A 57,671-nucleotide genomic window follows, 5' to 3' on the forward strand; every position below is an offset into this window, starting at 1 on the left:
ATATCTCTGGCTATCTGGATATCTCTGGCTATCTGGATATCTCTGGCTATCTGGATATCTCTGGCTATCTGGATATCTCTGGCTATCTGGATATCTCTGGCTATCTGGATATCTCTGGCTATCTGGATATCTCTGGCTATCTGGATATCTCTGGCTATCTGGATATCTCTGGCTATCTGGATATCTCTGGCTATCTGGATATCTCTGGCTATCTGGATATCTCTGGCTATCTGGATATCTCTGGCTATCTGGATATCTCTGGCTATCTGGATATCTCTGGCTATCTGGATATCTCTGGCTATCTGGATATCTCTGGCTATCTGGATATCTCTGGCTATCTGGATATCTCTGAATATTTCTCTATTTATATAAATATCTGTGGTTATATGTGGTAACTTTATACCTTTGGGTGAGATAATAAAAATGTTAGGTTTCTTTGCGTCAGCCAAACCGACAAATAACCAAAGTAAAATATTAATTTTTAATAAAGGACATTAATTAATATCTTAAAAAGGATAAAATCATCAATTAACAATCCTGTAAATCCTCAAATATTATAAATCTTGATATAGCTACGCTATCAGACAATTAATCATCAATAAAAATGACCAGATTTATACATGACCAATTTTCTAAAGACTATTTAGAAGAACTTCTGAAAAACTATGGAGAAGTACAAGCACCTAGTCGAGTTGCAGCAGAAATCAAAGAAATAGATGTTTATTTTTCACCATACCTCCAAGTAGATCCTAATTTGCAACTGTTAGGACTATTAGGTAAAATGGCATCAAAGCCAGCAATATTTGAACCCTATCGCAACCCAGTTACAGCAGATGAAATCCTAGATTGTATAGTAAAATTAGTAGAAGTTAAATCCCTATTAAAAAGAGAAGCAAAACGAAATAACACCAAAATCTCAGAAAACGAAATTCCAAAATTATGGATACTTACCCCTACCGCATCTGCTAACCTTTTATCAGGTTTTTATGCTACATTAAAAAATGACTCTTTAGCGGGAATATACTACTTAGGTGACTCTTTTCGTACAGCCATAGTAGTAATTCATCAATTACCACGTATAGAAGAAACCCTATGGATTAGAATGTTAGGAAGAGGAACAGTTCAAAAAGAAGCTATTGACGAACTTATAGCATTACCCGCAAATCATCCTTTCAGGAGAATCACGCTAGAATTATTTTACAATCTGCAAACGCATTTGACAAAAAATAATCAAGATCCGGAAGATAGAGAGGTAATTATGAGACTAGCACCATTGTATCAACAAGAAAGAGATTTAGCAATTTGGCAAAAAGAATCAGCATTAATTATCCGCTTGCTAAATAAACGATTTGGAGAAATTCAACCTGGGTTAATTGAACGGATTCAAAAATTACCAATTGAGAAAATAGAATCTTTGGGAGAAGCATTATTAGATTTTAGCAAGGTTGATGATTTAGAAAATTGGTTAAAAGAAAATTAGCCAACTAAACTAAAAAATTCAACCTGATTGATATTAGGAGTAGCCCTGTCAAGGTGACTAACGAAGATACGTCGTTTTAAGTACCTCGACAGAATTAATTACATATTGGTTATTTACCAATTCTTTGTCAGTCAAGGATTTCAACCCAGATTAATGCATCTCAATTCATTAGTTTGAGACTTATTTTTGGTCAATACAATTGTTTTATAGCTAATTTCAAAAATTATCAACATCTTCTGAACCCACACCTCCCAAACCTTCCCCAAAAAGCCAGTCGCTATCACTGTCAGAATTTCCTTCGCCATCCACTTGAAGATTTAAGGAATTGACGAAACTGAAATACCTTTGAAAATCTAAGTAATTTTGAATTGTCAGCGGTGTTATAGCATACTTATACAGCAGCTTGATATTATCTAATTTTGGCTGTTGTCGAATTATTACATCAGTACAAGCTCCCATTTTCATTTAGTCTGCAAACCGACAAGTGGTGAGCCAGCAAAGAAACTTTCATTATAAAATTCTCGATATCACAACTGATATCGCCATGAATAATAAGACCTCACCCAGCCAAATGATCCGCGTGCCTAATGTACTAATTCCTATAGTACGACAGATCTCAAAAATTCACCGTGATGGTCACACAACAGCGTTACTGCAAGGGTTACATGAATTGATTTCACAGTTTGATAGCAGTGCTAAACTGGAAGCAACCACCGAGTTACAGGAGGTGGAGGAGAAATTGGGGCAACTGGAAACACACCTTTGTCAGCAAGACGAACAGCTGTCCACTAAACTAGAAACTATTGCCAAGCACTTAGAAAAGATTGAACGGGCTATAGCTTCTGGTAGATACAGTAACTCTAGACCTCGGAGTTCAGCGTATCCATACCAGTATCAACAAGCTGTAGAAATCAACTCCTTCCCCAATGAAAATTTAGCGCAGAGATTGGGGATGACACCGCAGAGTTTAATTAATGAACGGGAAACCAAAACTGAACAGGAATTCATCAGCTGGTCTAGGAATCGAGATCCTAGTGGGTTGGGCTGGAAATTTCAGGCAGAAGATGGGTTGTATTATCCAGTTCGGCAGTAGGAGGTTAGTAACTAGCTAGTATTTTACTAACAAATGCTAACAATAATTGTTCACAGTCTATTAATCCTCTGTTATATCTATTTTTACTAATTCCAATAAACCCTGTCTAATCACCTGTTCAACTAACTCACTTCTAGTGATGCCTAATTTCTCGGATACCCTATCAAGTTCTGTGGAAGCAGTCTCAGTTAGCATGATCTGATACCTCTGCTTTGGTTCACCATATTTGTCTTTCTCAGCTTTTCTTGGTCTTACCACTGGCTATACACACATCAATACCTCCACACTTTACAAATTTATGGGCAACGCCATATACACACTTACACATCTACATATAAAATAAAAATAAGGCGACACCTACGCTGCACTTTGTGAATCTTGACAGGTAGGTAAATCGCCTTAACCCTTACAGGTAAATCAATCATGACACAAATTCAAAATTTTCTCGCCAGTGCTAATGACACCACAGTAGTCAAAGAACAACCCAGTAACAGAGAACCATTAAAGCATTTATTAATTGGTTCAAGGAGAACTGTTACCAGCACAATTCATTATTTACAGGTAATTGGTTATGCAGATGTTGGAGATTGGAGCGAACCCATACCCACTGGTAATGTTGGGGAGTTCATGAGTATTTTGATCAGACAAATCCTGATTAAATAACAAGAAATAACCAGTGTTGCCAACTAATTAAGAATTATTTTGACAGGAGGGTTTAACCTCCTGTCAAAATAATTTTATGGATTTCTTCCTAGTTTAACTATTTTTGATGCAGATAAATACAGATAAATAATTGTGTATCTTGTTTTTCCATTTCTCTTCAAGAAAATATCTACATCTCCAATGAATAAAATCTAAAATTTTGACAGATCAAATAGAGATAATTGACCAACAGAAACATTACCCTTACCACCACGATGATAATTAAGGTGGCATCCAGAACAGACCGGGATCAGGTTCTCAACCCTGTTATCGGCAGGATTCATATTGTGGTGATGCACTTGCAGGTTATAGGCACGGGGTTTAATAATGTCATTAGGTTTTTCACCAGGACGTAAGCAAACACGACCGCATTTTTGGCAAGACCAATCAGCTTTTTCTTTAATGTTTTTAGCTAATTCTTTCCAGTGCTTTGGGTACACCATGATTAAATTAAACTTTAGGATTGTGATATTATGATATTATTATAAAATAAACAACAACATTTTTTTGTGATTTAATTTTTAACTTCTGCATTCAGCAATCAAGGTTCAGCTAGAAGTTAAAAAACTGAAGATTAGATGTAAATTCTTCATCAAAGAAAGAGAATTCAAGATTCAGTAGTCAGAATATCTCATCTTTGTATTGAATTTTGAGCTTAAAATGAAAATCACACCCTGGATGCAAGGAAAACTCACCATGACAGTTACTACTGCTAAATGGAGTTTAGACGACTATCATCGTATGATTGAAATTGGCCTTTTAGCTGGTCGTCAAGTTGAACTACTAAATGGAGAAATTATCAACATGGCACCGGAAGGACCAGAACACGCGCAAATTAATACTGACTCGGCTGAATATTTGCGGGAATTACTCGGTTCAAAAGCATTGGTAAGAGATGCAAAACCTATTACTATTCCTGAAAGTAATTCAGAACCAGAACCAGATTTAGCAATAGTTGAACCACAGCGTGCTATTTATCGCAGTCACCATCCTTATCCTGAAAATATATTTTGGTTAATCGAATATTCTAAAACTACCCTGAATAAAGATTTAGATGTAAAACGCAAAACCTATGCAGCAGCATCAATTCCTGAATATTGGGTAGTAGATTTAAAGAATCAACAAGTAAAAGTGTTTAGAGAGCCAATAAATGCTGATTACTCCCAAGAATTAACCTTGACTTTAGGTGAAATATCTCCGTTAGCATTTCCAGAAATTAAAATTTCTATTCAACGTTTACTACAAGGGTTTTAAGTAGGTAGGCGTTAAAAATTGTCGTTATGGCAAGGCAAGGGGAATGGAAAGAGAGCCTATTAAAAGTCATGAAGACTTGGAAGTATATAAAATGGCTTTAGATGTTGCCATGAAAATTTTTGAATTATCTAAAAAGTTTCCTGTTGAAGAGAAGTATTCATTGACAGATCAAATTCGTAGATCATCACGGTCTGTCTGTGCAAATCTGGCAGAAGCATGGAGAAAACGTCGTTATGAGGCTGCTTTTATTGCTAAGTTGAATGATGTAGAAGCAGAAGCAGCAGAAACTCAGACTTGGCTTACTTTTGCTGTGAAATGTGGTTATTTAGAAGTTGATACAGGTAGAGAACTTTATAGAACCTACAACCAAGTATTAGGCATTCTAGTAACTATAATCAACAATCCATCTCCCTGCTCCCCGCCCCTTTTCCTCTTTGTGCGCCATGGCGCACATTTCTTCTCAAAACCTCGGCAACACAGTCCCCGTCCCCGCATCCTTTTTAGAACGAACATAAGTCTTAGTAGTATCGCTCTTACTATGCCCCAACTGGTCTTGCACCTCAAACAGTGATTTACTATCCACCGCCCGCGACGCGTGAGAATGGCGCAACCAGTGGCAAGAAAACTTCACCTTGGCCACCTCAGATATATCCTGAATTAACCTTTTAATCGCTCGGTCACTCAACGGCAAACCCCGCTTTTTTGGGTCTGGTGACAGATTCGGAAACACTGGCATCTTCTCACCTGCCATCCCCCGGTAGTTTTTAAATATCAGCGAAGTCTCATGATCCAAACCAATCTCCCGGTACTTCCCCCCCTTCCCCCGAAACTTAATTGTGTAATATCCCCTGGACCTATCTGACGGTATCGGGTCGGGTTGCCATTTAAAGTTGTGCCAATATAAACCCGGATAATCTTCCTTGGGTTGACCCGGTTTATCACCAGGAACCGTCACCCGACCAACCTCACCCACCCGCATCCCACTATAAAAAAGCAAACAAAAAACCAGCCAGTACTGCTCCCCCAATCGCTGGGCAACATCAGCCAACTGCGCCATCTCCCAATCTTCTAAATAACGCTCTGCCTTCGGTAAGTCACTGAAATTATCGTAATTTATGGTACTGGCGATATTCCGTAAAAAATAGCCAACATTCTCCCCATGCCCATAACTCCAGAGCGATCGCAACATCAACACCTGGTTAGATTTAGTATAAGGGGAAACGTCACCCCAACTAGCAATAAATTCCAGTAACTTTGGTGGCTGGACTAATCTCAAATCCCGTACACCTTGATTTTCCAACCAAGCGAGTAATTTTTGACCAAAGCGATAGTATTTTCGCTTAGTTTGTTCCCGGTTCTGTGACCCTGCCCAAGCCAAAATCAACTCCTCATCATTTGCTACAGCAGGTGTGCGGTAATAATATTGACGAATCACCTCCTCAACTAATTCAGCGGTCACAGATGCAGAAGTATCACGAGATACAACTTTACTGGAGGAGGAAGGGAGAATTTCTACCGGGCTAACTTCAACATTAGTGATATCCATCTGGGAAATAACCATCACATAACAATTAACATCTAGCTTCCTGGAAGGACTCTTTCAGGAAGCTTTTATTTTATTCTATCTTTCCGTGGATGTGCTTATCTGTTGCGGCTCTAGTATTTGTCTAGGACTTACGTTTTAGCTTTGGTTTTTTTGTGTTCAAAAAGAGAGGAATTTCCCCCCTTCCTAGAAAGCTCCAATTCCTCTTTTTCAAAGGAATTCTTGGGTGTGGGTCATGAGTAAACACCTTAAGTAGGTGGCTAACTTTTCCCGTTATCTTCTTGGTGGAGCCCTTCGCTCCGTAGGAATCACTACTGAAAAAAAGTGAAAACAGAAAAATAAAGACAAAGTTGTTGAGAATCAATGGTGTTTATTGAAAATGAAATCGCGTTGCTCCCTAATTTTGTCAGATTACTTATCCAGCTATGTTTGGGGAAAATTAGGCTGCTGGGTTTGGCAAGTTCCTGCATCAGCACTGTTTTTTATAAAAAACAGAAACATTGGAAACATAATAGAAACATTGCAAAATATTCTTGACGCCTAAATGAATCTGGTGTCAGAATTGGTCAAACCAACATGGTGAGGAGGGGTGACCAATGAAAATCACCAGACATCGGGACAAAATCCTAAACGCATTGCAGGAATGGTTTCGTATCCATAAAAAGGGACCCACCCTAGAAGAGTTGTGTGTTGAACTGGAAATGCAACCCCGTCAAAAAGCAACTTTGCAACGCTGGTTGCAGACAATGCGAGGTATAGATGTGGATTGGGAAGATAATATTGCCCGCAGTCTTCGTTTGCTCACCTCCGACCCAGAAGTAGAACCTGGACTGCAAATACCAGTAACGGAAACATTACGGTATTTAGCAACTGGCTTAGTAGAGTGGGAAAAACAAGAACCGATGAACAGGGCGTGTATTCCAACAGCTCTTCGTGTCGGTATGTCCAGAATGCACTTAACATCTTTGCTTTCTGGAGACGAACAAGCACCTTCGAACTTGCCAGAATTTTTTGACTGGGCGAAAAAACCAGTCGTTGAGTGGAAACCAGCAGCAGAGATTAAACACCTTTCATCGGCAGTCACCCTCATAGAAGACGGGTTAGTTTCTGACTTTGCCCTCCAGTGGCAGGTTACAGGTGCTGATGTAGAAATGCAGGTGCAAGAGAAAGTTCTGCAAGATGTCTTGGAATACTGTCGGGCAAACCAACTAGAAGAAGCTTATCGCACCTTACGAAAGCTGATTATCGAGCGTCCTGTCCTTCCCTACTCCGAATACCGTCGCCTTTTGTCTTCATCTCAATTAAGACCTCTGCGTGATTTTTTACGGCAAATTTATGTGGATTTAGTTGATTTAACCAGTGATCCGACTTATCACTTCTGCCCTCGCTGTAAATATGTAATGCGCCGCCGTCAAGATAAGACTTATAACTGCCGAAACATGACTTGTGAACAACTGAGTGCGAAACTTCGCCTCCCACCCCAACCGTCAATTCCCAAGCATGAAGCAGAAGATTGGAAAGTCCTTACCCCAGGGGTGCATCGGTACGGGACACTGCCAGGACTTTGGGAAATTCAGCTAGCAGAAGCCCTGACAAAACTGGGAGTACGTGTCGCTCTTTGGCCAGAAATTGATGAATTTGACTTACTCGTAGAGTTTAGTAAGAAAGTGCGCTGGGCAATTGATGTTAAGGATTGGTCTTACCTAGATGAAGAGCGTTTGCGGAAGGTAGAGTACCGCTTTGATACGACTGAAACCTTTGTTGTCTTCCCAGATGAGCGAAATGATCTCTTACGAATTGAGGTGGAACGCCAAAGACTCGAACCAGAATTGGGTGGCGTGCGCTTGAAGCTGGTTAGTGAAATTATCTCCCAAGCTAAACAGATTTTGGAGAAGAAAAATCATGCGTGATATTTCTCAATGGGGCAAATCATTGCGTGAAGCCCTTCGCAAATCACTGGACTTAAAAGCTTATTTGGAAGAAAGTTTACCAAATGCAGATGTGAATATACAGCAGCGAGAAGTAGCACGTCTTGCCCAACTTATTGCCGAAGTGGAATTGGGGTTAACTTTACTGATGGAGGTAGCCCCAGACGAAAGAGCAACTTCCGTATCAGCATTACTTTTAGGATATCGTTTTCCAGTCAAAGCACTTGAAAGTCAAGAAAACTGGTTGCTTGTACAAAAAGCCCGTTTTTATCTTGTGCGTCGCAAAGGAAGACAGTGGGAGCGGACTCTGGCTGAATACATTAAATTACCTGAAATTATCAGGATATTCAGCTTAACGGATATAAATGATGTTCCTCAACTGATTCCATCTAGCACTTACCCCCAACGCTTACAACTATACCGTCAGACCTTATCAAAAACTCCACCGCACAAAAAACGAAAAATCAAACTAGCAACCTCTGGTTATTGGTATGCCAAAGTTTCCCACAAGGGTCACACAACCATTGATGTTCCCATCAATATTCCTGAAGCTGTGGCTAATGTGGCTCTTTCTCCGCAGATATCTTTTCATAGCACACGCACGGCTGTGAATCCCTCTCGTCTTGTCACTTTAGAAAAATTGCTCCAAGATGCTCAGGAAATGGATGAAAAATTGGCTCAAGCTGGGTATGAGCCTGAAAATTATCATCAACGTCTCACAGGAATTGCTTTAAAGTTATATGATTCATCAATAGATGATTTTCAACCTTCCCAACTAAATACTCAAATCAAATTAGACAAACTTGTCCATATTGTCGGTTTATTGAATGTCGGTAAATCGACACTGTTTGATATTCTGATTTACCATTTTGCCAAACAAGGTTATCGCTGTGCATTGCTGGTAAACGATGTTGTGGCAGCAGTGCGTCTGGCTTCCCTCTTTCGAGAAGGATTAGGAATTCTGGCATCTCCTGTATTAGGAAGCGATCGCTTGCAACACTTAGAAAAAGTTTATGAGCCAATTTTAGCAACCAAGGGGGAAGAAATCGAAACAGGAGCAACTCACCCAGCTTGGCGTTGGTTTAGTCCTGTCTGTCCCTTATTAGGTTTAGTGCAATCAGTAGAAAAATGGGAGTTTGGTGAAGAACCATGTCACAATCTTTACCAAAAACAAGCTACTACCAAAAAAGGCAATTCCCAGGCGGAAGATGATGAGGATTTCGAGAATTGGGAACAGGGTGAGAGTGAAGATAAATATACCTGTCCCTTGTATTATAAGTGTCCGCGTCACCAATTAGAACGCGACATAGCTACAGCATTGGTTTGGGTGTTAACACCAGCCAGCTTCATTCATACCCGCGTTCCCCCGCAAGTTTTTGCCGAAAAACTGACCTTTGCTGAAGCCGTTTACCGTGAATGTGACTTTCTGTTTGTTGATGAAGCCGACAGGGTACAGGTGCAGTTTGACGAAGCTTGCGCCCCTGATGAAGTCTTAGTCAATTCTTCTGGAAACTCCCTATTAAATAAGCTAGGACTCAAATTCGCCACTACTATTTACAATTCAGACCGCAGCAGCATGGCGGCTGAATTCGTGTCCGCAGCAAAAAGAGCCAATGACTATGCTCAAATTGCCACAGACCTCATTCTTCCCCGACTCCATAACCAGCCAAAACTTGTGGAATGGTTAGGACAAAACCCCTTTACAGGTCGTTCACTTTTTGCCCATATTATCCGCGATATTCTAGAAACACCAGAAACAGAAGCGGAAAAACCATCTCCCCAGCTAAAACGTGCGGAACGCAGCAAGGAACGACAAAAACGGATTGAGGCAGGTTTACCTCCCGAAGAGGAACGCCAGCGCCGTAAAAAAATCATGCAAACTTTGGAGGGATTTTTGCAAGCTCCCCTTAATCATGACAAAGGAGGAGAACTTTCAGACCTTGCCCTTACTTTATTGAGTGCGGAAAATGACGCAAAAGCATTAACTAAGGTTGCTGAATGGTTACGCAAATGGCTGGAATCATTGGGGATTGATCTCACAGAAAAAACTAAGTTTGAGGAAGTTACACTCCATTTGCACTTAGCAATTCTCGTAACGGTACTCAACGATAGGCTGGGTTTTCTAGTGGATAACCTGAATGCACTCATGCGATCGCGAGTCTTTGACTTGCACGACACGAGTCTTGCCCTTGTGTACCGCCCCCCCCGTGATTATCTGCCAGTTGTGCCATCTTCACCTGTGGGAAACATTTTAGGCTTCAGGTATACGCGAGATAGGAGTAACAAATCTGGTGGTAAGTTGGAATATTTTCGCTACGTTGGGGTTGGACGCTATTTACTCCTCAATTTTCCCCATCTCTTTGCTGTTGATGGTTGGGATGGACCCCATACAGTTTTGATATCAGGCACTAGCTATGCACCAGGGACACCAGCTTATCACATCCGCCAAAAACCAACTATCTTGCTGGAACCAGCTACCAATAATCACACAGCAGGAGATGCCGGGATTGGCGAAAGCGACTTTTTCTTCAGTTCCCAGCGTAATGCAGTTGGTAAGTACATTGCTCTATCGGGACTGCCACCAGCTGTGAGAAAAATAGCTGTCAACGAAATGGTCAAGGCCATCTGTCACAGTCCTGGGCAAGCTACCAGTTTTCTGACTGAGTTATTTGAGACTTTAAAGGAACAAGAGCAGAAAGACCCCCAAGGCTGGGGCGATCGCCAACGCTTATTGCTGATTACTAACAGCTATGAGGAAGCAGAATTGGTGGAGTCAATTTTAAAACCCCTCTACCGTAATGTTGAAAATCTTAACGGCATTGCTACCCTGCGCCGTGACAATGCTCCGGGTCACTTGAGTGGTATTCGTCGCGGTCAAATTCGTGACCTCGCCCAAATGTCTACCTCAATTGTCGTTGCACCTTTGATGGCATTGGAGCGGGGTCACAACATCCTCAACGAGAACCGAATAGCCGCATTTGGGGCAGCGGTATTCTTGAGCCGACCAATGCCAGTTCCCGACGATTGGCAAACTACCGTCCAGCAACTCAATAATTGGGCGTTGGAAAAGTCTTCAGATTTTGAGCTTTATGAGGCACTACAAAAACGAGGCGATGCTCTCACGCTGACGAATGTAGAAAATGAGTTTTACCAGTATGCGGTGGCGAAGATGCTTGAGTTGAACTGTCGAGCGATGTCGTTTAAGCAGTTAACCAGCGATGAACGTTCTATACTCTGCTGGACTCAATTGGTAAGTATTTGGCAAATTATCGGCCGTTTAGTACGTGGAGGAGTTCCCTGTATTGTCCATTTTCTAGATGCCAAGTTTGCACCTAAATCAGTTGACAGTGAACTCGACAACGAAGTCACCTCACTGTTAGTTGCCATGATTAAGGAACTTCAACTTGCTATTGAGCCAGAAGACAAACAACCTTGGGAAAAAACATTAGCCAAATCCCTCTATGGTGCTTTCTTTAATGCACTCAAACAAACAAAGGATTTACGCTACGACCTTTAAAATCATTTCGCTATCGATTTTATTGGTAAACAATATTTTCAAAAAAAAATAGCGAACCCCCCTCTATAGTGCTTTCTTCAATGTACAGAATCAACTCAAAGATAAGGAGTTAAATTATGCCCTTTAAAATTCAAACTCTTCTTCCTGGAGCTTGGGAACTGATTAAGGATCAACAATACGAACTTTTTTCTCTCCATGTCCCTACTGCATGGCAGCAAGTTGCTAAATCTCTGGCGCAAAAACGTGTCAATTTGCTAGGTAGAGGTTATCCCTCCGTGCCCGTCTCCTCCCTTGACCCAATTATAGCTGCTAGCTTTCCTAGAATCATTCAGACAGTACGTAATGGCTGGCAACGTCCCGGTGTACCTTGGATATTATTAGCAACAGAACGCGCTGAACTTTCCAACTTACCTGACCTGATCAAAGATTGGTTGCGTGAGGAATTTAGCTACTGTTTAGGTGATGACGAAGTTGAATCTATTCTCGACAAACTGGATGATAGTGCTTGGGAATGGGACGATAAATCAACAGTTTATCCTTTGCAACTTCCACCAAATAACCCACATAACATAGATATTCGCTGGCAGGCAATACCTGATTATATGGCTGGGGAATTTATCAAAAATCCACAGGTTAGTTTTGGTTGGGATAATGATAGAAAACTAACTTTTTACCAAGTAGTAACTTTTAAGCAAGGAGCCGAACTAATATCATGGCCTCCTAATGAAGTGCCACTAATTAAAAATAAAAAACAAGTTGGCACAGTAAAAATTTCTTTTGTCATCCGTTTCCAGTTACAAACAGTGCCTTGGCGCAGTCAGCCAATGATTTATCATCAACTTTCGATTCGCAGATGGCTGACTGAATCTATGGAAGGCTTACCTTATCGGGGTGCTACCGCTTTTATTGGTGATAATCGAAGATGGTTAGATGGGAAAAAACAACCATTCCGCTTGATTAATATGCCTATTAAGCAAATTACAACGCAAGAAGGAAGGAAAGCAAGATGGCCAAGAGCTATTAGTGAATTACTGAAAATTAATGATTCTCCACTTCCTGATCCTGATAGTTTAGCTAGTGAGCCAGTTTATAATTGGTCTGTCTTTGGTGCTGCCCAGACTGGAATACAAGCTGCTATTGCTTATGACTCTCGACATTTGGGTGAATTTCCTTGTTTTCCTGGTGTAAGTCCACTGGATTTAGCTAGTTTAGATAGTGCTATTCAAAATAAGATCGAGCAAGAAAATTTCCCATTTCGCCGTATAGGTGAAGGGATAAGAAAATCAGGTAAGTATATACCTTTTTGGGAACCAGTAAACTCACAAAGAAAAGGTAGTCTAGAACCTAAAAATCCTGATGATTTATCTACGCCAATGTTGCGTCCAAAAATTGCTGCCCCAGCTACATTTAGACACCCTGAAAGCTCTCCTCATACCATCCTAATTTTGTGGGAAACCCAAAAATGTCGAGATGCGCTCATTGCAGAAATTTGTAAATTACTTTCAATCTCACCTCAAGGAGAAACAATCACTTACGAAACTTTAACTGGGTTAACAAGAGAAGAAACTATTTATCAAAATCAGGATGTATGTTTGCGGATTATAACTCAGCACGTCTCAGACATAACAGCAAGACTAGATGTTGATAATCCTGAAGTTGAGGGCAATAACCGACAACAAAAACGCACTAATTTGATAGACAAGCGTATTCATCAGATTACCTCATATTTACCCTCACCAGAAGGATTAAGTGGTGCTTTAGTAGAAATTAAACCAAAGAAATATTTCTTTCCACCGGAGTCAGATCCAAAACTTGCTGTGCGAATTGGGGTAATGCAGGCTGGTTATGTCAATCAGCACATCCATGCTTTAAAAACATCTGAAACAAATGGTAAAGAATACATTCCGAAAAAATCTCAAAATCGAGTGCAAAGAGCAGTATCAGACTTATTACGACAATTTGGAATTTTACCTACTCCTCTCATCGACTTTGAAAAAGATGGCATAGATCCAAATATGTGGCTGACTTGTTTTTATGTTTTACGCCGCACTCGAAAAACAACAGCTAATAATCAAGCTTCTACTGTCGCGTTGATGGTACGAGTCAACCCAATCAAGGGAACAGTACAGGTCACTACCCCTACTTTCTTCGCTACACAAGGCTGGGTATCGTATTCAGCAGGGCTGGGATATTTACTCAGTGAAAAATGGGAACCTAATACCTATGCTGATGAAACGACTGGTGATACTAGCGATGCACAACAGTCTAGTGATACCCAAAACGAACAGAAGTTTCTCAATAAATTTGTTACCGATTGCTTGCGTGATTGTTTAAGTACATCAATTGAAGAGGAAAAACCTCCCCATGTGCTGTTTATGGCTGAAGCCATAAATGTTCGTACAATGCTGACATGGTTACAAAATCCCCAACTACCAGCTAACAATTTACCCGATCAACTAAAACGGCACATGACAGAATCGGAAATAAATCGGCTTTCGGTTGTGCGGTTAAGAGTTCCAGGTAATGGTGAAGTTCCCGTTGCTATTGCTAAGGGTTCTCCTGGTAGCAGACCTAATGGTTTATTCTGTTGGCAGGGTGTTTGTAATTATGAGACAACAGCACTTTACTTCAGTATGAGGAAGCCGTTAAATACCGAGCAAGGTACAAATATATTACAAAAAAAACAGTCCCGGCTTGATAATGGCAGTTTACAAGCAGGTAATCCAAAACCGTTAGAAATAGCTGTTATTCATCACCCAGGTTTTGAACGAGATAAGTTAGCTTGCTTTATCCATAATCTTAGATACCGATGGCCATATTTTGCTAATGAGGTTTCTTTACCATTACCTTTTCCGTTGGCAATTTCAGCTAAACAATATGCTGTGAGTGCTAAAGATAGGGTGGAATCTGTTGACTTAGAAGAGGAGGAAGATTCAGAAGAATCTGTTGATTAATAGGCTATATTAATTAGAGGAATTCGTTCTAAAAAATGGCAGTAATAATGATGGTTTTGGTACCTAAAATATTACACATCGCTAAACAAGTTGGCTTCATGCAAGTGACGGGGAGTGAAAAAGTGTAGCACTTGGTTGCTAGAACCTCGCCAACCTTCTTCCAACTATTTTTATGGTGTAGCTGACAAGTAGGCTTGGCGATACTTCTTCTTCTTCAACGAAGTTGCTTCTCTCTTTGACCATTGCTTAACAGGAGTCAGTTGTGGAACATCTGTAAACTGGTAACTCAATGATTCATTTCCACTTAACTTTGCTACTACATTAGCAATAAAGCGACAACAGCGTTGTGGCTGACTAACTACTTGTTCTTCTGCAAACCTAATTATCACCCATCCAGCATCCACAAAACACTTATTCCTATAATCATCATCGCCAATAAAATGTGTTGGTTCTCCTGTAGAAAAACAATGGCTTTCATCCACTTCAATATCGAGATATAGCTCAGTAGTTGGCTCTACAATTACAAAATCTGCGGTATAAGGGCGGTCATGACCGTTTGGTAGCATTTCTTGTTGCGATCGCACCCAATCACCAAAATAATATTTTAGCACTTGTCCAAATCGTTTTTCAGAAACACCCACACTCACACTACCACTCCCATTTGGTTTAATACAAGGAGAACGATTTTTAGTATCAGCGAAGGTGGGAATTAAAATAATAGGATAAACCAGAAATAATTTAGTCGCCATTGTTGCGTATAAGTAACAACACTTCCAATACCTTTTGATTAAGGGGGAAAAGTTATAATTCCTTTCCGCCGCAGACAAAGTAAATTGTGGGCTAATCAGAAAAGTATTGATTATACTTCTATTTTAAAGACACTCTTCTTATTCTAAATCTGTAACTTAATCTATTTTTATTTACATTCTGCATCTATCATTTGATAGAAAGAAATTACATAGTTTAATCCTAGCTAAAACCTCAAATTATCATTAGAATTTGGCTATACAAATCAGATTTAAATTTTGTTACAGCAGGAGGTGGAACACCGTTGCTGCTTGAGTTTTGGTTCTCAGTTTGTACCTCCTAACGGGAGCAAACCGCTGTAGGTATGCTTAAACTCTCATCAATGTCAGCCAAATTTTTGGCTAATCTGGATTTTCAAAGATTCAATAATCATACAGAATTAGTATAAATCCAGGGTCTACCGATCCCTTTATGCAAAATCCAGTTTAAAATCCTTGAAAGTCTTATCCTGCAAAGGTTTTGTTCGTAATAATGGCACAAAATCCTATAAACCTTGCCCTGTAAAGGTTTCACCATAATTAATGGTTAATTACCATAAGGGGATCGGTAGAACCTAAATCCAGTACAGCACGGCATAAGTGAACCCACCATTATAATTGGTAAAAACTTTGTTTGTAGTTTAGAACCCTTGTAAAAGGTAGGCGTAAATAAGATGACCATTAAAAGCTACGAAAATTTGATTGATTACAAGACTTGAAAATGATTCATTCACTTACGCCTTACTGTACTGGTAGTTTATCAAGAAGTAATTGACGGATATAAATTTGCCAAAAACTATAAAATTTGAAGCTTCTTGATTTTCATAACCTGTCAAATTTATTTTTACAGACTACTAGCAACTATTGCAGATAACTGAAAAGCTCAATGCCGTATTCATTTTGACTTTCGCACTGCGGTACTAATCCTATAAAAAGCTTGTGAATATAATAATATGGCATCCTTATTCTTAGGAAAACTGACTAACTTCATCACCACAGGAGAGCCTGTGATTATTTGTGAATCTCCTGTACAAGAAAGATATCGAATGCTCCGCTCTCTTTGCCAGTATTGCTCAAAAATATGCATTAAGTGCTATCTATGGAATTTGGGACAAGAAATAATTAAGGAAGTTGAATGCTTTGATAATGTGCATCTAACTTTTGAAGATTTTGATGAATATACTCCGACACCAATAAAGGAAGTAAAAGACCAATTTAGTATTTTGAAATTTTGGGAATGTTTCCAGGGCGAAGGAGTATTAATCATCGAGAATCTATACCCTTGGATTAGTGCTAATGTAGCCCAAGAAACACAGTTTTTCTTGCTATCTGAGTGGATGAAATCAAAGTTGCTCAATCTTTCTTTCTCTCAATCTGCTGTTGGTAAAATCAAATGCGCTATTCTTTTAGGTTCTCAAGCTAACTTACACCCAGAACTTGCTGCTCAAATCCCTGTAGTTACTCAAGAATTGCCTAATATCTCAGAAATTACTGCAAGTCTTAATGAGGAAGCAGAGGAAATTTTACCATCAACTTTGAGCGAAATGGACAAAATTACAATTGTCCGTAGTGGGATTGGACTATACATTTCCGATTTAATTAAAGGGCTAAAATCAATTCATTCTCATGATAAAAGTGCAGAAGCAATAGCCCAAGAACTACTCCAATATAAAATCAATTTGCTTAACAGACTTTATGGAATTGAGTTTATTCCTACTCCCCAAGTTCCCTTGGGAGGATTGGATTTGATGCAGGAGGCTTTTAAGAAATTCAAAAGATTATTTAGTCCCCTTGCTAAAGCCTATAAACTCAGAGTTCCTAAAGGTATAATGCTGGTAGGTCCTCCAGGTACGGGTAAATCACATTCTGCTAAAGTATGCTCTCAAATTTTAGGTGTTCCCTTGATTTTAGTAGATTGGGGTAATTTGAGATGCTATGGTAATGAAGCAGAACTAAAACTGAAACAATTACTAAATTTAGTAGATTGTTTGAATGAAGTTGTTATTTATTTTGATGACTTTGATAAGGGATTCGCTGGAGATGATGATATAGCTAGAAGGTTAGCAGGACAGTTACTCACTTGGATGCAAGAACGTACCAGTGATGTTATTGTAATCGCCAGTGTTAATCGTTTAGAATGGCTACCACCAGAATTAACTAGGGCAGGAAGATTTGACTACATTTATAAAGTAGACTTGCCTAATTATGGAGAAAGACACAATATTTTTAAACTCCACTGTGCTAGATTTGATGATAGGTTTAGTGGTGATGTTTCTGGTAAAATTGACCCTTATACTCAAGAGGAATGGCGACGACTGCTCAAAGAAACTAATCGTTGTGTAGGTGCAGAAATCCAAACTATTGTTGAGAGGGCTGCGGCTACTACTTTCTGTCAAATGTTTCCAGAAGATATGCCTGTGCCTACCAATAGTAAACTACCACCATTGGAGATTTCTGTGGCAACACTGTTAGCAGAACGTCAGCAAATTAATCCATTAGCTATTAGAGAAGCAGATAAAGTGGAAAGTATGAGGAACAAAGCTGAACTTCAGGGGTTGCCATCTTCGACCGTAGATGTATCTGAGTATGCAATTGGTAATATAGATATATTTGGTGGGTGAACTACTCATAATAACCTACTGAACCAACCATGAGCTTCTGTAATCACGGGGAAGCGCCTTAAATTAGACTTTTTTCTAGATAGCATTAAGCGCAGGAACAACCAATTACATGGTGAACTCTTTCTTGAGTTGCGGTTCACCATGTAATTGGTTAGGAACATATCCTAAATTTTCGATCCAATTTATAAATTCTTTTACGTATGGCTGATTTGCTGTCGATTTATGCCCTTGATTTGTATGAATAATTGGGTTTAGTGAATCAGGTAAAAAAATAGGATTGTCGCCAAAGTAGTAGAAGTATTCAGATAACAACACATTTACGCCTTTTAAATCACCTTCTTTATTACCCGTTTCATGAACACTTTTTCGCAATCTTGGTGGTTCTCTCTCGCTGTAGTCATAAATGCAATCCCCAATTAGATACTCGAATTTATGGCTCTTCCATTTGGGAATTTTGTGAGGACAGTGAATTCGGCAAAATTCATCGTATTCTTGCAATGTCATCTTGTTAGTGATCTGCATCGCATACACAACGCAATTGGTGATACTGCCAATTGGTGAATGCCTAGAACCAAGTCCTACAACCCAATCTCCGATGTTTGCTACTCGTCGAATAGCAGGCTTACAAATTGGCAGAGTACAGATTCCCCAAAATGGGTTAGGAGCTGCTCCATCATCATAACGTAGGCAGTACGAGAATAGTTTCATTGTCATTATTATAATTTATTCTGCGTTGTTTAATTCTCGGATTTTGTTCCTCTAGTAATGAGGATAAAAGTTGTCAACGATTTGACCATGAATAACCCAATCTCAGTCTAACCCAACCCGGAACAGGTGAAAGCTGCCCAGTAAAAAGGGTGAAAGAAAGGTTTGGACTCTAAACAAAAAGATTCCAAATTTTTTTTGGCTTTGTAAATTCGGTTTCCAATTTTGGCATATTTTTTGTACTCTTGATCGCGTTGCTGATACATTTGAGAATCTTGTGGATGAATATCCCGTTCTTTTTTAGTTGTTTTCCGCAGCATTTCGCTTTCCGTGAGTTTCTGTGTCAAAAAAGAACTTAGCCTGGGTTTGTAATCCGTGGTAAGAGTTTCACCTGTAAGACTACGCAGTTCAAATTGAGCTTTCTTAATTGACTCTAATCGCTTGTTTCCTTGATGTCTATGCTGATAATAAAATAATGAAAATAGTGCAGTTGCTAAATCATCTACTGACCAGATTGTACTGATAACAGTTCTCGCACCAGCACAAAGAAACCCTGTAGAAAGAGTTAAAATATCGTCGGTTATTTCAGTTGTACCTAAACCAGTTTCACAGCAAGAGAGAAATACGTCTTCTAATTGAGGAGTGCGCCAACCTGGAGTTAATAATTGACCTAAAGTAATACGTCCATCCGCTAGAATTAATGCCGATTCTAAAGGATTATCAAGACGTGATTGGGCATGATGACTAGAATGAATTACTTGGACTTTTTGCAGCAGTTGCCGATAGTTACTAATACTAGCTTCTTGACTACCTTTTAAATGTTGATGATTGGGAATATCGTATAAAGTTGCTAGTTGTTCTCCTTCCCAACTAGCGTAGGGTAAATCTTCAGTAGCGTCTTCAACAATACCGTATTTTAAATCACTATTTATTGAGGGACGATTGTGACAAAATTCTAGAATTTGACAACTAGGAAGATAACGAATCAAAAATTTATCCCCCAAATATTGACTTTCTGCAATTGGTAAAGCAGCAAAAGGGATTTGATGTAATGCTAGATGAGGAATAATGATTAATTCATCAATATTTTTCAGATGTTGTGCAATCAAATTATTTAATTTTAAGACTTGAGCTAGTTCTGATGTTAACAAAGGAATTTGTTCTTTCCAAATATGTTGGTTGTTAAGATATTGCTCTAACCAGGGAGTTAAAATTAATTCTTGTAAAGTTTCAAAGCCCAATCCTGTACAAGTGTGCAAATTAATTTGGCTTTGCCGGATGATAAAGATATGAGTATCATTTAATGTGGTATAAAAGCTCAGAATAGCTGTTGTAGGGAATTTAATTAGCTGCTGTATAGATGACAAATTCATGGGACTGACTTGAATTTGACCAGCTAATACAGGATCTAAACGGCGCATCTGTTCCCAAATTTGCTGTTTGTCAGCTTCCAAATTGGCAATTGTTTCGTTATCAGCTTTTATAGCAGCGCGATTCTGTCGGCTTTTATTAAGTTGATTACTATCAAAATTATCGCTATGATAATGGTGTCCTCGTTCATTATCAATTAGCTGTTGTATGGCTTCAAAATCCTGTAAATACTGTTGAATTTCTGGGGGAATTTCACCATCTGCATAAAGGTCATTACTTGCCATTAAATCTACAAGTCGTTTTGAGCGAGAACGTTCGACATATTCCACAGCTTTATGCAGTTGTTTATTATTAATACAAGCTTGCACTATATTTTCATAAACATGGAGAGAATCAGCTAAGATTTCTTGACGGCGTGATTCTGAACTTGCCCAAGTGCGACTGGTTTCTACAGCTTCAATTGCCATACTATAGCCCCTAATCGCTTCAGCCCAATCACCAATGTTAAAAGCAGTGTTTCCTAGCATTTGTGCTGCTTTTAGGCAATCTGCGGGAAAAGCAGTAGGAATAAAGATTTTTAAACTTGAACGATAACAGGTAATTGCTGCTTCTACTTGATTTTGTTCTAAGAAAACATTTCCTAAATTTAGATTAGTTAACGCCCACTTCCAAGGAGATTCTTCTTTGGTTAAAACTTGTAAAGCAGATTGATGAGCAGCGATCGCCTTTTGTAAGTTTTCGTTTCTATCCCCATGAATGCGGTGAAGATAGGCATTAGCCAGATTTATGTGTACTTCCGCCCAACTTATGGGGAAGTCTGCTTTGGTGTAAACTTGTAAAGCAGCTTGGTTTGCTGCGATCGCCATTTCCACATTTTCTGCTGCATCACCCCTAATTCTCTGACGATAGGCAGATCCCATATTAAATTGAGTCTGCGCCCAAAGTTCTGGAAAGTCTTCACGAGTACGAATAGAAAGAGCATTTTGATAACAAGCGATCGCTTGTTCTAAATTCTCAGCTTTGTCACCTGTAATGCTATCTTTGTAAACAATGCCTAGATTCTGTTGTACTTGCGCCCATTGTTCAGGATCTTGATCACGAGTGAAAACCTGCATCGCAGCTTCAGCAGCCTTGATTGCTAGTTCAGCGTTTTCTACCTGATCACCACGAATCCTAAAACCATAAGCAATCACTAAACTATTTTGAATTGTTGCCCAGAGTTCGGGAAACTGTTCACGGTTACAGACTTGTAAAGCATTGTGTAAGTAAGAAAGGGATTGTTCTAGGTTTTCTGCTTGCTCACCTTTTATTCGACGGTGGTAAGCACTGCCTAAACCGAATTGACACATACCCCATGCTTCTGGGAAACCTTCGCAAGTCAAAACTTTAGAAGCAATTTCATATCCTGTAATAGCAATCTCTAAATTATTCGCCTCACTACCCTGCCGAAATTCTTTAATCAGAAGGCTTAAACCTACAAGATTTGCAGCAATACCTTTTGCATACTCTGGTGGCACTTCAGACAGCATAGCTTCTGTCTTTAATCGCAATACAGTTGCAAAGCGTTCATCGAGTTTGTCTTTGTTTACTTCCAGTAATGGGTATACAGCGCTTTTAGGGTTTGGGAAGTTCTCAAATACTGCTTTAAATAGCTGAAGCTGAAAGATTTCGCGGATCGCATCTTGAATGTTTTCCCATTGTTCAGGAAAGGCTTCTTTAGTAAAAACACTAGCCGCTACCTCATAACCTGTAGAAGCAATTTTTAAGTTAATTGCTTTATCACCTTGTGGAAACTCCCGAATCAGATTACTCAAACTTAAAATAATTGCAGCAATTTGAATAGCTTGCCCTGATGGTATCTCTCTGAAAACATCCTCAAGCCTTTGCAAGTGCTGAATAAATTGTTCATCTAATTTGTTGAGATTATTTTCGAGAATTTGATATACTGCTTGTGATTCTCCATTACTTTCAGAAGTTGCCTGTAATAACTGCTCAAGAAATTGTGAATCTGAAAAAATTTGTTGAATTTTGTCACTATCTAACAGATTTAAAATATCTTGAAAACCAGAACGCTCTGCATATTCTCTGGCTCTATCTCGTTCACCATTGGTGATACAAAATACCACCATGTTTGTGTAAGCTTCGATTTCTCCAGGACTTTCCTGTTTCTGAGAAATACCACCCCAACGGCGAGTTTGTTCAACAGCTTCAATGGCAATATTATAACCTGCAAAAGCTTCTGCTTTCATTCCAGCAGCCAAGGCTGTTTTACCTAAAATCAATCCAGTTTGTATGCAATCTCTTGGGAAATCTGTAGGAGTAAAAACTTGCAAAGCAGCACAGAGACAGTCAAGAGCCTCAGTAATTTGACTGGCTTCATAATAGGCATTTCCCAAATTACTTTTTGCTCTTGCCCATCGTTCAGGATAATCAGAAATGGTGTAAACTTCTAAGGCATTAATATATGCCGAAATCGCCTTGTCTAGATTCTGTTTTTTATTGCCGAGAATCCTTCGAGTATAGGCAGTACCAAGGGTAAATTGACTACTAGCCCAATAATAGGGCGATGCCGAACGGGTACGTACTTGGAGCGCGACTTGATAGCAAGCGATCGCCTTTTCTAAATTCTGTGCTTTATCACCGTGAATTCTACAAAGGTAGGCATTACCCAAATTATTTTGAAGAGTACCCCAAAGTTCGGGAAGTTGAGTGCGGTTAACGACTTTTAAAGCAGTTTCATAGCAAGAAATTGACTTTTCAATATTTTCAGTTGTGTTTCCGGTAATTCTGTCAGTATAGACAAGACCGAGATTATTTTGAACTCTTGCCCACTCTTCAGTAAAAGCTTCGCGGGTGTAGATAATCTGAGCATTATTACAAGCAATAATGGCCTTTTCTTGGTTATCGGCGCGATTTCCTTGGATGCGATTGCGATAAGCTGGTGCTAAATTAGTTTGAATATTAGCCCAAATTTCTGGGACAATCTCACGGGTAAAAATCTTGGTAGCAGCTTCTAAGCCAGTAATGCTAATTTCTAAGTTAATCGCCCTATTCCCGAAGGGAAATGCCCAAAGAATAATACAGAAATCAACAATACCCAATCCGACTAATATGACTTGTTCTGTGATTGAATCGTTGTTTATTAGGTTAAAGTTGATCCAGTAATTAAATTGTTCATAAAAATTCTCATTGAGTTGATCTAAGTTAGCTTGAAGTAGAGAGTAAACGGCTTGTTGGTTGCCTTTATTTTGAGCAATCACCGACAATATTTTACCCAAAAAAGCCGGAGGTCTGATAAAATTATCCGTTGCTGAAGGCTCATCTCTGTATAATCCCAGTTCTTCAACTAGCCAATTTGCTAAATAGTTCAAAAAGTCAGCAGAACGAATATCTCCTTGATTGCCCCGGATTTGAGCTACCATGTCTATAGTTTCTACCAACCCAGCATCAAGCAGATGTGGATGTTTCCTGAGTATCTTCATTTCCTTGCCAGGACAGTTGAGTAGCTGCTTAATCAGTTTGAAATAAGCTTTTTGGCGTTGAGTAAAATCTGGTGATTTTTGAGAACCGAATCCTTTAGCCATGTCAATTATATGTTTTGAGTGATTATATACATCAGCCCCTGGCGCTAAAATTACGCAGCATCTCCCCAAATTTCTGCTAACTTCTCCATTAGCATTTCGGCTAAATCTTGTAATTCGCTATCATCTTGCTCAATAATTTCACGAGTAGCACCAACAGCCATAGCATCAACCGCTAATATTTCACCCCCAGCATATCGCCACTCAAATTCATCACCAGTTCGGTACAGAAACTCGAATTGTGCGGCAATTTCTGTTAGAGGTTTATTTTCTAAGATAGAACGGACTTGTACTGCTACCGAGTCATCAGTTTGTAGAAAAGCGATCGCTTCTTCTAAACGAGAAATTTGCTGTAATAGAGACTCAATCGGTTGAAGTTCTGAGACTGCTAACTGTACAGGTACATTCACTCCATCAAAGGCTGGTACAAATCCTAATAGCTGTACCGAATCTAAACTTTCCTGAAACTGTATACCTACATAGCCAATCCGATTTTCTATATTACTCGTTAATAAAATGACAGTTTCTGTAGGTAAAACCGGACAGCATTCTAATGTTCCCACATTGGGAATTACCAAATCAGCTACATTTGATAAAGCTGCTGTTACTGGATTCCAGCAATCTGATTCTGTTAAGTCTGTTGGTATTTGCAACCATTTTAAATAACAGTGGACTGCGTAAACTGCTAACGCATTTAAATAAACTCTTTTCCCTTTTTCAACAGTGCTTTGTTGAGCAGCTAAATGTCTGGCTCTAGAATGAATTGCTAAATCTAGTGGAATCATTAACAATGGGGAAGTTGTGCTATTCATAAAGATTGCTCCTGTTTATATCCTAAATCTTCAGCAATTTTTTTTAGTATTGGTTCGCATTTCCTCTTCCAATGCGAATAGACAGTTGTGTAAGGAATACTCAACTCTTTTTCTATATCTGCAAATTTGTCAGGCGGTTCTTTGAGTACACGCCTCTGGCTAAGAAATTGACAATTACACTGAGCCGAAGTACTAGGATAGCTATTTTTGAGTTTCCCTTCAGGATCTTGCTCGATGTAAAGCTCTAATTCTAGACCAATCCGTTGAGTAGTTTCTCTCTGAGAGTTTTCAATTAAACCATCCAAACCACTCAAAGTAAAATTGGGTAGCTTGTCCAGTAGTGTTACTTCTCCAAAATCAGATTTAATTGGTGCATCTAAGCTAAGTGGAGCATTTTTCTTAGGTAATGATAAATCTTGAATTCGCCTATAGAGATAGCTGTTAATCCACTTCTCCAAACTTTCTACAACTGAACCAGAATAAGGCTCAAATCGAGAAATATTACTGCTCACCCACTCAAAGGTACGGTTGAGGGCTGCTAGATAGTCTGGATGAGAGGGTTTAGCTAATCCTGGGAGTCGCTGAATTTCCAGTAGTAATCTATTCATGGCTAACCGCCATTTTATGCTTTTAGGTGGATGTTGACCTACTTGTGTAATCAAAGTAGTCAAACGTTCTTCTAAATCATCCATGCCACTTTTTTCAAAGGTGTTATTTTTGTGATCACCATTATCTCATGTAGTCAGATGCTTATATCTATAGCAATATCCAGAATTTTTCGAGAGCATATTTTGAAAAAATTCAACTAAATGCTATTGGTAAGTTATATTTGCAAGCTCAAAACCCGCATTTCTGATCCCTGGTGGTAACAGACTATTGCCACGGGAATTATTGCAAGTGAAACAAGCCAACCGCAAATTTGAGATACTATTAGATCCACCTCGGCTTTTAGGAATTAAGTGTTCAATAGTTCTTTCCGATTTAGTCATTTGCTTACCACACCAGCAACAGCGATTTCCATACATTTGTAATAACTGTTGTCTCTTGCTACGCTTCGAGGCTGGAGACATATTAGCCATAATTTAACTGCCTGAGTTTCAAGTTTTGAAGGTGTTCACTTGCTTAACAGGGCAGTACGAAAAAATTACGCAGAGTTTTTTTTGGTGGCGTTGCCAAAATAGGAGCAAACTATTGAAAGCTGGGCGTTGCTGAATTTTTGAATCTATTTAAATTTCCAAATTTAGGACTCCACTATCCTTTTGCCGTCTTAAAATAAGCCACATCCCTATCCCTATGCTTCCTATCCTTCCCAGACTAGACGCCTAAGCAGAATACAGAAGAATAGTTTTACTAGTTTGTGCATAGCACCTGTTTTCTAAATGCTCTATATTGAGTGATTTGTAACAGCAGCCAATTCTATAGTAGATTTTAGTAAATATGTATTATGACTTTGCTTTTATTTATTGCTTTCGACTTACAACTTTCTGATGACTGCAATTGGCATCAATTTAGCGAATAATGTCCACTATACCAAACCCGACTTCCCAACAAATTAATGCTTCTGTTCCCCAAGAAACCATTACGGGAGTAGTGGAACGTCTCACTTTTTACTCGGAAGAATCTGGCTACACAGTGGCACGCTTAACTCGCTCTAGTATCAAAGATTTAACAACCATTGTTGGCAGTTTTGCTAATATTCAGCCAGGACAAACACTACAACTAACAGGCTTTTGGCGGGAACATCCCCAATATGGACCACAATTTCAAGTAATCAACTATAAAGAAACTAAACCAGCTACACTTACGGGTATTGAAAAGTATTTGGGCAGTGGATTAATTAAAGGTGTGGGACCCGTCACAGCAAAACGGATTGTTGCCCATTTTGGAGTAGAAACCCTAGAAATCATTGAAAATCAAATTGACCGCTTAATCGAAGTTAACGGCATAGCCAAAAAACGGATTAAGTTGATAAAAAATGCCTGGGAAACCCAAAAAGCCATTAAAGAAGTGATGGTGTTTCTGCAAGGACATGGCGTTTCTACTATCTATGCAGTCAAGATTTATAAACAGTATGGGGATAAAGCGATCGCTGTAGTCACCAACAACCCCTACCAATTAGCCACTGACATCTATGGTATTGGTTTTCTTACTGCTGATAAAATTGCTAGAAATCTGGGCGTTGCACCTGATTCTCAGTTTAGATATTGTGCTGGACTTGTTCATGCTTTGAGTGAAGCCGCCGAAGATGGTCATTGCTACTTACCACAGCCAGAACTAATTGAGTCAGTAATTAAACTGCTGACTACTGAATCTCATGAACCAACCGAAGAGGCAATAACTCAAACTATCTCAGACATGGCTTTGAAAGATGAGTTAATTAGAGAAAAGGATGGGGATACATTACTTTGCTACAAGCCTACCTATTTTCACACTGAACAAAATCTAGCAGAATTGATAAATCAGCGTTTGAGTCAGCCTATCACCACTGATATTCCTCGTGTCCAAGCTTGGCTAGAAAGATTTACACAAACTCAAAAAATAGAACTTTCCCAACAGCAACAGGAAGCTGTGGAGATGGCTGCTTATTCCCCCATGATGATTCTTACAGGGGGTCCAGGAGTGGGTAAAACATTCACTACCCATACCATAGTCAGTTTATGGAAGGCCATGGGTAAATCCATTGCTTTAGCTGCACCAACTGGAAGGGCAGCACAACGTTTAAGTGAAATGACTGGTTTAGAAGCAAAGACTATACATCGTTTATTGGAATTTGACCCTAGAACCAGGGGGTTTAAATCTGACAACGATAATCCGTTACCTCAGACAGCAATTATTGTTGATGAAGCCAGTATGTTAGATTTATTTTTAGCATACGCCTTAGTCAAAGCAGTTTCCGTCGGCGCACAACTTTTATTGGTAGGAGATATTGACCAGTTACCATCAGTTGGACCAGGTAGTATCCTTGCTGACCTGATAAATTCTGGCAGAGTGCCAGTGGTGCGACTAACTCAGGTATTTCGTCAAGCTCAACAGAGTGCGATTATTACAGCAGCCCACGAAATCAACCGAGGGCAGTATCCCACCATCGAACCAATCAGTAATTCCCCAGTTTCTGACTGTTTGTGGCATGGAGGAGGATTTCAGCCAGAACATGGGGTACAGACGATTTGTGAATTAATTACAGACTTGATTCCAAAATTAGGATTTAACCCCGCTACGGATGTACAAGTGCTTTGTCCGATGTCAAGGGGTTTAGTGGGTACTCGTAATCTCAATACTGTATTGCAGGAATTAATTAATCCTAAAAGTCCCGATAAGGTAGAGATTAATAGGGGTGGGATGATATTACGGGTAGGTGATAGGGTGATTCAGCAGACTAACGATTATCAAAGAGAAGTGTTTAACGGTGATTTGGGAATTATCGCAGACATAGACACTGTTGAACAAGAGGTAAATGTGCAGTACGGGGAACGTTCTGTAGTTTATGATTATGCTGACCTGAATGAAATTACTTTAGCTTGGAGTGTTTCTATACATAAATCCCAAGGTTCTGAATATCCGGTGGTGATTTTGCCTTTTTATATGCAGCATTATATGATGCTAAGTCGTAATCTGCTTTATACAGGTTTAACTCGTGCTAAAAAGTTAGCAATTGTGATTGGGGCAAAAAAAGCTATATCTTTGGCTGTGCGTTCTACAGATGATATGCGACGATATACACGGTTACAAGAAAGGTTGGCACTGTTAGGTAAACCTTAATGAACTACTGAAACTAAATATCTATTTTCGTGGATAACCAAGAATATTTAGTTAAAGATTTGAGGTTTTCAATTTAAATGTGTTTCTTTCATTTGTTGCGGGAGCGTATACCGCCCCATTGAAAGCTCACATCTTGCAGCAATAAAAAATTAATATATAGGACTCCTATTTGATTTCTGAACGGGTTTTATCTTAAAATCCTTATTACATAGAGATTTAAGTCTCAGTATATTTTCAAAATTCAAACCGGATTCCTATATTTTTACTCAGTATTAAATCAAATCTATATATACTTACTTTAGTAATTAGTACTTTTGCCTTGCTACTTACACGCAAAAAACTATAAATTTAAAGGTAGTAAATGAAACTTTTTACAATTGGTGACAGTATTTCTCAAGGCTTTATGTCTTTGGCAGCAGCCCGAACAGACCTTTGTTTTTCAACTTTGATTGCTAAGTCAATGGGGCTAACAGTTGGTGCTGGATATCTGTATCCTGAATGGTTAGTGGGCGGACTACCAGCCAATATTGAGAAGATTTTACGGCGTTTGGAGAAAAAATATGGCTCAGATATCAACGCCTTAGATTGGCTGACCATATTACCAACTCTTGAGGCGGTACTTGATGAAACTGAAGATTACTATGAACGGGAAGGAGGTAGTGCTGATCAGCCTTATCCAGGAGGAATTGAATTCTTCCACAATGTAGCAATTCAGGGCTTTGATATTGCTGATTCTTGGATGATCACGCCCAAGGTTTGTAAGTATCAAATTAAACTTAGTAACGATAAAGGAGAGGGTAAGGATAATTTCTTTGGTCTGCCCAATGCTGTCTTCTACCGGACTGCACTTAAAGTTCTCAACCCGTCTTTAAATCCTATTTTTGACAACCATAGCCAACTAGATTGGTTGAAGCATCATCATACAAGCACTCCACAGGGAGTTGAGAATTTAATTCTCTGGTTAGGAGCAAACAATGCGCTGGGAACTGTAATCAGTTTAGAAATTAATCAAACTCCCAATGACCCAGATCAGATTCTCAACAACCCAAGCCAAGATGCCAAATCATTCCGTGAGGTAAGAGAAGAATGGAACCTGTGGCATCCCAATGATTTCGAGGCTGAATATCAAGAATTGCTTGATCGGGTTGATGCCATCATGCAAAGTAACAGCAACTCCGATTGGAATGTCTTCATTGGGACAGTACCGCTTGTAACTATTGCGCCATTGGCAAAAGGTGTGGGCCCAACCACTGAAATTAAGGTGCCGGGAGAGGAAAAACCTTCAACTTACTACAAATATTACACCTATTTCCCCTTTGAAGAGCATACGGTTAGAGAAACCGGAACCCTATACCTGACGCTACAAGATGTGGTTTACATTGATGAATGTATTCGCACATACAATAAAGTAATCAAAGAAGTGGTCAAGCGTAAGAACAGTCAGTATCCAAAACCACGCTATCACATTGTTGATCTTGCTAATGCCTTACAACAAATTGCCTTCAAGCGAAATGCTGGACAAGTGCAGTACGATTTTCCAGAATACTTCGATTTTGCCTATCCCCAGGTCAACACCAAATACTACCACGCAGACACTACTGGGCGACTACGACAAGGTGGACTGTTTAGTTTAGATGGCATTCATCCATCTGCCATCGGTCAAGGGCTGATTGCTTATGAATTCCTTAAAGAGATGAAAAAAGTTGGAGTTGTTAATAGCAGGGAACTAGATTGGCAGTCGATATTTTCTAGCGATCAACTTTATTCTCAACCTATTACTTTGATGCATGAGTTTTACGATAATAAAGAATTTGCTGAAACCATTATCAAACTGTTCGGCAGAAATCCACTTGCCAGAAATACAAGTATGACTAGAAGACTTGGTTAAGCTAAGAAACTTAATCCTAGATTGCCTCTAGTCATAGCTTTGTACTTATTTCATTGAAGTCAGAAAATTTAACGCCGTAAGACACCGTTACCAACTCGATGACTGCATATCTTAAGGCTTTGTTGCTTTCGGTCAATTGTTATTAATTTTGAGGGCCCCCTCCTGGCATATGTTTTTCACCAGTAACCTCCCGAACTGTGCTTCTTCTATCCCTGTCTAACTGTGCCTCGCTACCTTTTCCTGTACGCAACCGAAATTCTCTAGAATCTTCACCTGCCCTTGGTTGAGTTCCTTCGGGATTTACCGTACTTGGTATAGTAGTTTTTATGAATACGCTTCCACGGCTAGGTAGACGAAAGGTACTTTTGTCTTCATCAGCTTCTTTTTTTGCCAGCATAATTGTTTGAGTAACCGAGGTTGAATTGATAGAAGGTTTCAGATACAAAGGGCAGTCCCTCGGAATTCTACCTTGTAACCGACCACCGAAATCTGGACAATATCTTTCGGGAATAAAGCGTTTAGACTCCTTAGTAAAATTAGGAGAAAAGGGTCGAGGACAGTAGCAGTTTACTGACGGATTTGATGGTTCTAAAGGTTTGAAAAACTCATTTGTCGAAGTAGCCAACGCAGCTTGACCCAAAACAACTGACGGAATAGTACTAGCTAATAGTGTCAGTAAGTAACCACAACGGCGTAAATTTTTGAAGTTCATAACTAATGTTCCTGTAATTTTGTGTGGATTTATATTTACTGTATGTAAGTATTTTGAGTTTGTCTGTGAGAAAAAGTTATACAAACTTAGTAAGTTTGAGGTTATAATTTGCTGTAATTAAATTGCCAAAGTTATAAAAAGTTAGTTGGTATATTAAGTTAATTTCCAAAAATGAATTCAGAAGATGCATTCCTGTCGGGTAAAGAAGCACTAGCCATTATTGATACAGTTATCAGTCCGGAAAGATTGAGTAACATTCAACAAGATGTGTTTCCCGAAATGTGGGAAGGGTTGACTTATGAGCAAATTTCAGAAAAATTAGGTTATCAGCCTGATTACATCAAATATGTAGGGTTTCAACTGTGGCGGTTATTGACTAAAGCTTTTGGTGAAAAAGTGACGAAAAGTAACTTTCGGTCAGTGCTGCGACGGTATTCAGGGAAAAACTCTAGCCATACAGATGTGGCAGCTAGTAATGGAGAAAATCCCCCACAAGTCAAATGTCAGGAAAGTTCCGAATTACAGCAGCGTCAATGCTACCAAGACTGGGGGGATGCGGTTGATGTTTCTACCTTCTACGGACGTGCAAGCGATCGCGAAATACTCAAAGAATGGATAGTGCGCGATCGCTGTCGTCTGATCACCCTGCAAGGGATGGGTGGTATTGGTAAAACCACACTAGCAGTCAAGGTTGCAGAAGATAGCCGAGATGCCTTCGAGTATATTTTTTGGCGTTCTCTACGCAATGCGCCGCCTATACAGAATATATTGTCAGACTTAGTTAAATTTTTATCTAATCAGCAGGAAACAAATTTACCCGACACTGACGAAGCGCAACTGATGTTGTTAATGAAATATTTAAGCTCATCACGGTGTTTGATTATCTTAGATAACGTTGAAACAATTCTAATTAGTGGAGCAAGTGCGGGAAATTATCGGGAAGGATATGAAAGTTATGGACAGCTATTTCGGTATATTACTGAAGTATCCCATCAAAGCTGCTTATTACTGACTAGCCGCGAAAAACCGAGAGGTTTAGCCTTGAAAGAAGGTCAAAATTTCCCAGTTCATTCCCTACAACTTAGAGGTTTAAGTGAGTTAGAAATACACAAAATTTTTACAGATAAAGGTTTTTCCGCATCGCCTGAGCAAGAGCAATTACTAACTGTACGTTATGACGGTAATCCTTTGGCTTTAAAAATAGTTGCAAATACAACTCAAGAATTATTTGCTGGAGATATATCCCAATTCTTAGACTGCAACACATCTGTTTTTGGCGATATTTGGGAACTGTTAGACCAACAGTGTGAACGGTTATCTAATTTAGAAAAGCAAGTAATGTACTGGTTGGTAATCAATCGAGAAGCAGTTTCTATCCCTGAACTACGCGAGGATATTGTACCACCTGTATCGACACGAGAACTCCTTGAATCACTAGAATCGTTAAAAACGAGGTCATTAATTGAAGCCAGTAATCATGCTGCTAACCATACCATAAATTTTACTCAACAACCTGTTGTCATGGAATACATGACAGAAAAATTAATTACTGCTATTTTTAATGAAATTACTACAGGTACAATTTCTATTTTTAACTCTTATTCCTTAATAAAAGCTACTGCTAAAGACTATATTCGCGAGGCGCAAATATGTTTATTGGCTAAACCATTAGTTGATAAATTACTAACACATTTTAGAAATCAAAGTAGACTGGAAGATTATTTTTATCAAGCCGTTATTAACTTACGCAATTATCCCCAAATTCAATCTGGATATGCTGGAGGCAATATTCTGAATTTACTCTGCTACATCAGGACAAATTTAGAAAATGCAGATTTTTCAAACCTCACGGTTTGGCAGGCATATCTGAAAAATATTAATTTAAATCGCATCAACTTTCAAAATACAGATTTATCAAAGTCGGTCTTTACAGAAACCTTTGGCAGTATTTTAGCAGTGGCATTTAGTCCCGATGGCAAAATTTTAGCAACTGGTGGCGTTGCAGGTGAAGTGCAATTATGGCAAGTAACTGACGGAAAACCAGTTTTGAGATGGAATGCACATACCCGTTGGATTATTTCGCTGGCATTTAGTCCCAATGGTCAAATGTTAGCCACTGGTAGCGATGATAAAAGCCTAAAGTTATGGGATGCCAATACGGGCATTTGCCTAGAAACATTTCCAGGACATACGAGTTGGGTATTTGATGTTGCTTTTGCTCCACAAGGCTACGCGAACAGCCCAGATAGCCAAACGGTGGCCAGTATTAGTGATGACAATACAGTGAAATTATGGGATGCCTATAATGGTCAACTATTAAAAACTTTTATAGGACACTTTGCTCAACCGCACTCCATTAGCTTCAGTCCTGACGGTCAAATGTTAGCTAGTGGTGCAAATGATAGCACTACCAGATTATGGAATGTACATACAGGTGAATTAGTTAAAACTTTTCCAGGGCAAAACAATTTTGTACAAGCTGTTGCTTTTAGCCCTGATGGAATAACTCTTGCAAGTGTGGGCGATGACTGTATGATCAAGTTATGGAACCTGATAACGGGCAAACTAATTAATAGCTTCCAAAGTCATGTTTCTTTCGTGCAATCAATCGCGTTTAGCCCTGATGGTAAAACTCTCGCTAGTGGGAGTCATGACAAAACTGTAAAGTTATGGGATGTACCTGGGGGTATTTGCCAGAAAACTTTGCAAGGACATACTAGTCAAGTTTGGTCAATTGCTTTTAGTCCTGATGGAAAAAAGATTGTTAGTAGTAGTGACGACCATACGGTTAAGCTATGGGATACTATGACTGGTCAATGTACAAGAACCTTTAAAGGCTATACTAATGCGTTTCGATTAATTGCATTTAGTCCCGACGGCAAAACCTTGGTAAGCGGTAGCGGTGACTCCCAGGTGCGATGGTGGAATGTTGAAGCAGGTGTATGTCTCAAAACCTTGCTAGGTCATACCAGTTTAGTTGTATCGGTTGCTTTTAGTCCTGATGGTAAGACTATAGCAAGTGGTAGTACCGCAGTTAAGTTATGGGACTCTAGCACAGGTAAATGTCTGAAGACTTTGCATAGTCATAATAATTGGGTTTGGTCGGTAAATTTTAGTCCTGATGGTAAAACTTTATTAACTGGTAACGGCGATCGCACTGTAAAATTGTGGGATGTGCAAACAGGCGAATGTTTAAAAACATTACATGGCCATGCTAACTGGGTTTGGTGTACTGTTTTTAGTCCTGATGGTCAAATTCTAGCAAGTGCCAGCGGAGATTGTACTGCAAAAGTCTGGGATGCCAATACAGGTGTATGCTTGATAACTCTCAAAGGGCATAGCAGTGGTGTGTGGTCAATCGCTTTTAGTCCTGATGGTAAACTTGCAGCTACCGCCAGCGATGACCGCATGATAAAATTGTGGGATTTAATTAGAGATAATAGCGATCGCTTACCATCTGGTAAATGTATCAAAACCCTAGAAGGGCATACCAGTGGAGTTTATTTTGTGACATTTAGCCCCGATGGTTCGCTACTGGCTACAGCCAGTGATGACCAAACAGTGAGGATATGGGACGTAAATACTGAAGAATGTCTCAAAATTTTAACAGGACATACGAATCGGGTCTGGTCGGTGAAGTTTAGCCCCAACGGTGAAATGCTTGCGAGTGGAAGCCACGACGAAACGATTAAACTGTGGAATGTCAGAACTGGCGAATGCTGCAAAACGCTTCAAGCCCTACGACCTTACGAAGGAATGAATATTGCCGGAGTTAGAGGGTTAACCGATGCACAGAAAGCTTCATTAAGGGTGCTAGGTGCGGTTGAAGTTGAGTAAGTGTTGTTTCATTATATTGAAAACAAGTCAAAATTAATACTAAAATTTATTATATCAATTGATAGATGTTGTCATAAATTTTATACCAATGTTTTAGAAATAAGTGTTGAAAAAAAGAAGACAGAATCTTATATCTGCAATTACGAAATTTGATAGCTGACTGGGGGAAGCAGGATAGTAGAAAATGATGCTTATTCGTAAGTAATTATAAAGATTGAGACATGAGAATACACAATAGTCCTGATTGCAGTAATTACCAAATTCCCAAGCAACAGGCAATTGAAGTTTATCCAAAAGTATCCCAACGTCGCCCAGTTGATAAAAAAAGTTCAATTTTCTTATTGGTAGCAGCAGCAACAGCATTAGTGCTGGCAAATACATCCATTAATCACCTGCTGATGTCTGTTTTAATCTTGCTAACTGCCATCATCGCAGCATTTCCCAAATTAGCAAATAAATTGCTAACTAAATTTGAAAAATTGCAACGCAGTTGGGGAATCAACTTTTATGCCATTTTAGTTGGTATTATCTGTATAATTTTCACCTTTGATATTACCACCACATCAGCTAATGCCCAATTTTTCAATGGCGCACAAACATGGATGACAGGAGCTTTTGCAGGAATGCCTGCTGATGCTGTTGCACTATTTTTTAATGTCCTCAGAGCATTGTTTCTGCTGTATCTTGGTATTTCCTTAGTGAGAATTGTCAATGCTGCTAGAAATGATGAAGATTGGCAGAATTTAGCGAGAACTCCGCTGATCATCAGCGTTACTATTGTAGTTGGCGATATTCTCACAGGTTTGATTACTGGTAATGCAGTGTAAGTAATTTAAAAAAGAGGCGTTTAACTCTCTTCTGAAAAAGCAGAGTGGTTTCTGGAGATTCATAACGAGCGCTCGTTTCTCAAAGACTTCTATGACTTTTGGATAAATTCACTATTTTTCGACAATACAACGGACAAAATTTCAGCTTTTCTTTCAGTCTGAGAATAGCAGCTTAGGTTAAATTTACACCTTCAAAAACATCAGATGATGAAGCGCAAAGAATTTAGAACAGTCAACCGAGTTTTGGGGGAACAACCGAGAATTGGACCATTTCCAGCAGATCAAGTTTTTCCTTGGACAGCTATTGCATTGATTACATACTTAATCTGCAAGCTAACTTTTCAAGCTTCTTGGTTAGTGACTGGGTTAGTTATTGCTTGGGGGTGGGGAACTTGGTGGACTCTTACCAGTAATAAAACCTGGTTATCAAAGTTTCTCACAGTACCCAGAGTTACCAGAGGATATAAACGCTTTTATTCCCTGATTCAACGAAGAGGCAGGGAGAAATGACCCCTTCCTCCTGCCGTGAAGCAGAGCGAAACTCATGTCTGAGTCCCCCACTTTGTAGAAGTGGTTCTCGTCCAGGTGGGGTGGTCACTGAGCTTTGCCGAAGTGTCGAATCCCCGTTGCGCCAGCTTCCCGCAGGGTACTGTCCCCCCTGCTCCCTGCTCCCTTGCCTCTTTTTCAAACCTTATTTAAAAAATTTATTCAGTGCAGCCTGATAAATAAATGGTATAACGCCAAGCTGCGCTAACAGCAACACCATTGAAAATTCACAATTCTCATATTCTCATAAATAAATTTCGAGGCTTGCATCCTTTTTTATTGGTCAAAGTCAGAAAAAATTACATTATTTGAGTAACGAAATTATGACAAAGAATTCTTCAACTAAAGGGAAAATATCTAAAGATAAGGTAGGAAATAAAAATATCTCTGCTCAAGAGATTTCAGTAGCCAAACGCCTCACTCCTTTTGAGGACTTAACTCACATTGCAGCGATTGCTAATATCTCCATAGCTGGCAGAAAAGATGTTGGTGCGATTATCCTCAAGCGAAAAGACGATATCCAAATTAAATTCTGCTTTGACTGTCAAGGTATCCATTCTTCACTTCCAGATAGTCAAATTTTACCAATTTTTACAGGCATAGAAGCCGGACTTAAAGAAATACCCTATGGTGAAACTTTAACCTTCCACCTGGGTTCGTTTACCGATGACCATAACCGTCAACAGGAACTAAAAGCATTAGAAGAAAATTGTCGCAGTAATGAACTGATGCTGTTAATTCGGTCAGAACGTTTGCGAATTAGAGATTTAACAAACCAAGGCAGTCGGAAAAATAAATTTTTGAGAATTTACTGTACCTATACTGTTGCTGAAAATAGTGAAACAGCGGACTTTGTAGAGAAATTCATTCTCCAAGCTAAAGAAAGTTGGCACAAGTTTACTGGACAAATTCACGAAGTGCGACATCAACGCATTGAATCAATTCTCAAAAATAGCTTTACATCTGGCTTTCAGCTATGGGAACAAACCCTCAATAATAAAATGGGGTTGAATATCAAACCCTTGGGTTCTCAGGAACTGTGGGGAGTAATTTGGGGACAATTTAATACCAGCAACCCTCCAAATATTCCGCACTTGTTGACTTTAGATGATGATGGATTGCGGGAACAACAAAACAGCGATTTCCACATCCGTCACTTAATTTTAGAACGAGAAGCATCAGTTCCTTTCTTAGATAGAGCTTGGGTAAATTTACAAGACCATTACATTGGAGCATTAACATTCACAGAAAAACCTATTGGTTGGGTGGATGAATATGCACAATTACGGTATTTGTGGGAACTAATTGCTAGAGATAAGGTTTCTGATACAGAAATCATTTGTCAACTGACGAGAGCTAACGAGGGGTTAGCCAAAACCGCATTGCAACGCCTAACTAAACAATCTATCGTTTCCTCTGCCATGTCTGCTGATAAAAACAGCGTGGATGTAAAAGCCAACTTAAACATGGAAGAAGCGATCGCTGCACAAGAAACTATTTATAAAGGTGCAGTGCCAATTAATACCGCAGTAGTCTTTTTGGTACACCGTCCCTCACGTCAAAAACTAGATGAAGCTTGTCGTTATGTTTCTAGCTGCTTTCTCCGTCCGGCTGTTGTGGTGCGAGAAATGGAATATGCCTGGAAAGTATGGTTACAATGTTTACCAATTGTTTGGCAAAACTTGCTGACTAAACCATTTAATCGCCGGTTGCCTTATTTTAGCAGTGAAGTCCCCGGACTAATGCCAGTAATTAAAACTGCAACTGGGGATAAAACCGGGTTTGAATTAATTGCTGATGAGGGTGGTACTCCTATTCATTTAGATTTATACAACCACCACAAAAACTTAGCAGTATTTGGGACAACTCGTGCAGGTAAATCGGTATTGGTGGCTGGTTTACTCACCCCGGCTTTAGCTCAAGATATTCCCGTTGTTGCCCTTGATTATCCCAAGCCAGATGGTAGTAGCACTTTTACTGATTATACTAATTTTATGGGGGAAGATGGGGCATATTTTGATATTAGTCGTGAAACAAATAACCTGTTTGAATTACCAGATTTAAGAGGATTAGAAGCAGAGTTAAGAAAAGAGAGATTAACAGATTTTAAGGATTTCCTTAAATCCACAATCATTACAATGGTGATAGGCACTAATTCTGTTGGTGTTGATGCTACGATGGTGAGTAATATTGAAAGTATTATCACCTTAGCAATTGAAACTTTCTTTGCCGATGATGACATCAAGTTACGCTATAAACTGGCATTAGAAAAAGGTTTGGGGACGGAAGAATGGAATGATACACCTACACTCAATGACTTCTATAACTATTGCTCTCCTGGTTATATTAAACTAGATTCAATTGCCAGTAATAGTGAGGAGCAATTAAAAGCACTAGACCAAATTAGGTTGCGATTAAAATTTTGGCTCAACAGTAGAGTTGGTCAATCTATTAGCAAACCCTCCAGTTTTCGTACTGATGCTAAGTTGCTAGTATTTGCATTGCGTTCTCTCTCTTCTGAGGCAGATGCAGCTATTTTATCATTAAGTGCTTATGCTGCGGCTTTGCGTCGCGCTCTGAGTTCTAAGGCTTCAATTTTCTTTTTAGATGAAGCACCAATTTTGTTTCAATTTGAAGCAATTGCCGAATTAATTGGCAGATTATGTGCTAATGGTGCTAAAGCTGGAATTCGTGTAATTTTATCAGCACAAGAGCCAGATACTATCTATCAAAGTAAATCATCTGCCAAAATCTTTGCTAACCTGACAACTCGGCTGATTGGTCGGATTCAAAGTAGTGCGATAGAGTCATTTATCAAATATTTTCAATATCCAACAGAGATTATTTCTCGCAATAGTACAGAGTCATTCTTTCCCAAGAAGGAAGGTATTTATTCACAATGGCTATTAGATGATAATGGGAAATTTACATTCTGCCGTTATTATCCTGCTTATTGTCTTTTAGCTGCTGTTGCTAATAATCCCCAAGAACAGGAACTCAGAACATTATATCTTAGGAAATATAAAGATGATCCTATTACTGGAATAGTCAGGTTTTCTGAAGTATACATCAAAATGATTAGAGGTGAAGAACTTACTGAGGAGGCTAATGAAATTTTAGAACAGGTGAAATTGAAATCAAAACAAATTCATGTTTCAGAAACTAAGTCTGATAAACAATTGAAAATAGTAGCATAAAGGAAATCTATGCCTCATAAAGAAATGGTATTAGGACTTACGCACAAGTCAATTAGTAATGTATCCCTTACGGGAGTCGATAGCTTGCGTGGCGACGCAGGAGCCATAGACATACCACGGAGGCACAGAGGACACGGAGGAATTAGGGTTTAATACCAAATTAATACACAATTTTTTAATTATTAAAACACAAGGTCTAATATTCTGGGCATATCATTCATTTATTGAATTACTCAACAGGTGAAATATCATGAAAAGTAACAAGAAAAAGTTAATTTCAACTGCTATTGTATCAGGTTTTATATTAGCAGCAATAACTGTACCAAGTAATGCCTTTGCCATTAACTTGGGAGGACAACTTGACAACTTCTTCAATCAAACATTTGGATATATAAACGGCTATTTCAACGAAGTAGCGAATCAACTAAAGGAAGAAGTAGATAAAAGTTGGGGAAATCTCCAAAAAGATGCTCAAGCAGCAATTGAAGAATCTAAGGGAAATATGGGGATACCAGATCCTACAGCAGCTAGTCAAAAGTTAGCTGATAAATTGCAAGAAAAAGGAGGGATAGCAGCAGAAAGTAGCACTGTTATTGGTGCGGTGGAAGCTGGGAAACAACTAGAAAGAGATAGTACCCGCGCTACAGTAGCTAGTGTTTTAGGGAAAGAAGGACAGCAGCGAACTCAATCTGAAATTGATGCTACCAACAAAACTGTTGGAGAAGCACAGCAGTTAGCTGAAGATGCTCAAAATATGGATGCTTCACAAGATGTCCTCAAAGCGATCGCTGCTCAAAATGCTCAAATTGTCTCCATGTTAGGACAGGTACGTACTGATGGTTTACAAGCACGACATGATGCCCAACAAACTAACCTCATGCTCAATCAAATTGCTGAAAGTCAATCAGAACAAAATCGAGCTAGAAGAGTTTTAACTAGTGGTATGACCAGTCAATATTTAGAGTTAACTGGTTGGAGTAGATTAGACCCTGCTTATGTCAATAAGTAGGTTGAAAATGAAAAAGTTTTCTAGCTAATAGAGAACAGTTCTAGAGTGACAGGACTGACGCAAAAATCCTCCAAAACTCTTATTCCTCTGTGTACTCTGCGTCCTCTGCGGTTTGATATTCCGTGATTCGTGCGTAAGTCCTAAGTGATTAACTCTCAATACGGTGTGGTTAACCAAAAATCCCAATTTTTGAAATCCTGAAAGATTGATTATTACATTCCTTTGTTGAGAACAATGTCAATCATTAGCCTTATCCAAACCGTATTGAATTAACTCTTTTTTCCCTTCTATTCTACCAGGAATAACATTATGCTTGGTCAAACAATACTAGCAGCAAATAACTTCGGTGCAGGAGATTTAATCGAAAATGCGTCTGCTGGTGCCAGTTTGGTAGCAGAAGGTTTTAATGATCTATGGCAACAAACTCTTACAGGTGGATTATATGCTTCGCTGTGTAAAGTTGGAGTATTATTTGCAGTTGCTACCCTCGCATTATTCATGGTGCAATGGGGTAAGCAAATGATTAATGACGAAGAACAAAGAGCATTTAGTGAATTAATCTGGCCTTTAATTGTCACTGTTCTTCTTGCTAATAATGGTTCTCTACTAGCAAATAGCACTTTGGCACTGAGGGAATATATTAACAGTGTCAATAACTATATATTAGAGTACACCGCAGCCGATGCTGATTTGAGAGCCGCTTACCAACAAGCACTAGGACAAGCAGCATTAGAAACAGCCGTAGGTAATGCTATTCAAGAATGTCGTTCTTCTCAACTATCAAATGAAGAAGAAATACAGTGTCTCAAACAAGCAAAAGCCGATTTAGAAGCTAAATTTCCTGACACTTTTAAAGATGCAGAAGGTGGTAGCTATTTGGGAGCAGCAGGTAGTTGGGTAACTCAAGGTTTGGACAAAATCAACCAAGCAGCTTCGGAAGCTGAAGGTGATGGTTTAGTGGGAACTATTACTAGCAAATTGTCTGCGGCTTCTAGTGCGGCAATTGGTGCAGTTGTTACCACTTTTATTACCAGTTTATTATTAGCACTAAATAATGCTTACCAATGGGGGTTGGAACTAGCATTACTTCTAACTGCATTGATAGCTCCTTTGGCAGTTGGAGGTTCTTTAATGCCAATTGGTAATAAAGCAATTTTTGCTTGGTTAACAGGGTTTTTTACTGTTGGTCTTGCTAAACTTTCTTTCAACATTATTTTAGGTTTAGCTGGACAGTTAGTTGCTACAGCCAAAGCTAGTCAACCGATGATTTTTTTGGCATTTATTGGTTTAGTTGCTCCATTTTTAGCCACAGGAATTGCTGCTGGAGGTGGTCTAGCAGTGCTAACTCAGCTTAATAATGGCGCTCAATGGTTAGCTAGTGGTGCTATCTCAGCAGGTAATATTGCTCTTTCTGCCAGTGTGTCCCGAATAACAACCATGATTCGCAAATAAAAAGTTGATCAATAAGAACTTTATCAATTTTGAGAAATTATGCTAAATCACACTAAATCCAAAGTTCCTAAAAGGGAAGCATTACAGTTTCTAAGTTCTGGACAATCGGTATCTAATCCCATTGCTATTGTTGCTATCGTCTCGCTAATTTTTAGTTCTTTATCATTCTTATTACAAATGCTCAATTATGGTGCAACTTCAACTTTAGCTCGTAAAGAACCACCATCTTTAGTCCAAATTGCTGATGGTAATACAATTAATGTAAAAGCACTCGAACCTGATGACCGTTCAGCAGAAGTGATTAAAAAATTTGTGGTTGATACGTTGGTAAAAATGTTCAATTGGGATGGATTAATCAAATCAACTAAAAATGGGGAAATTATTACTCAACAAGATAATGGCACTGCTATAAAAGTTACAAAAGGGACTGCAAGAGTTACGACAAAAGCTTGGGAAGCTGCTTTTGCATTAAGTGAAGAACAAGACTTTCGAGCCAGTTTTCTCAAAAGATTAGCAGAACTCACACCACCAAGTGTCTTTCAAGGTGGTTTACAAAGTTCTCTAGTACCAAGATATGTTAGCGAACCACGCAAGATAGGTAAAGGAAAATGGCAAGTAAATGTGATTGCTACTCTGGTGACTTTTAGTAAAGAGGATAATGCTGGTAACGGAATAGCTTTTAATAAAACTGTGACAGTTCAAGTAATACAAAGTCCTCAAAAACCTCCAGAAACTACAGAGATTGCTCAGAAGATTTATTCGGTTCGCAGGTCAGGTTTAGAAATTATTGAAATCACAGATTTGAATTTAGGAAAGAATTGAGATAAGGAAAGCTGGATAAAAAGCTTTATTTGAACTAAACCGCGTCTATTTTGAAACCCATAGTTTTTTTAATCGGGTTTTATTCTCAAATTCTATACTCTTCCCTGTTCCCTTTTAAGAAATTACAGTTTTCAAGTTGGACTAGGTTTATATTAAGGAGTGAAAAATTCAAAATTAATCTCACACAACAGATATTTACTTTATTGCTAGTGATTGATTGGAAATAAAAATCTTAATGACGAAATATCATTTCATAAGATTTTTATAGAAGTTATGTTTATTATCGAAAAAGTATCATCAAAAATTAGGCATTAATCAATCTGAATATTTGAGTGTTATTGAATTAATAAGATGCTTTTGACATGATACATAAAAATTGAGAATTTTGGTTATTTACTGTAAATACAATAAGGAGATTTATGCAAACGAATTTAGAAAACAGAACTGAATCTAATAAGATAGATGATTTACTCAATTTCGCAGAAGATAACTCTGAAAATAATCTTGCTGGTACTGAGAATCAAAATATTATTACTGAATCAGATGTAGAATTAGCAGATGAATTGGAATTAGTAGAAACACAACATTCACTTGTCAATTCTCCCTGGTCACGCACAATAGTAGTTGGGGGAGGATTTGGAGTAGGATTTATGCTAATTTTTATGCTCCTCAATCCCATGATGAATGGGAAGGTAACGAAGAAAGAACAAACACCAGAAGTTGCTGCTACCTCTCCTCCTGAAAAAGAAGTTACCAAAAACGATGGTGATATTTATGCCAAATTAGCATTACAGAAACAAGCTGAAGAACTGGAAGCATTCAAAGAACAAAATAGAATTAGACAGGAATCACTAGTTGAAAAACAGGATAAGCAGACAGTTGAAAACCTACCCAGAACTAAAACTATTCCTAATAAATCTGTTAACAGGGAAACATCGTCAACCGTCGCTAGGGAACAACAACCTAGAAGACCGATGAGAAGAGAAAAACCTGTCCAAGAAGCGCCAATAACACGCTCTTCACCCCCAGTACAAACTGTTGCAACTTCAACGATTCTACCCAAACAACAAACCACTTTTAAAACTTCTACAGAACCGGCTGATCCTTTAGCAGAATTAGCAAGATTACGTTCTCTTGGTTCTGGTGGTCAAATTGATTATGCAGCAGCAATTACAAATGACAACCAGGAGGTAGCAAGCACTCAAACTCAAAATGTTGTCACATCTGATTATGTTCCTAGACGTAGGTCGAGTTATAACCGCGATTCTCAACTAGAAACCGAACTAGAAACAGTTACTACGGATCACTCAGAATCAGATTATGACAGCAATTTTGATAATAACAAAAAGGTGATTGAACAACTAAAAGCAAAGTGGACTCCAGTAATTAGTGCGAAAAGTTTAGATAAAAGTGATAAGGTAACTAATTTCAGTGACAGCAAGAATTATTCTCCAGAAGAAGCAGCTATTATTGAGGGCAGAGAAGAGCAGTATTTAAGAGTAGGAGAATACACTACTGGGATATTAGAAACACCTGTCGTTTGGTCGGCAAATGTTAATTCTAATAATTCTCACCTTCAAACTAAGTTTGTTGTGAAACTCACTCAACCTTTACTGAGCAATATTGGGGAAGAAGCGATTCCTGCTAATACACTTTTGAGTGCAGAAATTCAAGAAGTTGATTCATCTGGCAGAGTTACTGCTGTTGTTACTGCCATTCTTAAAGATGGGACTGAATATACATTACGACCAGGAACAATTGTCATACAAGGTCAAGGGGGAGAACCTTTAATTGCTAATCAATATCGGGACAAAGGTAAAGAGATTTTAAGCTTGGATGCAGGACTAGGTTTGATGTCAGGACTGGCCAAGGTGGGGGAGGTGGTTAACCAACCTGACATTCAAAGTAGCATTTCTCAATCCAATGGTGGGTTTAGCAGCATCCAAACCAGTCGCAATGGAAATCGCTCATTACTGGGTGCATTTGCTCAAGGAGCGTTTGGTACAGTTTCCAAGCAGGTAGAGGAACGCAATCAAAAAGCGATCGCAGAAATTATCAAACGACCCAATATTTGGTTCATCCCCCCAAATACCAAAATCAATGTTCAAGTAAATCGCTCTTTGCGACTTTAAACTACCGATTACACATTGGGTGAAGGTGTCTCCTGGAGGATGAAAATGGACAAGTTTTTCTGGTTATTTCTAGCTGTTACAACGTCTTGCTTGGTCAATATTCCATCTCAGGCACTACCGACACCAAGAACACAATCAACTAATACCAAAAGTTCTGTACGTATTATTCCCAGAAGCAAGGCCACCGGCACTCAAGCCCAACTGCAAACTGTAGAGGTATGGCCGGGACATGGTGTATCCATCTCATTTTATGAGACTGGTGAGGTTATTCAACGAGTGTGGTTAGATGATCCTTCCCGCATCCTCATGGATGTAGATGGTTGCTTGCAAGGCTTGTCCGACAGGTCGAATTGTAAGGATTCAGGTGCCGGTTTAATTCACCTCAGACAAATTAACTCGGTTAGTATTCCTGGAATGCCTACAGCTAAAAACGGCGCACACTTGACGGTAATTACGCAATCTTTAGCAGGAACGCGCCAAGTTTACAACTTTCGGGTGCTAACAAGCAAAGGTACTCCACGCTACAGTACCATCTCTATCACTGCTGATGTCACTCGCAAAGAAGCACCACCCACAGATTCTATTATTGTCGCCACTATTACTAAGGGATTACAGGTAGCAGCAGAGAAACGGTGGATAACTCCTAGTAATCCTTTATGGCAGAAACTACAACAACTAATTCAAGAGTTACAGTCAGGTAAAAATCTGACCACTGCTGCTCAAAGTGTTAAAGTTTCTCCTCAGCTAATTGAACGTTTATTGCAATTAGGATCTGAATCAACTGCTCCTAATCAAGTTCCTAATCAAAAAATTAAACCTACAATTCAGAGAAATCAAGATTTTTCAGACGATTCTTCTAGTAATTAATTAGGATGTAAATATGCTGCTAAATCGTCATCATCAAAATAATCAACAACCTGTTGAAAGTACAAAAACTAATCAATTAAATTTCACTTACCATATCAAATATTGGATGTTTTTGGGTTTATGTACAAGTTTATTATTACATGGCTTAATATCCTTTCGCCATCATAATTTACTTGGTTATATTTTGGGAATTCAGCCAGTAACGGCATCTCCTACACCAACAGTGAACACTATCCCTAGTAAATATATAAATAATGCACCAGTTCCTGATTGGCAGAGTATTACATTTAAATCTTTTGTTTTCTCTAGTCCTGGTAGTGTTGAACTTCCCAATGTTGAATTTCCTGGATATAAATCAATCAGAAGTTGGCAAGCAGGACAAAGTTTAGATGAAGTGATGGAATTGGGAGATTTTGAAAATGTATTTAATTTAGAAAATTTCAGTTTACAAACAATTGGTCAACTAAGTGGTATTTCTCTGGTCAATACTAAGTTATCGGATTTTGATACTATTAAATGGCAAACCGTTCCTGAATTAACTAAAGCTATCCCTAATTTAGTTAATGAATATGTAGAAAATGTACCATCTATTCGAGATTTGATTAAAAAGATATTGGGTGTTGCAAATATTAATGGACAAACAATAGGAGAAATTATCAATGATTTTCCACAGATAAAAGATATAGAATTAGGAGAAATTGATTTATCAGATTATAATCTGATTTCCATTCCTGGAATAGAAAAAACTGCTTTAAAACAATTTAGTAATTGGCAGAATACTAGCATATCAAAAATACCTGGACTAAATCAGGTAACATTCGCTAATTTTCCCAATGCACCTGTACCCCAAGGAAGTATTGTTGGTAAATTAGATTTGCCATTAAAGGAAGTAGAATCAAACCGACAACGTTCGATTAGTGGTAGTGACCAAGTTGGATTTAATGTTCCATGTACAAACAAATGCGCTCACATAGAATTATCAGGTGCAGGTGGAATCACAGGTACTCAATGGATGAGTGGTAAGTTTCAACAAGTAAAGGGTGGTTTTGGGATATTAGGCAATCTTAATGGTGGAAAAGAACCGACAGGAAGGCATCCTTTTGGCAAGGGTTTTAAACAAGCTGTGTGGGATATTAATGAAGGTGATGGAACTGCATCAACAGCTATTTTCTTCCGCATTTGTCGGCGAGGAGGTTGGTTTGATTTAGGTTGTTCACCTTATTTCATTGGACCGTTTTCTTTTTTCATATATCAAGAAAAATCACCTATATTTCTTGGTACTCCTTTAACAATTCCCTAGATAATTTAATGTTTTTTGAAGTTGCGTTTTAGTGGAGATAGAATGTTATGTGTAATGAGAGTTTATCTATCGTGCTGATATCACAATTCTATCTAATTTGTGTTTTTAGAGGATGCGTGACACGGCATAAATAGATTTTTTATTTCACGCAGAGGCGCAGAGAACACAGAGAAAATATGGAAACAAAAGATAATTTTCCATAATCCTCTTACCTGCCTAAACAAGCTGTCAAAAATCAAATCTTATTCCTTACAATACCAGAGGAAACGCATCTTATCAATAAGGATAATTTAATCTCAATAATGACCAAAATATTCGCGTTAATGCCTACTTATTGACAATACTCTAGTCCATCACTATGACTCTAAAAAAATCAATCGAACGATAAATTGGTATTTCTTCGTTTGTACATTAAAACGGTATTTTGTCAATAAAATTTAGATGCGTTTCCCCTGCTTACAATACTTATCTACAACAACTTTCAAATTTTCAAACAACACTCTTGCGCTCTTCTCTGCGCCTCCGCGTGAAATAAAGAAAATGTAGTTATCTACTTGAAATGGCTGTAATACAAAATATCCCAATCTTAAGTCTATATCAATCATTTTGAAATCTATCTAATCACAATGAGTACAAATAACTTTATTTCCGAACTTCAAAATCCCCAAGCACCAATTGGTAAATACACTCATTACCTTTTTTCTGCTAATGGGTTAATGCTGACAGGATTATTGCTAGGATTTCTATTGCTACAAATGTTATCTGGTAATAAAAAAGGCAGGTTAGCTACCAGTTATTTTGGCGGCAGCAAGGAGACAGCTAAAGCGAAAAAGAAAGCTATCAAACAAATCGCTAATCCTCAATGTGATAGTGCCACTCTCTATGTTGGTAGACACAAATTTACAGGTCGAAAAACTCAAGATAAAGAACCGGGAAGTCCCATACCGTTATACATACCAGATGTACAAAGAGGAACGGCAGTAATTGGCGCTCCTGGTAGTGGTAAGTCTTTTTCTGCTATTAACCCGATGATTTATAGTGCCATTGACCAAGGTTTTCCAATTGTTTTATATGACTTTAAATACCCAACGCAAGCTAAAGTTGCCAGTTATGCGAAAAAGATGGGTTATCAAGTCCATATCTTCGCTCCTGGTTTCCCTGAAAGTGAGGTGTGTAATCCCCTTGATTTTCTCCGAGATTCTACGGACGCGGAAACGGCAAGGCAGTTAGCAACTGTAATCAACAAAAACTTCAAAATGATGGCTGCTAGTAATGAAGATGCTTTTTTTGGACCTGCGGGTGATCAGTTGACCGAAGCTATCTTAATGCTGACTAAACAAACTCAGTATGCAGATATTATGACAGCGGCGGCTATTCTCAGCAGCGATCGCATGGTAGAACGGTTAATGGCTGCTAACCTCAATCCCTGGATTAAGATTGCGTTTGGTCAGTTATTCAGTTCGGCTGGTTCTGAGAAAACTATTGCAGGTATCGCCGGTACTGCCAGTTTGATGTTTACCCGGTTTATGAAAAAGAATACTTTGGGGTGTTTTGTTGGTAAGACGACTCTACCTCTGGAAATCAAGGGTAAGCAGATGATTATTTTTGGGTTGGATAGGGAACGACGGGATGCTGTGGGTCCATTATTATGCAGTATTTTACACATGACGGTTGCTAGAGCGATCGCCAAAAAAAGGCAAGATCCATTAGTTGTTGTCCTCGATGAAGTGCCTTCTTTATACCTACCAGACCTGTTTAGATGGCTGAATGAATCTCGTAGTGAGGGTTTTTGCGGCATTCTGGGATGGCAGAACATGGGACAGTTAGAGAAATACTACGGTAAGGAAGTTGCCAAAACCATGCTGGGTGCTTGCGGTACGAAGTTCATTTTTAATCCAGGTGAGGAAGAATCAGCGCGGTTGTTCAGTGCTTACTTGGGAGATGAAGAAATTAAGTATAAGCAAAAATCAAAAAGCACTGGGGGAGGTAAAAGCAGTACCTCAATCTCGGAACAGGATAAAACAAGGAAGTTATTTGAACCAGCACAGTTTTTGAAGTTGCCACCGGGGAAGTGTATATTTATTAACCCGGCTTACTGTAATCAAAATGAAGCTTCTGTTCCTTTATTAAAAACCATTAAAATCCCCAAAGTTTTAATTAATATTGACCAAGAAAATGACTCTAGGTGGACAAGTTTGATTGCTCAATTGACTGAGAAAAGCACTCAACAACGTCCTACTCAAGAAGATTTAGATAAACGGGTAGCGGAGGTAAATAAATTATTTCCTATTCCTCAGCAACCTGTACAAGCTGGTGCTGTACCACTACCTATTGATGCTTATAAAGGATTTTTCTAATTGCCAATGTTAAACAGGGTTAGCGCATCTCAAACCCTATTGACAAGGGGATTTATTTGATATGTGAGAGGATGTTCAAGTGAAACAACTCAAGGTAAGTTAATATATAACCCATCTAGCCGCTGTATCTAAGTAATGTCAACAGGATTTAAGAAGAAGTGCAAAACCAGAAAATCTGTTACACCCGGTGTAGACAGTAAAGAGATTACCAGCAACTTTCTACAACACTTTACAGGAATAAAAGACCCTAGAGCGGAAAGGACTCGATTGCATTTACTCACCGATATTATCACTATTTCCTTGTTGGCAGTTATAGCAGGGGCTGAAGGGTGGGAAGATATTGAGGAATATGGACTAAGTAAAAAAGAGTGGTTAGAGACATTTTTAGAACTACCAGAAGGAATACCCAGTCCAGATACATTTAGAAGAGTATTTGAGAGAATAAACCCCAAAGAATTTGAGCAATGTTTTCGCAATTGGGTGCAATCATTAGTAGAGAAATTGGGTGTAGAAGTAGTTGCTATAGATGGCAAAACTCATCGAGGCTCATATGACCGAGAATCGAAACTAAAAGCCTTGCATACAGTGAGTGCATGGGCTTGTGAAAACAGGTTGATTCTAGGGCAAACAAAGGTCAGTTGTAAATCAAATGAAATCACGGCAATTCCAGCACTATTAGAGACTCTGAACTTGTCTGGTTGTATTATCACCATTGATGCAATGGGTACGCAAAAATCCATTGCCGAACAAATAATAGCCGGAAATGCTGATTATATTTTAAGCCTCAAAGATAATCATCCGACGCTACATCAACAAGTGAAAAATTGGTTTGAAATGGCACAATCCTTAAACTTTAAAGATGTTGATGTCAGTATTAGTCAACGTGTAGAAAAAGGACATCACCGTATCGAGAATCGTACAGTTTATACTGTTCCAGTGTCACAACTACCAGCACTTCATGAACAAAACCAATGGGCAGGATTAACAACAGTAGTTATGGTAGTTCGGAAGATTCAGCATTGGAATAAAACTACTCATGAGGTGCAATTTTATATCACTAGTCTTGATAGTGATGCTAACAAAATTGGTAGTGCAATCCGACAACATTGGGGCATTGAAAACTCTGTTCATTGGACATTAGATGTCACTTTCCATGAAGATGAATCTCGAATCCGTTCTATGCACAGTCCACAAAACTTTGCTTTATTACGTCGCATTGCCCTCAATGCCTTAGACCGAGACTTCATATTTAATGATACTAATGGTTTCCCTTGTTCACCTCTGGTTTGCACTAAATGTACAAACTCAGTTTTTGGTTTACCTTGATCATCTTGATAACGTACTCGCACTGTTCCTCGAAAGAAGACTTGACGCGCTGGTGTGGTGAAAAAGCGTAGTCCTGATTTATTTAACTGATCTTCTTTGATGGGAGTTTGCACCGACACAGTTACAGTTTGCTGTTTTTGAGTTGTATTGTATAAAGGCAACCTAAGACTATACTGAATTCCATAATTGCCATGAGCGCGATAAGCCGTATCAGGATAGCGGACTAACATAGATGCGCTTTGAATTTGACCGGTACCAAAAGTTCCACCATGTAGTGTGCTTAAAGGGTAAGAAAAAGCTTGACCGGGTTGAGGAATTGTCAAATAATTAACTTTAGGATTATCGACTAAGAGCGATCGCCATTGAGAACCACTTGCTACACCTGCTACCCTTCCATAAATCCTTGGTTTACCAGTTTCTTCAAGGGGAGTTGGGACTTTATCTCTAGGTGTAGATAATTCACCGTTATCTAATAAATTTTGCCACTCTGCTAAATTGGGCGCACGTTCACTACCATCAACATTCGTGCGAGCAAACATAGCTAAACTAGCTGCGTAAACAAATGTTAAAGTAATTTAGATATTAAGAAACAGTTAGCCAAGATTGATTTTTCTCTAGAGGAATAGAAATGATACAGGATAGTGAACGAAAAATTGTTTCAGAGTTTCGCTCCCAACTGGAAGCGATAATTCCCATTTTGGATTTACGGCTATTTGGTTCAAGAGCGCGGGGTGATTCTACAGAAGAATCAGATTTAAATGTGTTTATTAAAGTCGCTGAATTAGATAGATATTATCGAGAAAAAATTAGTAATTTAGCGTGGGAAGTAGGTTTTAAATATGATCTAGTTATTTCCACCTTTGTAGTCACAGAAGCACAGGTAGAAAGGGGAGCTATAGGGGCTAGTCCCTTACTGTCTAAGGTGTTACAAGAAGGTATTTCTATATGCTGAATCAGCAACTAGAGTTATTCAATGAATTCTATTAATCCTTAAATCCTAATCAAAAATGAATATATTAATATGTTTGATGAAAGAGTAACGCAATTAGCAACGGCTTATCAAAAAACTGTTGACCATATAATTGATGAGCTTCAAATTACTGCCTCAGTATTAGCAGAATTAGTTCAGGCTTTAATAGATAAAGTCAGAGAAAAATTGCAGAAAGAACTAGAAAACCTATCTGAAGTTGAAGTACAAGTTGGTAGTGAGAAATATCGGCTTGTTCCAGATGAGGAATTTCCTGGCGCTTGGAAATGGGAATCTGCCGAAATGTCTGATGTCCAAGCGCAGAATATCGCCAAGCAGTTAATGTTAACAGCAGCAGATAATTCTCAGGACATCACAGATATTGTTCTAGCTAATAATATTTCTTCTTTAGCTATCATTGCCACTATTAAATCAGGTGATAAATTAACTGTTTACCAGCAAAATATTGAAGGTAAATGTCGTCATAACTGGGTGACGGAAAATTTAGACACTGAGGAAATTATTGCTGTAGTCTATGAACCCATAATTCGTTATTTACCTCCTAGTCAAAATACCACAGATAATACAAGAGAGATAAAGGAAGATTTAACAAAAATTGTTGATGAACTGCTAGGTCAACTTTTTAGAAATCAAGATATTGAGAGTGAAGTTGTTGATAATTCTACAGAATCTGAATCTCAAACAGCAGCAGTAAATTCTGGAGAAAACATTGAATTAGAAAATGAATTTACACCTATTTTAGATTTACCATTTGAAGAGGAAACTTTCGTCTTTTGGGATGAAGATACTCCATTACCAGAACCACCAGTAGATGATTCACCAGAATGGGATAATGCCAGGGATATACCTATGGCTGAAACGAGATATTCAAAAGAAGAAAATCAGTATAATTTTACTGATAACCAAGTTTCGATAAATGAAATAAAAACTGAAGAAACAGTCACAGAGACAATACCTGAAGTTGATGCTTTTAGGGAAGAAAAGTCAGCTAAATTTGTTGGAACAACAGAGGAAGAAACTGAAACACAAAAAAGAAAAGTTGCTTTTACACCAAACTACAATGGTGTGGTTTCATCTCCAACAGTAACTTCTCAAAATCAGCAGTGGATACGGGAAGTGGAAGTTCCTATTAAGAAGGATGTTGCAGCCAGTTGGCAAAAGGTTCTAGGTTTAAACTGGTTGAAAATGCGGCATAATCTCAAAGTTGAAAATGCCAAAATTGCTCAAACAGCAGTTGAAATTCTCAAGGCTTATGGAGAGACATTAGCAGATGGTTCTAGACTTTATAGAAGTGATGCTTTTGTAATTAAAAAAGAAGGTGAAAAGTATAGTATCCATCATCGGCGTGATGAATTGTCTAACTTTTCTCATTCTCTGATGGAATTTACTGTCAATTCTAGTCATGATATAAAAATTAAAGTTCCTCCTACACAAATGTTAGCAGTACAAAGACAGGAGTTTTTGATGGTAGCTGAGAAGATTTCGGGTGAGAAGAAATTACCACAGTTACAAAATGCGGATATCAGAGATATTGCTAACCAACTAGGTTCTTTAGCACCTGCCGGCACTTTTGCAACGTTGGAAAGTTTTAGAAAGACTGAGGTTTTGGGGTTACTCAATTCTGCTTTACAACAAGCTAAGACTGATAATTTAACTATAGGGGAATACAATATTTCTAGATCCAGGGATGTAGAAGCTGGGGTGGCACAATTGCAGCTACATAAAACTAATCATCAGGGTGAACAAGAAAAAATGGTATCTTTTACTCTCCATAAAACAGCAGAAGGTATGATTAAGCAGGTAGATTATCTTAATATTAGTGATTGGGATTTAACCCAGTTGAAGTTTATATCCCGCAATGCTCATTTGTTTGATTTGGAGAAGTATGGTTTAGTTGATAAAGCAAGGGACGGTAGCAAGGAGGTTAAGAATATAGCTGATATACCAGTTCCTTTACATCCTGCTCTTAAAAAGGTCTGGCAGCAAATGGAAAGGGATAATTTTAATATTAATTCTTCTATCATTAATGCAGAAGAGGTTAAAGCAGATATTCGAGATAAATTTAGAAAGTCTCAGGAGATGCTTTCTGTAGGTGAACAGAGGGAATTGTACTTTCAACTTTTGGTTTTACAGAATTTTAAAGGTGATGATTTGCAAAATCAAATGCTACCTTTGAAAGAGATAACTAATGATTTGGAAGGGTGGCGTAAGGAAATCATTGTAAATAAATATACTCCCCAAACAAGTATTTTGAGACAAAATATAGATGCCACTATAAAATTTAATACATCTTCCAGAGGGGTATCTAAATTATCACTCTAAACAGCACTAAATTAAAAACAAAGCTTTTATGCCTTTATTATATTTCCCGAACTAAGGTTTTTATTTTTACAAATTGCTGTACAATTTCCCCTTGGTTGAAATTGAAGTTCCCTTGTGGGAATTATGTAAATCAGGTACTCGAAATATTGGATCTAGTCGTTAAACTTCCAGATGCCGAATTTTTGAATCACAAAAGTGGATGGTTGCTTTACCATACTCCCTGGAGTCCAACATAGTCCAGAAAATGCTACACTTTCTCCTGCTTGATTAGCTACTTTCCATTCTCTTCCCACCAATGGCTCAATTTCTCCTTGAATTAATAACTTTTCTTTAGTTTTTGTATGAGCTAAAAGTCGGCTATTTTCTAAGGCTTGAATTACAATAGAGCTATTTTCAGAAGAGATATTTTCAGATGTCCAAGTATAGGCATTAAATAATTTTTCAGATTCTGTTAGTTTTTTTATTTCTTTTACTGCGACATTACCCCAACCATAACCACGCTCACCTCCCATCTGTAAACGATAACAAGCCTCTTTCCATTTAACTGCACACTCTTCTTTTTCAATTTTCTCAAACACATATCCCACTAGATAAACCTGTTTTCCCTCATCCAAAGTACGAGGTGAAATAAACTCAACTTCATGTAATAATCCTTCCTCTGCTGCTTGTTGAGGATATACTAAAGCAGTGCTGGCATAACTACTTAAAAAACAGCGCCGAAACAGACTTTCATTTTCATTTTCACTTCCCCAAGGCCATTTAACTTTAACTTTATAGTCTCCATTTGATTCAATAGCAGGATAAAAGTAAGTGAAAGCTAAATTATCATCAACTTTTTTGCCGTAGCATTCATACTGTTTTGTATCAGTTGCAGGTTCATCAGTTCCATCACGGGTTAATCGCATTGTCAATGCACCCCAAAATACACGCCCAGTCACATAAGAACGGGTACGTTGTACATTCCCCACTTTGCCACAACCAATATGTAAAGGAGATTTGAGTTTAAAAACTACTTGATAGGCTCTCCAAGTCAAAGGTTTTCCTCCTGTTGATTATTATTTGTTGCTGTTTCTTATTGACGAGCTTTTGCACCATAACGAGCATAAATCAACATTTGCTCTAATATTTCTTTTGTAAGTAATAATCGTTCTAAATTTTGAGTTACATTATCAGTAATATGTTTGAGTACAACACTGGAAGTAAGATCATCGGTTCCATTTTTTTGAGGTTTATTCCACTCAAAACCTAGTTCTTGTAATAGATTTAGCATTTCTTGAACTACAGCTTGACCATTAGCTTTTTCCTTAGCTAGTAAATAAAGAAAACAAGCATATACGCCATCTTCTTGTAAAACACCTAATGCTTTTGTGACTGTATTTTCTATATCACTAGCTTTTTGATTTTTGGTATTAGTAATAATTGATTGTGCGTGTTGTGCCGCGAGGCGATCAAGATTAGCCATCATGCTTGACCTCCTTTAGTAGTTTCTATAGATGATCCAGAAGATGTTTTTTGATTACTCTGCGACGGGTTAAATAGTTCTTCAATTTCAACAGTCTTAGGATCGCCAATCATTGCCATTCTTCCAAAACCCCGCGTTCCCATACCACCAACTCCCAGCCATTCAATCATTTTCAAACTAGATTTAACTACGCATAATGGACATTGCCAAGCACCTCCGGGTAAAGGATTTTTTGTTCCATCTTCCTTAAGCTTACCTGTTTCCTTAATTTCACCTAATGACCATCCTTTTTCACCACTGCGGTAATCATCTAAAACAACATCTGCGGTCAGAAAAGTAGCACGAGGAATGGCTTCATAAGTAAACAATGCTCCTTCATCGGCTGCACCAGTTTCAGGATTAATTGCTACCGATGTTCGTACTTCTAAATTACTGTTTACTACTTGGCTAAAAAGAGCATCCTTAACAATAACAATTCTGTTGATAGCTTTGTAGCGTGGTTCATCTTTCCATTGAGAAGGTGCTTCTATTTCTGCTTTTGTCTCAGCAACATTAAGCATTAACCAGCCTAAATTTAATCGTTTATCAGGTTTATCCCAAGTCAAAACAATAGTTTCAACATTATCCCAATCATCAGGCAAGTTTTCAAACCCAGCATCCTTTAATCGCTCTCTCGTACTCACCCACACTGCTCCTACCATTGAATGTACAGGAAACAGCAATATATGGGCATCAAAAATATTTACAACACCTGAATAAATATCATTATTCTTGATATAACCGAAAGTGTAACAAACAGGATTATCTTGAATATTTCCTGGAACTTTATTATGATTTTGTCCTGCGGCTTCGGGAGTTTCATACAACTGTGCTGCATAGGAGCGTGCCGCGCCATGTAAACTTGTACCAGGGATTTTCGGGATTTTAGTCCCCGGTTCGCGCACAATGCTGTTATCTACTCGTCCCAAGCGATAGCCACCTGTACCGATATGCACGGGATCGAGAGTCATAAATAGGTAACGTTGCCGTTTGTAAGTTGCCATTGATGTTTTACCGCTCTTTTAAAATTTCCATATACAAATCTGCTATGTCTGCCAGTTCGCCACGCACTCCAGCATCAATGAGTTGCTGACGCTCAAGTATATCTTGCCATTGCTTATTTTTCGGCCATGCTGCATTGGCTAGTGTATCAGTGACAAACTGCTCAAATACTAAATCTTTCCATGATTTTTGTTGTATGTCTTCGCCGTACCAAATTTCGCGGGTGGCTTCGATGGTATGAATCACCTGATGACGCTGGGAAGTTTCGAGATTTTTCAGAATTTCCCAAAGTTTCTGGAAACGGTCTAGGTCTTCTAGGTAGAAGGGGCGCGTTTTGCGGGGGCGGCGGCCTTTTTCGTCATAGTGAATATCGAAGCGGCGGGCGGTGCTGTCGAGGTATTCAAAGTCAAAGGTGGAAGGGGTGAAATAAATTTGGTCGCCTTCTTTTAAATCCCCAGCATGAACTAACCAGCAGGGTTCAGTTGTACCGGCTCCCTGACTTTTGATTTTGCGCGATCGCCCATCTACTTCTTGATCATCTTTTGTTTTTACAAAAACGTAAGGATACCAATTATCATCTGTTGTTCCATCTCCCATTTTGTTAGGAACGTGCCAGGTGATTTTGCGATCGCCTTGAATTAACTCTGTATCGCTTCCAATTAAGTTTATTAGGCTGATAGTGATCGTTTCTTCAAATTGCTTCGTTCCATTTGCTAATTTCTGTTTTTCAGGAGGTAGTATTCCTTGAGTTTTTAATTGCACCTGCCATAATTGTTGACTACTAGATTTATAGCTCAACATTTGTCGTCCAGCGTCTAAAGCAGACCGGAGGGGACTACGGCGATCAAAGTAGACAACACCTAAATGTAAGGGTAAGTGGTTACGGACTTTGCCCATTTCTCGTTCATATTTTGTTTTTATCGCCTCAACTATATCAAGAGATTTTTCTGCTGGAACAAGAGCCATAAATGTACTAGGTTCAGAAAGAATAGGAATTATAGGACTGTATTCTTTTTCCTCAAATACAACATTATCAATATTTAACTTACCTGGTAATTTATTAGAGCTTCCATATCCAGTTGGTTCTTCTATAAAGAGTTGTTGATAACGTAACTGTTCAACAATAAATTCAGCAGCTAATTCAATCTTTGAGTATTGTTCAGATTTAGCACCTAATTTCTTAGCAGCATAGCAAAGATTATCTGTGGTAATGAGCTTACCATCATTATGTAAAACACTTAGTTTTGTCGTTCCTAGAACCAGGTCATAAGAACCTAAAGACTGTAATTTAATCTGCTCAATATTATTGAATTCAATGCTAAGACGACCTTGAATTTTTGGTAGTTTTGTGTCTGCTAGTGCTGTTTGCCAAAACTGCTGAGTGGTACGCCAAACGCGCTGGATACGAGCAAAAGATGGCTTTTTTTCTGGTTCTTTAACACTTGGACTACACACAACCAATAAAGTTTTGATCATATCGC

The 57,671-nt window shown here is 38.7% G+C and carries 40 protein-coding genes and 2 pseudogenes (1 of these 42 running past the window's edge); 25 read left to right on the forward strand and 17 right to left on the reverse strand.

Going from position 1 to position 57,671, the window contains the following annotated elements:
* A partial coding sequence (locus tag A9Y75_RS28840) for a hypothetical protein (RefSeq protein ID WP_071188853.1) occupies positions 1 to 449 on the reverse strand: 449 nt, incomplete at its 3' end.
* 155 nt (positions 450 to 604) lie between these two features.
* Here A9Y75_RS28840 and A9Y75_RS23635 point away from each other — a divergent pair.
* The gene (locus tag A9Y75_RS23635) at positions 605 to 1,480 is read left to right on the forward strand and encodes a DUF4351 domain-containing protein (RefSeq protein WP_071188854.1); all 876 of its coding nucleotides are present in this window, start codon (positions 605 to 607) and stop codon (positions 1,478 to 1,480) included.
* A 216-nt stretch (positions 1,481 to 1,696) separates the two neighbouring features.
* Here the strand turns inward: A9Y75_RS23635 and A9Y75_RS28845 are convergent, their stop codons facing one another.
* Entirely contained in the window at positions 1,697 to 1,939 is a 243-nt protein-coding gene (locus A9Y75_RS28845) for a hypothetical protein (protein WP_177176283.1), read from the reverse strand.
* Positions 1,940 to 2,024: 85 nt separating this feature from the next.
* Here A9Y75_RS28845 and A9Y75_RS23645 point away from each other — a divergent pair, with 85 nt between their 5' ends.
* On the forward strand, positions 2,025 to 2,573 hold the full coding sequence (locus A9Y75_RS23645; RefSeq protein ID WP_071191985.1) for a hypothetical protein: 549 nt from the start codon (positions 2,025 to 2,027) through the stop codon (positions 2,571 to 2,573).
* Positions 2,574 to 2,633: 60 nt separating this feature from the next.
* On the opposite strand, the gene A9Y75_RS30315 is transcribed toward A9Y75_RS23645, so the two are convergent.
* The gene (locus tag A9Y75_RS30315) at positions 2,634 to 2,831 is read right to left on the reverse strand and encodes a ribbon-helix-helix domain-containing protein (RefSeq protein ID WP_071191986.1); all 198 of its coding nucleotides are present in this window, start codon (positions 2,829 to 2,831) and stop codon (positions 2,634 to 2,636) included.
* A gap of 165 nt (positions 2,832 to 2,996) precedes the next feature.
* Between A9Y75_RS30315 and A9Y75_RS23655 the strand changes: the two genes are divergently transcribed.
* Complete coding sequence (locus A9Y75_RS23655; protein WP_071191987.1) at positions 2,997 to 3,236, forward strand: hypothetical protein; 240 nt, start codon at positions 2,997 to 2,999, stop codon at positions 3,234 to 3,236.
* 191 nt (positions 3,237 to 3,427) lie between these two features.
* Here A9Y75_RS23655 and A9Y75_RS23660 read toward each other — a convergent pair whose 3' ends face one another.
* Positions 3,428 to 3,718, reverse strand: a complete 291-nt coding sequence (locus tag A9Y75_RS23660) for an HNH endonuclease (protein ID WP_071191988.1) — start codon at positions 3,716 to 3,718, stop codon at positions 3,428 to 3,430.
* Between the two features lie 253 nt (positions 3,719 to 3,971).
* On the opposite strand from A9Y75_RS23660, the gene A9Y75_RS23665 reads away from it, so the two are divergent.
* The gene (locus tag A9Y75_RS23665) at positions 3,972 to 4,529 is read left to right on the forward strand and encodes a Uma2 family endonuclease (protein WP_071192165.1); all 558 of its coding nucleotides are present in this window, start codon (positions 3,972 to 3,974) and stop codon (positions 4,527 to 4,529) included.
* 43 nt (positions 4,530 to 4,572) lie between these two features.
* Positions 4,573 to 4,938 (forward strand): annotated as a pseudogene (locus A9Y75_RS26980) (four helix bundle protein); the annotation flags it as partial.
* 51 nt (positions 4,939 to 4,989) lie between these two features.
* Here the strand turns inward: A9Y75_RS26980 and A9Y75_RS28850 are convergent.
* Positions 4,990 to 6,090, reverse strand: coding sequence for a site-specific integrase (locus A9Y75_RS28850; RefSeq protein ID WP_236721509.1), 1,101 nt, complete (start codon positions 6,088 to 6,090; stop codon positions 4,990 to 4,992).
* Between the two features lie 578 nt (positions 6,091 to 6,668).
* Here A9Y75_RS28850 and A9Y75_RS23675 point away from each other — a divergent pair.
* The 3 genes from A9Y75_RS23675 to A9Y75_RS23685 all read left to right on the forward strand — a co-directional run bounded on the left by A9Y75_RS23675 (position 6,669) and on the right by A9Y75_RS23685 (position 14,471).
* Positions 6,669 to 7,982, forward strand: coding sequence for a Fis family transcriptional regulator (locus A9Y75_RS23675; RefSeq protein WP_071191989.1), 1,314 nt, complete (start codon positions 6,669 to 6,671; stop codon positions 7,980 to 7,982).
* Positions 7,975 to 11,517 (forward strand): hypothetical protein, encoded by a 3,543-nt coding sequence (locus A9Y75_RS23680; protein ID WP_071191990.1) that lies wholly within the window; start codon positions 7,975 to 7,977, stop codon positions 11,515 to 11,517. The genes A9Y75_RS23675 and A9Y75_RS23680 overlap by 8 nt, the downstream gene beginning before the upstream one ends.
* A 116-nt stretch (positions 11,518 to 11,633) precedes the next feature.
* A complete protein-coding gene (locus tag A9Y75_RS23685) occupies positions 11,634 to 14,471 on the forward strand; it encodes a DUF3962 domain-containing protein (RefSeq protein ID WP_071191991.1) in 2,838 nt (945 codons plus the stop codon).
* 170 nt (positions 14,472 to 14,641) lie between these two features.
* Here A9Y75_RS23685 and A9Y75_RS23690 read toward each other — a convergent pair whose 3' ends face one another.
* Positions 14,642 to 15,220, reverse strand: a complete 579-nt coding sequence (locus tag A9Y75_RS23690; protein WP_071191992.1) for a hypothetical protein — start codon at positions 15,218 to 15,220, stop codon at positions 14,642 to 14,644.
* 989 nt (positions 15,221 to 16,209) lie between these two features.
* Between A9Y75_RS23690 and A9Y75_RS23695 the strand changes: the two genes are divergently transcribed.
* On the forward strand, positions 16,210 to 17,877 hold the full coding sequence (locus A9Y75_RS23695; protein WP_071191993.1) for an ATP-binding protein: 1,668 nt from the start codon (positions 16,210 to 16,212) through the stop codon (positions 17,875 to 17,877).
* Positions 17,878 to 17,982: 105 nt separating this feature from the next.
* Here A9Y75_RS23695 and A9Y75_RS23700 read toward each other — a convergent pair whose 3' ends face one another.
* The 5 genes from A9Y75_RS23700 to A9Y75_RS23720 form a co-directional block, all read right to left on the reverse strand.
* On the reverse strand, positions 17,983 to 18,591 hold the full coding sequence (locus A9Y75_RS23700) for a hypothetical protein (RefSeq protein ID WP_071191995.1): 609 nt from the start codon (positions 18,589 to 18,591) through the stop codon (positions 17,983 to 17,985).
* A gap of 101 nt (positions 18,592 to 18,692) precedes the next feature.
* Entirely contained in the window at positions 18,693 to 23,537 is a 4,845-nt protein-coding gene (locus tag A9Y75_RS26985) for a CHAT domain-containing tetratricopeptide repeat protein (RefSeq protein WP_083389727.1), read from the reverse strand.
* Positions 23,538 to 23,587: 50 nt separating this feature from the next.
* Positions 23,588 to 24,346 carry a DUF1822 family protein gene (locus tag A9Y75_RS23710; protein WP_071191997.1) on the reverse strand — a complete coding sequence of 253 codons (759 nt, stop codon included), beginning with the start codon at positions 24,344 to 24,346 and terminating at the stop codon, positions 23,588 to 23,590.
* The gene (locus tag A9Y75_RS23715) at positions 24,343 to 25,038 is read right to left on the reverse strand and encodes a hypothetical protein (RefSeq protein ID WP_071192000.1); all 696 of its coding nucleotides are present in this window, start codon (positions 25,036 to 25,038) and stop codon (positions 24,343 to 24,345) included. The genes A9Y75_RS23710 and A9Y75_RS23715 overlap by 4 nt, the downstream gene beginning before the upstream one ends.
* A 120-nt stretch (positions 25,039 to 25,158) precedes the next feature.
* Positions 25,159 to 25,425, reverse strand: coding sequence for an HNH endonuclease (locus tag A9Y75_RS23720; protein ID WP_071192002.1), 267 nt, complete (start codon positions 25,423 to 25,425; stop codon positions 25,159 to 25,161).
* 439 nt (positions 25,426 to 25,864) lie between these two features.
* Here A9Y75_RS23720 and A9Y75_RS23725 point away from each other — a divergent pair, with 439 nt between their 5' ends.
* Together A9Y75_RS23725 and A9Y75_RS23730 are read left to right on the forward strand one after the other, a co-directional pair.
* Positions 25,865 to 28,105 carry an ATP-dependent RecD-like DNA helicase gene (locus A9Y75_RS23725; RefSeq protein ID WP_071192005.1) on the forward strand — a complete coding sequence of 747 codons (2,241 nt, stop codon included), beginning with the start codon at positions 25,865 to 25,867 and terminating at the stop codon, positions 28,103 to 28,105.
* 361 nt (positions 28,106 to 28,466) lie between these two features.
* Positions 28,467 to 29,993 carry a hypothetical protein gene (locus A9Y75_RS23730; RefSeq protein ID WP_071192007.1) on the forward strand — a complete coding sequence of 509 codons (1,527 nt, stop codon included), beginning with the start codon at positions 28,467 to 28,469 and terminating at the stop codon, positions 29,991 to 29,993.
* 142 nt (positions 29,994 to 30,135) lie between these two features.
* Here the strand turns inward: A9Y75_RS23730 and A9Y75_RS23735 are convergent, their stop codons facing one another.
* Positions 30,136 to 30,705, reverse strand: coding sequence for a hypothetical protein (locus tag A9Y75_RS23735; RefSeq protein ID WP_071192009.1), 570 nt, complete (start codon positions 30,703 to 30,705; stop codon positions 30,136 to 30,138).
* Positions 30,706 to 30,876: 171 nt separating this feature from the next.
* Here A9Y75_RS23735 and A9Y75_RS23740 point away from each other — a divergent pair, with 171 nt between their 5' ends.
* The 12 genes from A9Y75_RS23740 to A9Y75_RS23795 all read left to right on the forward strand — a co-directional run bounded on the left by A9Y75_RS23740 (position 30,877) and on the right by A9Y75_RS23795 (position 50,377).
* Positions 30,877 to 34,542, forward strand: a complete 3,666-nt coding sequence (locus A9Y75_RS23740) for an NB-ARC domain-containing protein (RefSeq protein ID WP_071192010.1) — start codon at positions 30,877 to 30,879, stop codon at positions 34,540 to 34,542.
* 221 nt (positions 34,543 to 34,763) lie between these two features.
* Positions 34,764 to 35,369, forward strand: a complete 606-nt coding sequence (locus A9Y75_RS23745) for a hypothetical protein (protein WP_071192012.1) — start codon at positions 34,764 to 34,766, stop codon at positions 35,367 to 35,369.
* A gap of 204 nt (positions 35,370 to 35,573) precedes the next feature.
* Positions 35,574 to 35,879: a hypothetical protein gene (locus tag A9Y75_RS23750; RefSeq protein WP_071192014.1), complete on the forward strand. Its 306-nt coding sequence runs from the start codon at positions 35,574 to 35,576 to the stop codon at positions 35,877 to 35,879.
* A 359-nt stretch (positions 35,880 to 36,238) separates the two neighbouring features.
* Positions 36,239 to 39,112: a hypothetical protein gene (locus A9Y75_RS23755; RefSeq protein ID WP_071192016.1), complete on the forward strand. Its 2,874-nt coding sequence runs from the start codon at positions 36,239 to 36,241 to the stop codon at positions 39,110 to 39,112.
* A gap of 250 nt (positions 39,113 to 39,362) precedes the next feature.
* Entirely contained in the window at positions 39,363 to 40,121 is a 759-nt protein-coding gene (locus A9Y75_RS23760; RefSeq protein WP_071192018.1) for a hypothetical protein, read from the forward strand.
* 309 nt (positions 40,122 to 40,430) lie between these two features.
* Positions 40,431 to 41,573 carry a hypothetical protein gene (locus tag A9Y75_RS23765; RefSeq protein WP_071192020.1) on the forward strand — a complete coding sequence of 381 codons (1,143 nt, stop codon included), beginning with the start codon at positions 40,431 to 40,433 and terminating at the stop codon, positions 41,571 to 41,573.
* Positions 41,574 to 41,612: 39 nt separating this feature from the next.
* Positions 41,613 to 42,395, forward strand: a complete 783-nt coding sequence (locus tag A9Y75_RS23770) for a hypothetical protein (RefSeq protein WP_071192022.1) — start codon at positions 41,613 to 41,615, stop codon at positions 42,393 to 42,395.
* Positions 42,396 to 42,814: 419 nt separating this feature from the next.
* The gene (locus tag A9Y75_RS23775) at positions 42,815 to 44,527 is read left to right on the forward strand and encodes a TrbI/VirB10 family protein (RefSeq protein ID WP_071192024.1); all 1,713 of its coding nucleotides are present in this window, start codon (positions 42,815 to 42,817) and stop codon (positions 44,525 to 44,527) included.
* A gap of 45 nt (positions 44,528 to 44,572) precedes the next feature.
* On the forward strand, positions 44,573 to 45,394 hold the full coding sequence (locus tag A9Y75_RS23780) for a hypothetical protein (RefSeq protein WP_071192026.1): 822 nt from the start codon (positions 44,573 to 44,575) through the stop codon (positions 45,392 to 45,394).
* 13 nt (positions 45,395 to 45,407) lie between these two features.
* Complete coding sequence (locus tag A9Y75_RS23785) at positions 45,408 to 46,694, forward strand: hypothetical protein (protein WP_071192027.1); 1,287 nt, start codon at positions 45,408 to 45,410, stop codon at positions 46,692 to 46,694.
* A gap of 626 nt (positions 46,695 to 47,320) precedes the next feature.
* Positions 47,321 to 49,051: a type IV secretion system DNA-binding domain-containing protein gene (locus tag A9Y75_RS23790; RefSeq protein ID WP_071192029.1), complete on the forward strand. Its 1,731-nt coding sequence runs from the start codon at positions 47,321 to 47,323 to the stop codon at positions 49,049 to 49,051.
* A gap of 135 nt (positions 49,052 to 49,186) precedes the next feature.
* Complete coding sequence (locus tag A9Y75_RS23795; RefSeq protein ID WP_083389728.1) at positions 49,187 to 50,377, forward strand: ISAs1 family transposase; 1,191 nt, start codon at positions 49,187 to 49,189, stop codon at positions 50,375 to 50,377.
* Here the strand turns inward: A9Y75_RS23795 and A9Y75_RS26990 are convergent.
* Positions 50,290 to 50,937 (reverse strand): annotated as a pseudogene (locus A9Y75_RS26990) (DUF3370 family protein); the annotation flags it as partial. The gene A9Y75_RS23795 and the pseudogene A9Y75_RS26990 overlap by 88 nt on opposite strands.
* A gap of 68 nt (positions 50,938 to 51,005) precedes the next feature.
* Between A9Y75_RS26990 and A9Y75_RS23800 the strand changes: the two are divergent.
* Both A9Y75_RS23800 and A9Y75_RS23805 read left to right on the forward strand, forming a co-directional pair.
* Complete coding sequence (locus A9Y75_RS23800) at positions 51,006 to 51,329, forward strand: nucleotidyltransferase domain-containing protein (protein WP_071192031.1); 324 nt, start codon at positions 51,006 to 51,008, stop codon at positions 51,327 to 51,329.
* Between the two features lie 69 nt (positions 51,330 to 51,398).
* Positions 51,399 to 53,687 (forward strand): hypothetical protein, encoded by a 2,289-nt coding sequence (locus tag A9Y75_RS23805; RefSeq protein WP_071192033.1) that lies wholly within the window; start codon positions 51,399 to 51,401, stop codon positions 53,685 to 53,687.
* A 152-nt stretch (positions 53,688 to 53,839) separates the two neighbouring features.
* Here A9Y75_RS23805 and A9Y75_RS23810 read toward each other — a convergent pair whose 3' ends face one another.
* The 4 genes in view from A9Y75_RS23810 to A9Y75_RS23825 are tightly spaced (at most 38 nt apart) and all read right to left on the reverse strand, a layout consistent with a single transcriptional unit that may run on beyond the window.
* Positions 53,840 to 54,721 carry an RAMP superfamily CRISPR-associated protein gene (locus A9Y75_RS23810; protein WP_071192035.1) on the reverse strand — a complete coding sequence of 294 codons (882 nt, stop codon included), beginning with the start codon at positions 54,719 to 54,721 and terminating at the stop codon, positions 53,840 to 53,842.
* Positions 54,722 to 54,759: 38 nt separating this feature from the next.
* The gene (locus A9Y75_RS23815; RefSeq protein ID WP_071192037.1) at positions 54,760 to 55,149 is read right to left on the reverse strand and encodes a hypothetical protein; all 390 of its coding nucleotides are present in this window, start codon (positions 55,147 to 55,149) and stop codon (positions 54,760 to 54,762) included.
* Positions 55,149 to 56,192, reverse strand: a complete 1,044-nt coding sequence (cmr4, locus tag A9Y75_RS23820) for a type III-B CRISPR module RAMP protein Cmr4 (protein ID WP_071192039.1) — start codon at positions 56,190 to 56,192, stop codon at positions 55,149 to 55,151. Before cmr4 ends, A9Y75_RS23815 begins: the two co-directional genes overlap by 1 nt.
* 7 nt (positions 56,193 to 56,199) lie before the next feature.
* Positions 56,200 to 57,671, reverse strand: partial view of a CRISPR-associated protein Csx11 gene (locus tag A9Y75_RS23825; protein ID WP_071192040.1) — the 3' portion only. Its footprint extends 1,276 nt past the window's final position; only the last 1,472 of its 2,748 coding nucleotides appear in the window; its start codon lies beyond the right edge, outside the window; it ends in the stop codon at positions 56,200 to 56,202.

Source organism: Trichormus sp. NMC-1 (assembly GCF_001858025.1).
Classification (GTDB): Bacteria; Cyanobacteriota; Cyanobacteriia; order Cyanobacteriales; family Nostocaceae; genus Anabaena.

Bases quoted from the DNA above. Each gene is read 5' to 3' on its own strand.
- A9Y75_RS23635 (WP_071188854.1), top strand. From the start codon at position 605: ATGACCAGATTTATACATGACCAATTTTCTAAAGACTATTTAGAAGAA.
- A9Y75_RS28845 (WP_177176283.1), bottom strand. From the start codon at position 1,939: ATGGGAGCTTGTACTGATGTAATAATTCGACAACAGCCAAAATTAGAT.
- A9Y75_RS23645 (WP_071191985.1), top strand. From the start codon at position 2,025: ATGAATAATAAGACCTCACCCAGCCAAATGATCCGCGTGCCTAATGTA.
- A9Y75_RS23655 (WP_071191987.1), top strand. From the start codon at position 2,997: ATGACACAAATTCAAAATTTTCTCGCCAGTGCTAATGACACCACAGTA.
- A9Y75_RS23660 (WP_071191988.1), bottom strand. From the start codon at position 3,718: ATGGTGTACCCAAAGCACTGGAAAGAATTAGCTAAAAACATTAAAGAA.
- A9Y75_RS23665 (WP_071192165.1), top strand. From the start codon at position 3,972: ATGACAGTTACTACTGCTAAATGGAGTTTAGACGACTATCATCGTATG.
- A9Y75_RS28850 (WP_236721509.1), bottom strand. From the start codon at position 6,090: ATGGTTATTTCCCAGATGGATATCACTAATGTTGAAGTTAGCCCGGTA.
- A9Y75_RS23675 (WP_071191989.1), top strand. From the start codon at position 6,669: ATGAAAATCACCAGACATCGGGACAAAATCCTAAACGCATTGCAGGAA.
- A9Y75_RS23680 (WP_071191990.1), top strand. From the start codon at position 7,975: ATGCGTGATATTTCTCAATGGGGCAAATCATTGCGTGAAGCCCTTCGC.
- A9Y75_RS23685 (WP_071191991.1), top strand. From the start codon at position 11,634: ATGCCCTTTAAAATTCAAACTCTTCTTCCTGGAGCTTGGGAACTGATT.
- A9Y75_RS23690 (WP_071191992.1), bottom strand. From the start codon at position 15,220: ATGGCGACTAAATTATTTCTGGTTTATCCTATTATTTTAATTCCCACC.
- A9Y75_RS23695 (WP_071191993.1), top strand. From the start codon at position 16,210: ATGGCATCCTTATTCTTAGGAAAACTGACTAACTTCATCACCACAGGA.
- A9Y75_RS23700 (WP_071191995.1), bottom strand. From the start codon at position 18,591: ATGACAATGAAACTATTCTCGTACTGCCTACGTTATGATGATGGAGCA.
- A9Y75_RS26985 (WP_083389727.1), bottom strand. From the start codon at position 23,537: ATGGCTAAAGGATTCGGTTCTCAAAAATCACCAGATTTTACTCAACGC.
- A9Y75_RS23710 (WP_071191997.1), bottom strand. From the start codon at position 24,346: ATGAATAGCACAACTTCCCCATTGTTAATGATTCCACTAGATTTAGCA.
- A9Y75_RS23715 (WP_071192000.1), bottom strand. From the start codon at position 25,038: ATGGATGATTTAGAAGAACGTTTGACTACTTTGATTACACAAGTAGGT.
- A9Y75_RS23720 (WP_071192002.1), bottom strand. From the start codon at position 25,425: ATGGCTAATATGTCTCCAGCCTCGAAGCGTAGCAAGAGACAACAGTTA.
- A9Y75_RS23725 (WP_071192005.1), top strand. From the start codon at position 25,865: ATGTCCACTATACCAAACCCGACTTCCCAACAAATTAATGCTTCTGTT.
- A9Y75_RS23730 (WP_071192007.1), top strand. From the start codon at position 28,467: ATGAAACTTTTTACAATTGGTGACAGTATTTCTCAAGGCTTTATGTCT.
- A9Y75_RS23735 (WP_071192009.1), bottom strand. From the start codon at position 30,705: ATGAACTTCAAAAATTTACGCCGTTGTGGTTACTTACTGACACTATTA.
- A9Y75_RS23740 (WP_071192010.1), top strand. From the start codon at position 30,877: ATGAATTCAGAAGATGCATTCCTGTCGGGTAAAGAAGCACTAGCCATT.
- A9Y75_RS23745 (WP_071192012.1), top strand. From the start codon at position 34,764: ATGAGAATACACAATAGTCCTGATTGCAGTAATTACCAAATTCCCAAG.
- A9Y75_RS23750 (WP_071192014.1), top strand. From the start codon at position 35,574: ATGATGAAGCGCAAAGAATTTAGAACAGTCAACCGAGTTTTGGGGGAA.
- A9Y75_RS23755 (WP_071192016.1), top strand. From the start codon at position 36,239: ATGACAAAGAATTCTTCAACTAAAGGGAAAATATCTAAAGATAAGGTA.
- A9Y75_RS23760 (WP_071192018.1), top strand. From the start codon at position 39,363: ATGAAAAGTAACAAGAAAAAGTTAATTTCAACTGCTATTGTATCAGGT.
- A9Y75_RS23765 (WP_071192020.1), top strand. From the start codon at position 40,431: ATGCTTGGTCAAACAATACTAGCAGCAAATAACTTCGGTGCAGGAGAT.
- A9Y75_RS23770 (WP_071192022.1), top strand. From the start codon at position 41,613: ATGCTAAATCACACTAAATCCAAAGTTCCTAAAAGGGAAGCATTACAG.
- A9Y75_RS23775 (WP_071192024.1), top strand. From the start codon at position 42,815: ATGCAAACGAATTTAGAAAACAGAACTGAATCTAATAAGATAGATGAT.
- A9Y75_RS23780 (WP_071192026.1), top strand. From the start codon at position 44,573: ATGGACAAGTTTTTCTGGTTATTTCTAGCTGTTACAACGTCTTGCTTG.
- A9Y75_RS23785 (WP_071192027.1), top strand. From the start codon at position 45,408: ATGCTGCTAAATCGTCATCATCAAAATAATCAACAACCTGTTGAAAGT.
- A9Y75_RS23790 (WP_071192029.1), top strand. From the start codon at position 47,321: ATGAGTACAAATAACTTTATTTCCGAACTTCAAAATCCCCAAGCACCA.
- A9Y75_RS23795 (WP_083389728.1), top strand. From the start codon at position 49,187: ATGTCAACAGGATTTAAGAAGAAGTGCAAAACCAGAAAATCTGTTACA.
- A9Y75_RS23800 (WP_071192031.1), top strand. From the start codon at position 51,006: ATGATACAGGATAGTGAACGAAAAATTGTTTCAGAGTTTCGCTCCCAA.
- A9Y75_RS23805 (WP_071192033.1), top strand. From the start codon at position 51,399: ATGTTTGATGAAAGAGTAACGCAATTAGCAACGGCTTATCAAAAAACT.
- A9Y75_RS23815 (WP_071192037.1), bottom strand. From the start codon at position 55,149: ATGGCTAATCTTGATCGCCTCGCGGCACAACACGCACAATCAATTATT.
- cmr4 (WP_071192039.1), bottom strand. From the start codon at position 56,192: ATGGCAACTTACAAACGGCAACGTTACCTATTTATGACTCTCGATCCC.